We start from the raw sequence: 56929 nt of genomic DNA on the forward strand, positions 1-56929 counted from the left end.
CCAGCCTGTCCCCGCCCGGCGGGACCCTGATCCCCGACGAACTCGTGCCCGCCGAGATCAGCGTCGACCTGCAGCGCCGTCACAGTTCCCGACGACGACGGCGAGCACTCGCGCGCGGCGCCACACCGTGACCCGAACGCGGTGCGGCCGCAGCCGATTCAGTCGTTGGTCGCCTGCTGGCGCAGTTCGAACTTGAGCACCTTGCCGGTCGGGGTGCGCGGCAGATCCTCGGCGAAGACGATGTCGCGGGGAACCTTGTAGCCGGCCAACAACTTCCGCGCGTGGGCAATCAGCTCGTCGGCCGTCAGCGACTGCCCGCTCTGCAACAGGACGTATGCACGCGGACGCTCCCCCCACTTCTCGTCCGGCACACCGATGACCGCGACATCGAGGACTGCGTCGTGGCTGACCAGCGCCTGCTCGACCTCGACGGTGGAGATGTTCTCACCGCCCGAGATGATGATGTCCTTGGCCCGGTCCTTGAGCTGGATGTAGCCGTCAGGATGCATGACACCGAGGTCGCCGGTGTGAAACCAGCCGCCCGCGAAGGCTTCCCGGGTCGCGTCCGGATCCTTGAAATAGCCGGCCATCACGTTGTTGCCACGCAGCACGATCTCGCCCATCGCCTCGCCGTCGGGAACGACGTCGACCAGTTCACCCGCCTCGGCGCGGTCGCGGTCGACCACGCGCGCATTCTCGGCCTGCACCATGCCGACACCCTGCCGGGACAGCTTGGCGGCCCGCTCGGTCGGGGACAACTCATCCCACGCCGACTGATATTCGCAGATCGTGTACGGACCGTAGACCTCGGTCAGCCCGTACACGTGTACGACCGTCACGCCGAGCGCCGACAACTGGCCGATCACCGTCGGCGACGGCGGCGCACCCGCCGTGGTGATGTGCAGCGGACGGTCGAGACGGTGCGCGGCCGGGGCACCGGCGATGGTCGTACAGACCGTCGGCGCACCGCACATGTGGGTGGCCCCCAGCTCGTCGATGGCCGACCAGATGGCGTCGGCGCGAACCGCACGCAGGCAGATGTGCGTGGCCGACGCATGGGTGACCGCCCACGGCGTGCACCATCCGTTGCAGTGGAACATCGGCAGCGTCCACAGATACCGGCTGGCGCCGGTGAACTGATTGTGGAAGGTCTCGCCGAAGGAGTTCAGATACGCCCCGCGGTGGGTGTACATGACGCCCTTGGGTTTTCCCGTCGTACCGGAGGTGTAGTTGATGGTGATGACGCGATTCTCGTCGTCTACGGTCCACGGCAACGGCGTCGGATCGAGCGTGTCGGCGAAGGCCAGATAGTCGGCGTAGGCGTGCAATCCGTCGATCACCGCGGGCGCCTCGCCGGGGCCCGGCCCGAACTCGGGATCGGTGATCTCGATGACATCGCGCAACGCGGGGACATCGGCGACGATGTCGGCGACGGTGGAGCGGAACTCCGCGTCGGCGAAGAGCACCGTCGACTCCGAATGGTTGAGGATGTAGCTGAGTTCGGGGCCGGCCAGCCGGGAGTTGAGCGCGACGAGCACCCCGCCGGCCAGCGGCACCGCGTAGTGCGCGATGAGCAACTCCGGCAGATTGGGGGCGAGGAAGGCCACCCGGTCACCGTCGGCGATCCGGCTCTTCAGCACCCGGGCCAGACGCTGCGTCTCGTCGGCGAACTCGGCGTAACTGTAGCGGCGTTTCCCGTAGATGATGGCGTCGCGGTCACCGAACACGGTCGAGGCACGGTCGAGGAAACGTAGCGGGCTCATCTCCGAGCGATTGGCTCCGGCCAGGCCGGTACCAGTGAGATCGATGCCGACGGCGGGGGTCGGGGTCGAGACTGTCGACATGGATGCCTTCTCGGGTCGGGGCCGGGTGGTGTCGGCCGTCGTGGGGGCAGGACGCAGTCCGCGCCCGGCACTGTGACCGGAGGCGGCTTTGGCGCCCATCAATGGTAGAGATCACAATCACCGGTCCGCCACCCCCGAAAGTGGGTGCATTCCGGCCGACGCACCACGGCAACCACGCCGGCCCACCGACGATCTCGCCTACGGTGGAGTTCATGGCCGCTTTGACCGAGAACGCAGACAATTCCACGGCACCGACCGACGAGATCGGGACGACCACGCCAGAACACGACGAACCGGTGACCGACGACCTGTCCGACGACGAACGCGCACTTCTCGTGGACGGTGTGCGCTACGTGCTCGACGGCCGCTGGCGCGCGACCCGCGACACCGTCCGCGCCGGCACCGATCGCGCCGACCTGTTGCCCGATCCGTCCCGCACACTCGACGAAGCCCGCGCACGGATCCTCGCCGAGATGCGCGAACTCGCCGACCACGACTTCGCGGCGGCCGGCTTCGGCGCCGACCATGGCGGCACCGGCGACGTCGGTGCGTCGATCACCGCGATCGAGATGCTCGGATACGCCGATCTGTCGCTGATGGTGAAATCCGGCGTGCAGTGGGGGCTGTTCGGCGGCGCGGTCGAGAACCTGGGCACCGCACGTCACCACCAGCGCTATGTGCCGGGCATCATCGACCTCGACATACTCGGCTGCTTCGCGATGACCGAGACCGGTCACGGCTCGAATGTGCAGGCGCTGGAAACCACCGCGACCTACGATCGCGACACCCGCGAATTCGTCATCAACTCCCCCACGCCCAGCTCGCGTAAGGACTACATCGGTGGGGCGGCGCAGCATGCCCGCTTCGCCGCGGTCTTCGCACAACTCATCACCGGCGGTCCCGACGAGGAGCCCGAGAGCCAGGGGGTGCACTGTCTGGTCGTCCCGATCCGCGATGCCGACGGCAACGACCTGCCCGGTATCACCACCGGCGACTGCGGCTACAAGGGTGGCCTGCCCGGTGTCGACAACGGCCGTATCACTTTCGACAACGTCCGGGTGCCCGCCGAGAACCTGCTCAACCGATACGCCGACGTCGAGGCCGACGGCACCTACATCTCCCCCATCGAGAACCCCAATCGTCGCTTCTTCACCATGCTCGGCACCCTGATCCGCGGACGGGTCAGTGTTGCCGCGACCGCAGGCGCCGCCGGCCGCAAGGCCCTGACCCTCGCGACCCGGTACGGGCTGCTGCGTAAACAGTTCGACGCCCCCGACGGCGACGACGAGATCACCGTCCTCGACTATCTGGGGCATCAGCGCAAACTGTTGCCGCTCATCGCCAAGTCCTATGCGATCGCCTGTGCACAGAACGAGCTGACCGCCGAACTACATGATGTGCAGACCGCGGCCGCCGACCGCGCTCAGACCGACCCCGCCGACCAGGAGCGTCAGCGCCAACTGGAGAGCGCCGCCGCCGGACTCAAGGCCTACGCCACCTGGCACGCCAGCGCCGCGGTCAACACCAGCCGCGAGGCGTGCGGCGGCGCAGGCTATCTCGACGAGAACCAGCTGTCGATCATCCGCGACGACATCGACGTGTTCACCACCTTCGAGGGGGACAACACGGTGATGACGCAGCTGGTCGCCAAGGAGTTGCTCGGCGCCTACGCCGAAGACCTCCGCGGACTGTCCGCGGGCGGCTGGGTTCGGTTCATCGCGGGTATGGCCCGCGACGTGGTGGCCGAGAAAACCGCCGTGCGCCAGGTCGTACAGACCCTGCTCGACAGTTCCGACGAGGACACCGAGAATTCGTCACTGGCCGATCGGGGCACCCAGATCCGGCTGTTCCGCAATCGGGAGGATCATCTGGTCCGCACCTGTGCGCAGCGTCTGCGCCGGGCCGGTGAAGACGACACCGACGCGTTCGAGATTTTCAACGACGCCCAGGATCATCTACTCAAGGTCGGTACCGCACACACCGAACGGGTGGTGCTGGAAGCCTTCGTTCAGGCCATCGCCGACTGCGACTCACGGTCGGCGGCCGACCTGCTGGCCAAGGTCTGCGATCTGTTCGTCTACTCCGCGCTGGAGGCCGACCTGTCGTGGTTCCTGATGCACCGGCAGGTGTCGGTCGAACGCGCCAAGGCGATCCGGCGGGGCGTCAACTCGCTGTGCCAGGAACTGCGTCCGCATGCGCGGACACTGGTCGACGCCTTCGGCATCCCCGAAGCCCTGCTCGCCGCGCCGATGCTCGAACACGGCTGACGGAGCCGCCGCGAACGTCAGTCGTCGCGGGCCGGCGACGCGAGCCGGACACGCAGCACGGCCGGCAGCAGCAGCCACACCGCGAGTATCGCCAGCAGTGTGACCGTCCCGGCGACGATCGCCGCCACCGGCCCGGCCGTCGCCCCGAAGACGACGGTCACCGCACCGGACAAGGCCAGCCCGAGCAGCAGCAGGCCGAGATACGCGAGCCGGTGCGCGGCCGTGACCACCACGTCGAGCCGGTGTTGACGAAACAACGCCCGGTGCAAGGCCACCGGGGCGGCGAGCAGGATCGCGGCCGCTATCGCGCAGGAGACCGTGATCAGGTAGATGACCCGCAGCGTTCCGCCGAGATCTTCGAAGCCGTCCTGAAAAGGGATCGTCAGCAGGAATCCGGTGAGGATCTGCACGCCGGTCTGCACGACCCGCAGTTCCTGCAGCAGCGCCGAGAAGTTCCGGTCCAGACGTTGGGTGCCGGTCTCCGCCCGCTGGGACCAGTTCCAATCCGAATCCGGATCGTCCCTACCTGGGTTGATCCGGTCTGGGTTGATCCGGTCTGGGTTGATCCGGTCTGGGTCACCGTCGGCACCGGAGTCATCCGCCACACCTGTCATGCTGCCACCGCAGATACCCATCCGGTGACCAGAAGCCAGATCCGGTCAGTCGTCGCGTTTGACCGTGCGCGGCGGTAGACCGAGTCGCACCGCCTGGTGCGCTTCGGTGAGTTCGCGTCGGAGACCTTCGACGTCACGCGCCCAGGCCTGCACGAGTTTGCCGGACTTGAGGCGCAGACCGATACCCTTCCGCCGCCGCGGGACCGCGTGAAGTTCGCCCAGCGCAGGAGCGCTCTCCCAGTCCTGCGCGTCGTAGCCGTGATTGGGCGGGAAGATCTTGTCGATCTTGTCCAGCGGCAGATATCCGGTGCCCTCGCGCAGTCCGGCGTCGGTGAGCTCGACGCTGACGTGGCGGCGGGCGGCGAACACCTGGATGACCGAGAATCCGCCCAGGACGACCAGGAAGATGAGCAGCACGGGCCAATGCACACTGCCCGGACCGGTGATCTCCATGATCAGGACGATCAGCACCAGCAGCGGTCCGATCGACACGACCCACCAGCTGCCGCCCGGTTCGGCGAAGAGCACCTCGCCACGGTCGGGGTCACCGGCCTCGCTGTCGGTGCCCTCAGCGGTGTCGGTGCCCTCAGCGGTGTCAGTCCCCTCAGCGGCGTCATCAGCGCGATCAGCGGCGGCGGCGATGTCCTCGGCCCCGACCTCGTCCGGCCGCTCCGAGTCGGTCACTTCTTGCCACCCGTCCCCTTGCCGCCCGGGTCCTTGCGACCGGGTCCCCGGCCTCCGAACAGCGGTTTGCGTTCCGGAGGCATCTCACCCGTGTACCAGAACTCCGATTCCGGGCGGTAGGCCAGCAGCGACCCGAAGATGCCGATGACACCCGCGATCAGCGCGAAAGCCAGGATCGGCGCGACGAAACTGAGCACCAGCAACAGTGCCACCACCACGAGGGTCAACGCCGCGAGGGACGACCGCCACCGCGCGTCGCCGACGAACGCGCGGCTGCCGATCAGGATGTAGGCGACACCGACGACGGCGACCAGCACGCCGACCGCCATCGGATCCAGCGACCGTGGGGCGACGAGCCCCAGGATGATGTACCAGAGGCCGACCAGGATCAGCAGCACGCCGGCGGTCAGCCAGCACCGATAAGCCCAGACGACGAGCTTGGGGCGCTGCGCCGGATCAGGAGTGGTCACTGGTTCTGCGGTCCTTCGGTCGGGGTCGGGCGGTCGGTGGGCGGATCGGTCGGATCCGACGCTGCCCCGGGCGACTCGACCGCCGGGGGCGATGCCGGTCCCCCGACACCATACGGCGCCGCGTCCGGTGTTGGCGGCCGAAGTTCATCGGGATTTCCCGTGGCAGCCGGCCCGCCGTAGCCGGGCGGCGGATAGACGCCCGGCGCGGGCGGCACCGGCGGCTGTACCGGCGGATAGGAACCGTAGGGGTAGGGGGTGGGATAACCGACAGGCGGCTTCGGCTTGCGGAACTCGGCCATGTCCTTGCAGTACTGCGCCGAATCCGGGCGCATCAGGATCACCGTGGCGGCCATCGCCGCGACACCGCTGATGACCAGCGGAACCATCGCCCACAGGGGTTCGATATCGGAGAAAAGGGACAGCAGGGCATTCACCGCGACGTAGACGCCGAGCGCCGCGAGCCCGATCCGCGCCCAGTTCCGCCCGGCCCGGGTGAGCAACACGAACACTGCCGGGATGGCGGAGAGCACCACGGTGGCGACCACCATGGTGCCGACGACGAAGCCGGTCGAGGTCATCAGATCGACCTGATCGGCACCGAGGTCCCCCGCACTGTCGCGGACCTGGTCGCGGATCGAGGTGGCCACCGAGTCGTACTGGGCGATGAAGGCTACGATCTGGCCGACGATGACGGCGATCCAGAGTTCGGTCGCAATCGAGATCGCATCGGGAATTGTGGGGCGGGTGGACGGGCCGGGCGAGCCCGGCGGCGGCGTCGAATCGAACATGCCCTCCAGGATAGTGGCCGCGACAGCGGCCGCCCCGGTCCGCGACGGGCGGCTACCCCGTACCCGAGTCCTGTCATTCGTTCGAACCGAATCGGCACGTCAGCGGTGCCACGAGGTCGACAGCGTCGGCGACGCATGGTTGACTCGGCCAAACGGTCGCCGGGCTCCGGAGGTCGGGCCGACGATCGGCGCCGGGAGTCCGCACCACCAGAGTGGGTCACATGTCCGAGGGGGGAACGCACAGTCATGCCGCAGACGCACCGCTCGCGCTCCTCGGCCGACGACCGATCCGGCGCGCGTCCGACCGCGACCGCCGCACGGCGACGCCCGTCGCCCGGTGCGCTACTCGCGCTCGCCGGCGCGGTGATCGTCATCATCGCCTACTGCCTGCCCTGGTATCACCTCGAACTCGACGAGTCGGTGTCGGTGAACGGCTGGGGATTCGTCACCGGGACGGGGCACGACCTGTCCACCGGCAAACTGCACTGGGCGGCATTCGTCGCGGCCTTGGCCGCGATCGTCGTCGCCCTGGCCCGACTCCGCGGCGCGCACGGCGACGGCTGGCGGCTGACCGCCTTGGCCTCCCTGGTGGTCGCGCTCGCCGGGGCCCTGTTCTCCCTCGCCGACGTTCCCGAGGGAGCCGTCACCACCACCGGCGTCTATGTGACGCTGGCCGGGAGTCTGCTGGTCGCCGGCGGCTACGCACTGATGGCGTTCACCCGCCACTAGTCCTGATGTCCGGGGGTTGCTCGCGGGGAGCGCGGGCGGCGACACTCAGCCCAGTCGCTGCGCGACACTCAGCCCAGTCGCTGCGCGACCTCGGTGGCCCAGTAGGTGAGGATGATCGACGCACCCGCGCGGCGGATCGATGTCAGCGACTCCAGGATCGCAGCATCGCGATCGATCCAGCCGCGTTCGGCCGCCGCGGTGATCATCGAATACTCGCCGCTGATCTGATAGGCGGCCACCGGCACGTCCGCGATCTCCGCGACGTCCCGCACGATGTCGAGGTAGCTCATCGCCGGCTTCACCATGACCAGGTCGGCGCCCTCGTCCAGATCCAGGCGTACCTCGCGCAGCGACTCGATCCGGTTCGCCGGGTCCTGCTGATACGTTCGCCGATCGCCCTCCAGCGACGACCCGACCGCCTCGCGGAACGGACCGTAGAACGCCGAGGCGTACTTGGCGGCGTAGGCGAGGATGCCGGTGTCGGCGAAGCCCGCCTCGTCCAGGGCCGCGCGGATGGCCGCGACCTGGCCGTCCATCATGCCGCTCGGACCGAGCAGGTGGGCACCCGAACGTGCCTGAGCCAGCGCCATCGACACATAACGGTCGAGGGTGGCGTCGTTGTCGACCCGCCCATGTGGGTCGACGACACCGCAATGTCCGTGGTCGGTGAACTCGTCGAGACAGGTGTCGGCCATCAGCACCGTGGCGTCGCCGAGGTCGTCGGTCAGCAACCGCAACGCCCGGTTGAGCACGCCGTCGTCACTGTCGGCGCCCGAACCGCGCGCGTCCTTGTCCTCGGTCCGCGGCACCCCGAAGAGCATCAGGCCACCGACCCCGGCCTCAACCGCCTCCGCCGCCGCACGACGCAGCGAGTCGAAGGTGTGCTGGACGACGCCGGGCATCGACGAGATCTCACGAGGATCGTCGAGCCCATCGGCGACGAACATCGGCAGCACCAATTGTCTTGGCGCCAGCGTTGTCTCGGCCACCAGCCGACGCATCGCCGGCGTGGTGCGCAATCTGCGCGGTCGAACCACCGGGACCATCGTGGAATCTCCTCACCCGAGTCTGGAACCGGCCGGGCGGCCGGGGCACGCTAGGAACGCGAGCGTCGAGACTTCTTGCGCGGCGGGGGCAGTGCACCCTCGGCCCGCAGCCGGGCGGCGTGCTCGGCGAGCGCGTCGACCAGATCAGGGATCGAGGCCGTCTCCGGCTGCACATCTACCCGCAACCCGAATTCCGTTGCGGTCTCGGCAGTCTTGGGTCCGATACACGCGACGATGGTGCGCGCGTGCGGTTTTCCGGCGATGCCGACCAGGTTCCGCACGGTCGAACTCGAGGTGAAACACACCGCGTCGAAGCCGCCGGTTTTGATCATCTCGCGGGTGTCGGCGGGCGGCGGTGCCGCACGCACGGTGCGGTACGCGGTGACGTCGTCGATCTCCCAGCCACGCTCGCGCAGCCCCTCGGACAGGGTCTCCGTGGCAATGTCGGCACGCGGCAACAGGATTCGGTTCACCGGGTCGAAGACGTCGTCGAACGGCGGGAACTCCTCGAGGAGACCCAGGGAGCTCTGTTCACCCGACGGGATCAGCTCGGGGTTGATGCCGAAGGCGCGCACCTTTTCCGCGGTGGCCTCGCCGACACAGGCGATCTTGACGCCGGAGAAGGCGCGAGCGTCGAGCCCGAAGGCGGCGAACTTCTCCCACACCGCACGAACCGCGTTGGTGGAGGTGAACACCACCCACTGGTAGCGGCCGTCGACCAGTCCTTTGACCGCACGCTCCATCTGCGCCGGGCTGCGCGGCGGTTCGACGGCGATGGTCGGCACTTCCTTGGGGATCGCGCCGTGGCTGACCAGCCGGTCACTCATGTCGGCAGCCTGATCCTTGGTGCGCGGCACCAGCACCGACCAGCCGTACAGTGCCCGCGACTCCCACCAGGAGAGTTTGCCGCGTGCGGCGACGACCTTGCCCACGGTGAGGACCAGCGGACCCGACAGCGCGTTGCCCTGCTCGTTGAGGGTTGCGAGGGTGGCCTCGATGGTGCGTTGGGCGCAGGTGGTGCCGTTGACGGTGATCGCGACCGGCGTCTGCGCGGCCATCCCGTGTTCGGTCAGCGCGCTCGCGGTCTCGGCAAGATGTCCCGAGGTGGCGTGCAGAACCAGCGGGCCCGGGGCCGCTGCCAGGGCGGCCCAGTCCACTTCGCCGCGCACATCGGCGATGGTGTGGGTCGACCCCAGCGGCATACCGGCGTAGCTCGGCACCACCGACGCCGACGGCAGCCCCGGCAGCACCTCGAAGATGATCGAGGTGCGGGCCACGGCATTGACCTCGGTCAGCACGGAATCGGTGGTCAGCGGATCACCGGAGACCACACGCACGACGTCGTCACCAGCCTTGGCCGCTGCGACAAGCGTCTTGGCGACCTCGTTGGGGTCCCCGAGCGCCGGATGAACCACCGAGGGTTCCTCGGCCGCGGTGTCCTCGGCCGTGGTGTCGGCAGCATCGTCGGCGCCGTCGGTGGCCGATGCGGCCTTCTTCGTCGAACGACGGGTGTCCGGAGTGGGCTCGGTCCGATGCGCGCTGCCGATCAGCGACACCACCGCGGCCGGCACATCGGGATCGATGTAGGCCGTCGTCGCGTTGGCGATCACGGTTCGCGCCCGCACGGTGAGCAGGTCTGGGTCCCCGGGACCCGACCCCACGAACAGGATCCGTCCCGGATTGGCCTTCTTCGTACGGCTCATGAGTTCGCACTCTCCTGCCCTCACTACGAGGGCTGCAGTTCCTTGCCGGAGCTACGGAGAGTTGACGAGTTCGCCCGCTCCCAGCTCCAGCAGTTCGGCGGCGAGATCCTTACCGAGTTGTTCGGCACGATCGACCGGCCCCACCACCGAGGCCCGGATCACATCGGATCCGTCCTCGGCCGCCACCGCCGCACGTAGCGACAGTTCGGCGAAGATGCGCCCGTCTTCGTCGATCGACTCCACCACCTCGGCGATCGCTCCGACCGGTGCAGTGCACCCGGCTTCCAGCGCCGCGAGCACGGCCCGCTCGGCGTCAACCGCCGCCCGGGTGGACGCGTCGTCCAACTCGGCGAGTATTCTCACCAGTTCGGCATCGTCGGAGCGGCACTCCACAGCCAAAGCACCCTGTGCCGGCGCCGGCAGAAGGACCACCGGATCGAATGCCTCGGTAACCTCATCTGCCCGTCCAATTCGGACGAGACCGGCACGAGCGACCACGACTGCATCGAGTTCGCCGCTGGCGACTTTGCCCAACCGAGAATCAAGGTTGCCTCTTAGGGGGCGGATTTCCAAACCGAGACCCAATGCTCTAAGCTGCGCCGCCCGTCGCGGGGCCGATGTCCCGATCGTCGCTCCCGGTGGCAGCGCACCGAGGACCAGGCCGTCCCGGCTGACCAGCGCGTCGCGCGGATCCTCCCGCGGGGGAATCGCCGCGATGACCAGGTCTTCTTCCGGCGCCGTCGGCAGGTCCTTGAAGGAATGCACGGCGACGTCGCAGCGGTCCTCCCGCAGTGCCGTGCGGATCGCGGTGGTGAACACCCCGACGCCGATCTCGGCGACCGGGGCCGCCGACTCGTCACCCGCGGTCTTGATGATCACCAGCTCGGCCGGACGTCCGGCCGCGGTGATGGCATCGGCGATCGTCTGCGCCTGGGTGGTGGCCAGCAGCGACCCCCGGGTGCCCACACGGACGGGCCCGTTATTCGATTCGCTCACTTGTCCGCCTGATCGATGTGCTCGCCGGGCGCATCGTCCGCGCCCATGGTGTCGAGGTGGTCGGTCGCGGCGACCGACTCGGCCGCGCCCGGCTTCAGCTCGAAGAGTTCGCGCAGCGCCTGCGCGTAGTGGTCGCCGTTCGGTGTCGACGCCAGCTGCTTGACCCGCACGGTCGGGGCGTGCAACAGCTTGTCCACCACGCGGCGCACGGTCTTGGCGACCTCGTCGCGCTGCGGATCGTCGAGCTCGGGCAGCCGCGTCTCCAGCCGCAGGATCTCGGCCTCGACGACGTCGGCGGCACGCTGGCGCAGCGCGGCGACCGTCGGGGTGACCTCGGCCTGCCGCTGGTGGGTCAGGTAGTCGGCCAGTTCGGTCGCGACGATCGACCGCGCGGCCAGGGTGTCGTTCTCGGCCGCCTGAGTCTCGGCGTAGCCACGCAGACCCTCGATGTCGATGATGTGCACATTCGGCAACCGGCCGGCGGCCGGATCGACGTTGCGGGGCAGGCCGAGGTCGCACAGGACCAGCGGCCCGGCCTCGGCGCGGGCGGCCAGGGCCGAATGCACTTCACCGACGGTGACGACGGCCCCGACGGAGCCGGTGCAGGTGACCACGACGTCGGCGTCGGCCATCACGGCGGCCAGTTCGTCGAGTCCGGCACCCCGAACGCGGATGCCGTGATTGGCCGCGACGTTGCCTGCCAGATGCTGGGCGTTCTCCAGCGTCCGGTTGACCACGATCAGTTCCTGCGCGCCCTCGCGGGCGAGGTGTGCGGTGGCCAGGCCACCCATCGCACCGGCACCCACGACCACGGCGCGACGGATCCCGGTGTCGGAACCGAGCATCGACTTCGCACGGTGCAGGGCCACCGAGACCACCGACGCGCCCGCGCGGTCGATGCCGGTCTCGCTGTGCACCCGCTTGCCGACGCGCAGCGCTTGCTGGGCGAGTTCATGCAGGACGCGTCCGGCCGACTTGTTGGCGTCGGCGTTCAGGTAGGCGTTGCGGATCTGGCCGAGGATCTGCTGCTCCCCGACCACCATCGAGTCCAGACCGGCGGCGACGGTGAACAGATGCTCGACGGCCGCCTCCGAGTAGCGCACGTAGGCGTGCCGGGTGATCTCGTTGATGGTCATGCCGGAGTGGTCGCCGAGGACCGCCCCGACGGCCTCCAGTGCCGGGTGGAAGGCGTCGACGACCGCGTAGATCTCCACGCGGTTGCAGGTGGACACCAGCATGGCCTCGGAGATCGCCCTCGAGGAGAGCAACTCGTCGACCAGTTTCGGTCGGTCGTGGTCGGAGACGGTCAATCGCTCGAGCACCTCGACTGGCGCGCTGCGATGTGACACCCCGAACAACAGAACACTCACGCTGTCACCGTTTCTTCACCCATCACACTTGGCCGGCGTCGGCCGCTCGGCAGCCGCTCGGCGGCCCCCGAAGAGGAGGGCCGAGACGCCTGAAAAGCCAACACCTGTAGCTCCAAGGCTAGATCAACCTGTCTGACGACGACATCCGCATCCGTAGACAGAGACACAGGAGTGACATTGAGGACTTGCCGGACCCCCGCCGCGACGAAGGCGTCGAAGGCCCGTTGGGCGTGGTCGTCGGAGGTCGCGACCACGCCGATCTCGACCTGCGGCGCATCCGACGATCCGATCTTGTCGATGTCGGACAACGGTCCGATCGTGGGTCCCGAGGGGGTCAGTGCCTGCCCGATCAGCGCCGGATCCTCGTCGAAGAGTGCGACGACCTGAAAGCCGCGGCCGAAGCCGGTGTGCGCGAGCAGCGCCTGGCCGAGGCGGCCCGCGCCGGCCAGCGCGACCAGCTGGACGTTGTCGGTGTGCAGCGCCATCGAGATCCGCGCGGTCAGCCTGCCGACGTCATAGCCGACGCCGCGCACCCCGTTGGCGCCCACATGGGACAGGTCCTTGCGCAGGATCGCCGGATTGACGCCGGCGGCGCGCGCGAGTTCACCGCTCGATGCGACGAGCACACCGCGCTGACTGAAGGACCGCAGCACGTACAGGTAACCGGCCAGTCGGGCCACCGCGGGACGCGGGATATCGGCATCGATCGCCGACTCGACCCCGGCGTCGTCGTGATCGGCCGGTTCCGGGGCCGATTCGGCCACTTCCGGGGTGGGATCGGGTGCGGGCTCACTCACCGTCGCCACCCCCGCTTTCGGTCTCACGAACCAGATTTCGCGCCCGAATCGGCTCTCACCGGATCGGGTGCGACTGTCGGGGTGTCAGCCTATTACCCCGTGTGAACCCGTTCACACTCGACCCTGCCCGCGATGGGCCGGTCAGCCGAGTCGCGCCGCGAGATCGGCGCGCAACCGGGGTTCGTCCACTTCCCAGTAGCTGTGTTCGACACCGTCGAGCAGGATCACCGGCAGCCGGTCCCCGTATTCGGCCCGCAGCTCACGGTTGCCGCCCTCGGCTGCGGCGTCGACGTCGATGTCGGTGAAGCCGACACCCAGCTCGGCGCAGATCCTGGTCAGCTCGGCGTGTGCGGTCGCACAGGCCGAGCAGCCCGTGCGGGACAGCAGTTGGAGTTCCATCGTCGATCCTTCCCGACTCGTCCGGCGCGCCGCGCGGAGACCCTCCGCACAGTCTGCCAGGACGACGGGGTCGGTCTGGGTAGGGTGGAAGGCGGCAGCGCGGTCGATGCGCGCAATCGGCGTGATGGAGGTGCTCGGTGGGCGAGGAGTCTGTGGGCGGCAAGCCGGAGAACGACGACCAGAACACCGACGCACCCGCCGGTCTACCGGCAGAATCCACCGAGATCACCGCTGCCGAGAACACTGCTGCCGGGGCCGCCGAATCGACGGGACCCGTGGTCACCGAGGACGACGGGGTACATCCGCATCCCGACGACTGGGAGGCGCACGAAGCGACCGGCACCGCCGATTCCGACGATTCCGACGACGATGACGACGAGACCGCAGAGTTGCACTCGATCCTCGACGAGGATGCGAGCCGGGTCACCGCGTGGATCTCCGGTCGGGCGTCGGCGGCCACCGGACGTTTCCGCCAGACGGCCGCCGAGTTGCGCCAGACGCTGGCCGGCGAGGCGAGCGCCAAGGCCGCGGTCGACTCGCTGCGGTCACGCGAGCCCGCCGACACCGAACCAACGCAGGCGCCCCGTGATCTGACCGCCGCCGCCTTCTTCGACGTGGACAACACCCTGGTTCACGGCGCGTCGATCGTGCACTTCGCGCGCGGACTCGCAGCACGAAAGTACTTCTCCTACAGCGATGTTCTCGACTTCGCCTGGTCTCAGGCGAAGTTCCGCATCACCGGTAAGGAGAACGCGGCCGACGTCGCCGAGGGGCGCGAGAAGGCACTGTCCTTCATCGCCGGCCGACCCACCTCCGAATTGGTCGAGTTGGGTGAGGAGATCTTCGACGAGTACATCGCGGACAAGATCTGGCCGGGCACCCGCGCGCTGGCGCAGCGGCACCTCGACGCCGGGCAGCAGGTCTGGCTGGTGACCGCGACGCCGGTCGAACTGGCCCAGATCATCGCCGACCGGCTGGGCCTGACCGGCGCCTTGGGCACCGTCGCCGAGAGCGTCGACGGCGTGTTCACCGGGCGGCTCGTCGGCGACATCCTGCACGGCCCGGGCAAGGCCCACGCGGTGCGCGCCCTGGCCATCCGCGAAGGGCTGAACCTCAAGCGCTGCACCGCATATTCCGACTCGCACAACGATGTACCGATGCTGTCGCTGGTGGGTACCGCGGTGGCCATCAACCCCGATGCGGACCTGCGCGACGTGGCCAAGGTGCGCGATTGGGAGATGTACGATTTCCGGACCGCACGCAAGGCCGCGAAATACGGTGCGGGTACCGCTCTCGCACTCGGCGCGGCCGCAGGTGGTGCGGCGGCCGCAACCCGGCTGCTGCGGCATCAGCGATAGCCCGCCACCGATATCGAATCGGCCCCACGCCGACCATCAGCGGGTGGCGAGCACCCCCTGTGTCGCGCGGGTCGGCGTCAGGTGCAAGCCTCGGGGCATGGTGGTGAGCCGCTCCGCGGTGCGGAGTCGATAGCCGACGGTGGGCGCGAGGTCGTAACGACGAATCAGCGTGGCCAGCACCAGAACTGCCTCGTGGATGGCGAACTGGCGACCGATGCAGGCCCGCAGCCCGGTACCGAAGGGTTTGTACAGGTTCGCCGGTCGTGATCGGACCCGTTCGGGGAGGAATCGATCGGGGTCGAACGCATCCACCCCGGGCCCCCACCGCGGATCGCGGTGCAATCCGCCGACGAGGACCAGGAACCAGTCTCCCGCCTCGACCCGGTGCCCGTTGTCCAGCACGGTGTCCTCCCGCGCAACCCGGAAGTAGCCGGGCACCGTCGGGTGCAGACGCAACGTCTCGTCGAGGAGGCGCCGGACGTAGCGAAGCTTCGTCACCTGTTCGAAGTCGGGCCGCGGGTCGTCGCCCCACACCTGATCGATCTCGGCTCGCGCCGAGGCGATCAGGTCGGGCCGCGTCGACAACTCGTGGAGGGCGAATGACATTGCTCCCGAGGTTGTTTCATGGCCGGCGATCAGGAAGGTGATGAGCTGGTAGCGAATGTTCGCGTCATCGAGGACGGGCGTGCCGTCCGGCCCGGGAGTGAGCATCATGGTCAGCAGGTCGGCCGGCGGCGTTGGCGCCGACGAGTCGTCGGCGCAGGCGGCGATCATCGCCCGGCGGGTCGCGGTGATGTCGTCGACGATGGCGCCCAACTCCTCGCCGTGCCGCCGCACCCGGCGCTCGGATCGCCGTGCCCACCGATTGGGCAACCAGCTCTCCCGCAGGAAGGAGCCGACCAGCGCGCTCTGCAGCGCGCCGACCATATGTCCGACGAACGGCGGCGCTTCCGCATCCCCGAAGCCGCCGAATCCGTAACCGGCCGAAGCCCTTCCGATTGTCTCCAGTGCGGTGCGGGTCATGTCGGCGGGTACGTCGACCGGCTGCCCCAGACGACCGTCCCACCAGTCGGTCAGTTCAGCGGCGACGTCGAGCATGGTGTCGTGATAGCCCTGCATCGACTGTTTGGTGAAGGCGGGCATCAGCAACTCGTGCGCGGCCCGCCACTGCGGATCGTCGCCGTCTGCGGTGAACAGGCCGTTGCCGGCCGCCGGCCGCAGTGCAACCAGTTCCGGGCCAAGGTATTTCGCGAACCGGCGTTCGTCGTTGAGTTCGGTGACGACGTCGACCCCGGCGGCGACGACGTAGCGGGCGCCCATCGTCGTGGTCTCGAAGATCGGGCCGAGCCTGCCGGCCATGTCGACCAGGGATTGCATCGGCGCCTGGGGATTCATGCCGATGACGTCGCCGAGGAGCGGCAACCGATGAGGTGGGTGGGGCAACGCCATAGCCGACCGCCTTAGTAGACATATGTGTACTAACACTATGCAGTTACTATTCAACATGTGTCAACAAAGCCGGCGAAACCGACGGAGAGCCCCCGACGGCGGCTCTCCCCGGAATCGCGGCGCGCCGAACTCGTCGACGTCGGCCTGCGACTGTTCGGGGATCGGCCCTACGACCAGGTGCGGATGGAGGATGTCGCGAACGAGGCCGGCGTATCCCGGGCGCTGATGTACCGGTACTTCCCGGACAAGTTGTCCCTGTTCGCCGCCGTGGTGGATACCATCTCCGATCGGATGATCGCGCGCACCGCGGCTGCGATCGACCCGGCGGCCTCCCCCTTCGAGCGGGCGAGGGCAGGCGTTCTCGGCTACCTCGACGCTTACGCGAAATACCCGCACACCGCCGATGCGATCATCCGCCGCGCCGTGAGTGATCCCCGGCTGCGCGATCGCGACCAGCACGACCGCGACCGCCTCACCGATATCGTCGTCGCACAGATCCGCGGCCTCGACGATCCGCGACTCTCCCCCGACGCGGACGCCTTGTTGCCCACCATCGTCGCCGCCTGGCTCGCCTTCACCGAGGAGTGCGTCCACAGCTGGGTCCACGACCCCTCGACGGATCGATTCGCCATCGCCGACCTGTGCGCATATGCGCTCACCGATGCGGTGGCCCGACTCGCCGCCACACTGGGCCGGTGACCAGCAGCACTAGAGCGTTGCCACCGAACTCGTCGGGTCGATCAGCACCTTGGCGTGGTGTTCGGCCGAACCCAGTGCGTCGAAGGCCGCGGGCACCCCGTCCAAACCGACCGTGGCGGTGATGAGCGGCCGCACGTCGACCTCGCCTGCGGCGATCATCTGCAGAGTCTGGTGGAATTCGGCCGGGTCGTAGGCGAAGACGAAGCGCAGTTCGAGTTCCTTGTTGATCGCCATCGCCGGGCGGAACGCGTCCTGTTCCATACACACCCCGACGACCACGATCCTCGACCGGAACGGCGCTGAGGACACCACATGTTCGATCATCCCCGGCGTACCCACACATTCGAAGACGAAAGCCCCCTTCGGGGTGGCGCCGAGCCGATCGGCGACACGGAACATCGACGCCCACGGCACGACCGGGATGCGCCGGAGCGTCCGCATACCCGCGAAGGCCGCGCCGAACAACCCTTGCGCGGTGGTCACGTAGTGGCCGATCTCGGCGGCACGCTGCCACGGTGATTCGACATTCGGGTCGACGACGACGTCGGCGCCGACCGCGCCGGCCAGTGCCCGCCGTCCCTCCGACAGATCGCTGGCCACCACCGTCCGCACCCCGGCCGCCTTGAGCATGGCGATCACCGCCAGCCCGATCGGCCCGCACCCGATGACGACGGCGACGTCCCGCTTGGAGATCTCGCTGCGCCGCACCGCATGGTGCGCGACGGCCATCGGCTCGGTGAGCGCCGCCTGGTCGACGGAGAGACCCTCGGGGACCTCCATCGTCATATCCTCGGCGACCACCACGAAGTCGGCGTAGGCACCCGGTGCGTGCTCGGAGAGTCCGGTCAGATGCGGGTCGTCGCCGTGCTTGACCATCGGTACCGACACCACCGGCGTACCCGGCTTCCAGCGTTTGCGGCATTTCGGACCGTAGGACACGACCTCACCGGTGAACTCGTGCCCCATCACCACCGACTGATCCGAGCGCATGAACCCGTCGTATCCGATGTCGGCCGCCACCACGGCGGTGTCGTCGCAATGCAACCGCGCGTGCAGGTCGGAACCACAGATGCCCGCACGCGTCACCCGCAGCAACACCTCGCCGGGCCCCGGCTGGGGAGTCGGCAGTTCTTCGACACTCAGTTCGCCCGATCGGCACACCACTGCTCGCATGTGCTGATTCGTAGCAGCCCACGGCCGGCTCCGCAGAGAAAGGGCCGGATTGGCCGAAACCGGGTCCGGTCAGCCGAAGTAGATGCCGCCGCGACGGCTCAGCATGCGGAACAACGTCTGCTGGATCTCTTCCCGGACATGGTCGGTCAGATCGAAGACGACCATCGGGTCGTCGGCCGACGACTCGTCGTAGCCGCCGGTCTCGATCGGCCGGCCGAAGTGGATGTGCCACTTCGACGGCAGCGGGATGACGCCGAGCGGTCCCAGCCATGGGAACAGCGGTGTGACCGGGAAGTAGGGCAACCCGAGGACCTTGGCCAACGGCTTGAGGTCGGCGAGCATCGGATAGATCTCCTCCGAGCCGACGATCGACACCGGGATGATCGGCGCGGCGTTACGCAGCGCGGTGGTGACGAATCCACCACGACCGAAGCGTTGCAGCTTGTAGCGATCCTTGTACGGCTTGCCGATCCCCTTGTAACCCTCCGGCCATACCGCGGTCAGTTCCCCGGCGCGCAGCAGCCGATCGGCGTCGTGGTTGCACGCCAGGGTGGCGCCGATCCGGCGCGCGACCTCCCCGATCACCGGGGTGTCGAAGGCCATGTCGGCGGCCAGCAGGCGGAGGTGGCGGCCGGTCGGATGGTTGTCGCGGACCGCGACCGACGTCATGATCGCGTCGATGGGGATGGTCCCCGCGTGGTTGGCGACGAGCAGTGCGCCACCCTCGACGGGCAGATTCTCGATTCCGGTGACTTCAACCCGGAACCACTTCTCGTAGACCTGACGGATCGCGGGCAGCCAGACGGACTCGGTGAAATGCGGATCGAAACCGAAGTCGTCGACCTCGTATTCGCCGGCCATCCGTTCCCGGATGAAGCCTGCGGTCGCGGTCAGCGAGTCGGCGACCGCACCCCGGATCCCGCCGAGGCTGAACAGCGGCGGCGACTTCGGCTCGCGATGATCGATACCGAGCGCCTCGTCGGACAGGGCGACCTCGTCGCTGATCGGCGTGATCTCCGCAGGCGGTCGACCGAAGCCGTCGGTGTTGGGGTGTCCGGCCGAGCTGGGTGAACCCTGTTGCCGCACAGGAGGTTTGCCGGGCTGTTGACTCGGATGTCGGCGGCGGACACGGTCACGGTCACCCGTGGCATTGGCAGAACCGGGAGAGGCATAGAGCTGGATGACCTTGGCGGTACGCGCGTCGGACAGTCCACCACTACCCAAGATGCTCACCCCGTCTCTCGTCTTGCGGTCTGGTCTCGCCCGAATTCCACCGGCCGTTGCAACCGCTCCGGATATCGAAATTCGACAACAGAGTCGGGAACGATTGACCAAGCATACCGACCAACACACCGGGCCTGTGTTTCGAGTTTAGAGGTCTCAGTGACGTTGCGCACCTTCGGCCAGAACCTTGTGCACAGCTCACAATCGGAATCCGCCGCTGTGCGTTCTTCACCCCCCGCGAATACGTCGCGATCACTGCAATTGATGCGCCGCGGCCACGAGCCGTTTCTCGAATCCTCGCCACGATTCGGCCCCGAGTACCGGCGTGACGCCGCTACGGGCGATGAAGTCGTCGAGTGTGTCGGAGGTGGTGAAACGGGGCACGAAACCCAACTCTGTCCGCATCCGCGTGGTGTCCAGCACTCGGCCATAGGTCAGGAACTCGGTTTGCGAAGTCCGCAGGCGGGCCGACCGCAGATCCTGGAAGACACCGGTGATCGGCGCCAGAAGTCCACCGGGAACCGGCAATTCGATGTGCCCGACGCGCCGGATGGCCTGCGTCAGCGTGACCACCCCTTCACCGGCGATGTTGAATGTGCCGGTACTCGGCGAGAGCGTCACATGCTCCATGGCCGCCAGCGCGTCCTCTTCGTGGAGGAACTGCAGCCGCGGCTGGTAGCCGATCACGGTCGGCACGATCGGCATCGACAGATAGGAACTCATCCGCGTGTTGATGCGGGCACCGAGCATCGCCTGCGGCCGCACGATCGTGATCGCGATGTCGGGGCGGCGGCGGCCGAGACCGCGCACATAACCCTCGACGTCGAGTAGATCTCGACCGTAACCGCGCTTCGGTTCGCGCACCGCGGCGGTCCCCTCGGCGAAATGCGAGGGATCACGACTCGACGCGCCGTAGACCATCGCCGTCGAACGCAGCACGAGTCGCTTCACCGACGGGGTGCGCTGGCAGGCGGCACACACCTGCATCGCCCCGACGACGTTGAACTCCTTGATCGCCGCGGAGTGCGCGGCGGTGTCCATGATCGAGGTCGCGGCATGGACCACCGTGTCGACCTCGTAGCCGGCGAGCGTCTTCGCGATCGCCGGCCTGCGGATGTCCAGGCGCAGGAACTCCGCACGACCCATCCGGCGCAGGAGATCCTTGCGCGGCACCCGGGAGTCGACGGCGAGCACCCGCTCGATGTCGGGGTTGGCGGCCAGTCGTGCCACCAGATAGCCACCCAAGAAGGTCGATGCGCCGGTGACGAGGACGGTTCGCGGCTTCGGGGCCGCCTCAGAGGCGGGCGTGTCGGGCATACCTCAGGCTATCGTCCCGGTGCCGGATCCCGCCGGGCGAGCGCCGACCGGTGTCCACGTAGCCGGCGGCGCGAGCAGGCGGGGTACCCGCGAATGCACGAAGGACCCGCACCAGGCGGGTCCTTCGAGACGTGAAGCGCTTATTTGCCGAGCTTGCGACGCTGCACCCGAGTCCGACGCAGCAGCTTGCGGTGCTTCTTCTTCGACATGCGCTTGCGGCGCTTCTTGATCACTGAACCCATCGGGGTGCTTCCTCACGATTGATGCTGTTGTTGTCCTATCCCGGTCACCCTCACCTCGCCGCACGCGTCGCGCGACGCGAGGAGTCCGGGGAACCCAACGATCAAGACTACCGGGCGGGGTGGGCGATCGAAAAATCACCCGGCGCGGAAAACGCGAACGGCTCCCGCGGCGGCGAAGGCCACCCCGGGAGCCGATTGCGGAAAATGACTATCAGCCTGCGTCGAAGTACGACGTCTCCAGGTAATCGTGCACCGCCTTGGCGTGCACACGGAACGACCGGCCGACACGCACCGCGGGCAGTTCGCCGTTGTGCACGAGTCGGTAAACGGTCATCTTGGAGACGCGCATCAGCGACGCCACTTCGGCAACGGTGAGGAACTGCGAACCCGATGCCGCATTGCTCACTCCGCTTGTCCTGTCACCAGGAGTATCTGCAGGTGCCATGAATCACTCATACCTCCGGTGCACGCGTCGCGGCCGCAGGCTTCCCCTCCTGCGGACATCAGACACGCACGTGCTTTGAGCAGCTTAGCGTGGCAGATGTGAAAAAAGCGACGTGAGTTGTCAAGAAATTGTGTCCGATTTCAGCTTTGGCACAACATGCTGGGGTTTAGCCGCAATTCGACCACTATTTCCGGAGTGTCATCGTGTCGTCATGAGCCGTTTGAGGCCCCTAAACCCTCAACTTCCACTCGACGTCCGCCTTTGGCGCTCACCGCGGCACAGGCCGCGGTCGCCTGATAGACGGTGGCGCGCAGACCGCCGGACTCGAACTCGCGGATCGCCGCGGCGGTGGTCCCGCCGGGCGAGGTGACCGCGGCTCGCAGATCCACCGGCGACAGTCCCGAATCACTGAGCATCACCCCGGCCCCGCGGATCGTCTGCACGGCCATCTCGGTGGCCTGGGCACGGGTCAGCCCGAGGGCGACACCGGCGTCGATCATCGACTCGGCGAGCAGGAAGACATAGGCCGGGCCGGACCCGGAGATCGCGGTGACCGCATCCATCTGCTTCTCCGGCACCACCGCCACCCGGCCGACCGACTTGAGTAGGTTGACCACCGCGTCGAGCTGCTCGGGTCCGACGAAGCGGCCCGCCGACACCGCCGACATCGCCTCGTTGACCAGCATGCCGGTATTGGGCATCACCCGTACCACCGGAGACCCGGCCTGCAGGGCGCTCTCATAGCGGAGGAGCGGCAGACCGGCGACCAGGGTGACGGTCACCCGCTCGGACTCACCGTTGTCGTCGGCACCTGCCAGGACCCGCAGGATCTCGTCCACATCGTCGGGCTTGATGGCCAGGAAGACATACTGCGCACTCTCGACCGCCGTCTTCACGTCGGTCACCAGCACGCCGTACTCGTCGGCGAGCTCGGCCGCGCGGGTGGGCGCCTTCTCCGCGACGACCAGATTCTTGGTCGGGGTGCCGGAGCCGATCAGCCCGGCCAGTAGTGCTTCGCCGATCTTGCCGCCGCCGATGATGGCGATGCGCTGAGTCACGATAGTGCCTTTCTCAGTGATAGAAGTCGGCCGCGAGAGCTGTTGGGCAACGGAGCTATTGCGCGGCGGGGATGAGTGCGAGCTGTCGGGTCTGGGCGACGACGGCCCCGGTCGAGTCCACCACCAGGTGGTCTTCCTCGAACATGCCGGGGCCGACCTCGGTGCTGGAGGCCGCGAATCGCAGCCAGCCCGGGGCCGGATGGCGGCGCAGGTAGGTGGTCAGCTGAACCGTCGGCGCCCAGCCGAAGATGGCCAGGTTCATCACCACGGGCGGTGAGATGTCGCCGACCAGCACCGCGAACTCGATGTCGGGTTCGGCCTCCTTGGGCCGCACCCAGCCGATGACCACCGGCTCTCCCTTCTCGCCGCGCACCAGCGGGAAGGTCGCGGGGTCGAGCACCATGTCCAGCGCCGGACCCAGGTGGATGACGTCGGCGATCGGCGAACCCTCGACCGAGATGCCGTCGGCCGGCGGCTCGACCGGGCTGTCGTCGAGCACCGACGGTGACGAATGATGCGACGGCCCGCTGTCCGCGTGCGCCATCGTCACCGACGAGGACACCACGGTGCGCCCCTGCTGCACCGCGTCGACGGTGAGGACCGTGACGGTGCGACCGCGTTTACGGATCGTCACGACGAAGTCGATCTCGGCCGCATCCGGTGCGACGAGATAGTCACTGGAGATCGCCACCGGAATCTTCGTCACGGCGTCCGACGCGCGCGGGTCGTCGGCCGGGGTGAGGTCGGCCAGGGCGCGTCGGGCCGCCCGCGCGACGATCATCTGCAGACTGCCGCCGTGCACCTTGGGGCCGATGGTGAACACCGGGTCGATCACTGCCCGATAGGTGACCTGGTCGGCGCCGGTCCGTCCGATCTCCGTCAGTGCGCGGACCTCGTCGAGTTTGCTGGCCATCTATCCACCTTCCGCTGTCGCACCCGACGTCATCGGGCGGGCGGCGGCACGACCGAGCGAGCTACCTCGTCGTGCTGATCCCGTTTCAGGTGCCGCCGGGCAAAATCTAGCGAACGACTCAACAGTGCGCCGCGCTCGGGTTTGGTCCGTGCGCCGGTTGTGTGCACTTCGAGGACAACCGCGCCGGCGAAATCACTGGCGGCGAGTTTGCGACAGATCTCGGCGCAGGGTTGCCCACCGTCCCCCGGGATGAGGTGCTCGTCGGTGGACGCACCGAGCCCGTCGGCGAGGTGCAGATGATTCAGCCGGGAACCCATCCGGTCGAAGAGCGCCAGCGCATCGACGCCCGCGGTCGCGGTATGCGACAGGTCGAGGGTGTAGTTGCGGTATCCGTCGTCGGTGGGGTCGATGGATTTGCCGAACGCCGACGCCGAACGGCCAGGACCGCCGCCACGGCGGTTCATCCGCTTCACCGACCCCTCCCCCGCCCCGAAGAGGCGGTCGGCGCGCATGGGAAACATATTCTCCACGGCGATCGCGACGCTGCTGTTGTCCTCGAGTTCGATGACCGTGTCGTCGAAGGCCGTCGTGTAGGCACGCTGCCACCGGAACGGCGGATGAACGACCACCGTCGCGGCCCCCAGATCCTCGGCCGCCTGTACGGCCCGCGCGAGTTTGAGAATCGGGTCCCGGCCCCACACCCGCTGAGTGATCAGCAGACACGGCGCATGGATCGACAACACCGGCAGCTGATACCGCTCGGAAAGGTATTCGACGTGCCGGATGTCCTGGCTGACCGGGTCACCCCAGACCATGAGTTCGATTCCGTCATAACCGAGTTCGGACGCGTACGCGAAGGCGGCCTCGGTATTCTGCGGATATACCGACGCCGTCGACAAGCCGACGGGGATCTCGGGCCGGGATGGGTGGCGCGTCACCGGCAGGCGGACCACCTCGTCGGTCATCGACTCGCCAGCAGAACCAGCGGACCGATCGTCACCAGCAACCCGACCCCGAGGGCGAGCAGCGTCGACACCAGGTCGCGACTCTTGTGCACGATGTGGGCGAAGGTGACGATGCCGAAGATCACCAGCACCGCCAGGATCAGCGCGAAGTAGACATTCCACTTCCACAGTTCGGTGAAGCCCCAGAACAGGCCGACGCCGACGACGAGTCCACCGACGACCTGTGCCGCGATCAACGCCCAGGCGAATGCGGGCGAATGCTCATCCTCGACGGTCGACGCGCCGTCCTCGGCGGCTGATTCGTTCTCAGCTGCCGATTCGGAACCCACCGATTCGATACCGCGGGCAGTCGATGGGGTGTCGATCGCCGGTACCGGACCACTCTCCGCCGTATCCGCCTCGACGTCACGATCGGCGACCGCGGGACGCGCATCATCGGCCGGCTCGGGCTCGGCGGACGCCTCGGGTGCTTTCGTCACCGGTGAGATCGGCCCGGTCTCGTCGACCGTCAGCTCGGTGCGGACCGGCTCGATGCTGATCGTGTCGTCGGTGACCTGAGTGTCGTCGGTGACCTGAGTGTCATCGGTGACCTGAGTGTCGTCGGCGTACTCCACCTGCGGCTCGACGTCGCCGGCCGGGGCCTCTTCGGCGATCACCGGATCCGATAGGTCATCGGCGGTCTCGGCGTGCGCCGCCTCCGCGGCCGCCGCACGCCGGGCCGAGCGGTCCCCGCGGGTCACCGGCCCTTGAGGCGGCGTGGACTCCTTCTTCGCCCGCCGGAACCAGCCGCGTTTCGGCTTCTCCTCGGCCGGCTCCTCTTCGACGTCGGCGAAAGAACGGTAGGCGTCGAAATCCTTGATGTCCTCGACGAAACTCGCGTCGTCCCGGATGCGCAGGGAACCGGTGTCGGTCCGCTCGGCCTCGCCCGGGCCGTCCTGCTCCTCGTCGGTGGTGTCGAGCGCATAGGAGACCACGTCGTCGGATTCGACGACGACGAGATCATCGTCCGGCCCCTCCACCACCGGGATGACCCCGGTGACCGCATTCGCCGATGCCGCGTCGGCGACATCGTCGTCGGTCTGCTCGTCGACCGGATGCGCACCACGGGTGGTCGCACCCAGCCGCTGGGCCAACGCGTCGGAACTGAAGTCGCGGGTGGCGGGAGGCGCCGTCACCGGACGGAAACCGGGCATACCGCTCGCGGTCCGCATGTCGGAGATCGGACCGGTCCGCTCCACATCGGTCTCCGCCGCATCCGCGGCCCGATCCGACCGGCCCACCCGGTCGACGACCGCACGGTCATCGGACTGCCTACGCGCGAGCGGACTGCCCGATCGGGGGAAGGCCGCCGGACGAGGTTCCGCCGGGGCCGGGTCGACGGGTCGGCGCTTATCGGCGGTCGGCGCGGCCGGACTCGACTGGACCGGACTCGACTGGGCCGGAGTCGACGGGGCAGCGGGCGCGTTCGGGGTCGCAGGTGCGGAATCAGCGGGAATACGTGGGATCTCGCCGGTCAGTTCCGATACCGAGACGGCACCGTCGCGTCCCGCGCGCCGACGTCCACGGGATTCGGCGCCCCGGCCCGCAGGGCCGTCCGAGCTCTGCGACCGTGCCAGCAGTTCGGCCACCGAGATGGGCCGGGAATCGGGTCCCGATTCGTTCGCCATGAAGTGGCTCTCCGTCCTCGACTACTTGTGTTCTTCCGGCCGCCGCGCGGACCTTGGGTCACCGGGCCACGCACTCGGGCACCGGGTTGACAACGCCCCGATCGAGGTCGCGGTTCCCGCGCGGCATTCGGTTGCGATCAATCACCACGCTACGACCAACCGACCAAGCTCCGACCAACCGCCCAAGCTCCGACCAACCGACCGCGCCAGTCAGCCGTTGGTCGGCTGCTTGTCGAGTCGCCGCAGGATCACACCCTCGCGCAGCGCCCAGGGGCAGATCTCCAGTGTATCGACTCCGAGGGACCGCATGGCCGCCTCGGCGACCAGTGCACCGGCGACCAGCTGACCGGCCCGGTCGGCACTGACACCTTCGAGTTCGGCACGGTCGTCGCGGGTCATCCGGGAGATGAAGGCGATCAGCTGTCGCAACCCGCTCGCGGTCAATTGCCGCTTGACCCGCGGCCCGGCACTCGACGGCGCAGCACCGGTCAGCCGGGCCAGCGAACGGAAGGTCTTCGACGTGCCCACCGCGATATCCGGTTTGCCGGGCGCCAGCAGTTCCTTGGCCGCAGGCCTCAGCTCGGCGTCGAGCCAGTCGCGCAGCACCCCGATCCGTCGCCGGTCGGGCGGATCGCCCGGCAGCCAGTCCCGGGTGGTGCGCCCCGCCCCGAGCGGCAACGAGAGCGCCACGTCGGGTTCTTCGTCGACCCCGTTGGACATCTCCAGTGATCCACCGCCGATGTCGAGGGCCAGGATCCGGCCGGCACTCCAGCCGTGCCAGCGCCGCACCGCCAGCGAAGTCAGCCGCGCCTCGTCGCGGCCCGACAGCACCGTCACCTCGACACCGGTCTTGTTCGCCACGTCGGCGAGTACCTGATCGGAGTTCGTGGCGTCGCGCACCGCGGAGGTCGCGAACGCCATCACCTGTTCGCACCCGGAGCTGGTGGCGATGTGGGTGAACTCGTCGATCGACTCGATCAGCTTGATCGCCGCGCGGTCGTTGAGCCGACCGTCGGGGTCGATCTGTTCGGCCAGCCGTAGCACCGCCTTCGTCGAGCTCATCGGTGTCGGATGGCCGCCGCGATGGGCATCGACAACCAACAGATGGACCGTGTTGCTGCCGACATCGAGAACACCTAGACGCACAGATACAAAATAATGCGTGCCCGATTCAGTCGTTGCATTCGGGTGTGGCAAAAACGACCAGCGATCGCATCCGTTCTGATGCGCGCGCGACGCCGGTTGGCGGTTACCGTGGTGGACGTGACTGTTGTGTCGTCGTCGCCCATGCGTAAACCAGCTCCCGAGGTCGACCTCGACTTCCCCCGCGAATGGTACGAATTCGCCGATCCCGACAACCCCGAACACGTCATCAACGCCGACCTGACCTGGCTGTTGTCGCATTGGACGTGTGTGTTCGGCACCCCCGCGTGCCAGGGCATCATCGACGGTCGTGAATCCGACGGCTGCTGTAGCCACGGCGCCTATCTGTCCGACAAGGACGATCGGAAGCGACTGGCGCGCGGGATGTCGATGCTCACCGCCGAGGACTGGCAGTTCTACAAGAAGGGTTCGGGCAAGGATCCGCTCGGCCCTCGCGGTTATCTCGAAGAAGGCGACCTCGACGACGAACCCGCCCTGAAGACGCGTCTACACAAGGGTGCGTGCATCTTCCTCAACCGGCCCGGCTTCGCCGGTGGCGTGGGCTGCGCACTGCATTCGATGGCATTGCGCCGGGGTCTCGAACCCCTCACCGTGAAACCCGATGTGTGCTGGCAGCTTCCGGTTCGCCGCGAACAAGAGTGGGTGGAGCGCCCCGACGGCACCCAGGTCCTGCGCACCACCATCACCGAATTCGACCGCCGCGGCTGGGGGGAGGGCGGCCACGACCTGAAGTGGTACTGCTCGGGCTCCCCTGACGCACATGTCGGGGCGACGCAGGTCTGGCAGTCCTATGCCCCTGAGCTGACCGAGCTGATCGGCGAGGCCGCCTACCAGGAATTGGCCAAGGCGTGCCGACGACGTAACGGGTTGGGGCTCATCGCCGTCCATCCGGCGACCGAGGCGGCCACGGCCCGGCGCGACACCGACATCAAATACGCCGTCTTCGACGGCGACACCGCCGACTGACCGTCAGCGGTCAGACGACCGCGGCGTCCCGACCATCGGCCAGGCCGGACCGCATCCGGTCCGGCCTGGCCGTGGCTCACGCCTCGAGTTTGTAACCCAGTCCGCGCACGGTGATGAGCTGCGCCGGATTTCCCGGGTCGGCCTCGATCTTGGAACGCAGACGCTTGACGTGAACGTCGAGGGTCTTGGTGTCGCCGACGTAGTCCGCACCCCACACCCGATCGATCAGCTGGCCGCGGGTGAGCACCCGGCCTGCGTTGCGCATCAGATATTCCAGGAGATCGAATTCCTTGAGCGGCAACGTGATCGACTCACCGTTCACCGCGACGATATGGCGGTCGACGTCCATCCGGACCGTTCCGGCCTCGAGGATCGACATGTCCAGTCCGTCGTCGACCGAGCTGTCGCCGCCACGGCGCAGCACCGCGCGGATCCGCGCGATCAGTTCGCGCGCGGAGTAGGGCTTGGTGACGTAATCGTCGGCGCCGAGTTCCAGGCCGACCACCTTGTCGATCTCGTTGTCGCGGGCGGTGACCATGATGACCGGCACACTCGACCTGGCGCGCAATGCCTTACAGATCTCGGTGCCCGACATGCCGGGCAGCATCAGATCGAGCAGGACGATGTCGGGGCTCACCCGGTCGAAGGTGGACAACGCCTGGGCGCCGTCGTTGACGACGCTCGCCTCGAATCCCTCCTTACGCAGCAGGAAGGCCAGCGGATCGGCGAGAGATTCCTCGTCCTCGACAATCAGAACGTGAGTCACCTGATGATTTCCTTCATTCCTTGGGGCCGCCGCCGGCTACGTCGCCGGTCGGTTCGGTCGGGCTGTGGGTGAGCTGTCCGGGCGGAGCGAGACCGGCGGCCGCGTCGTCGGGTAGCGGACCGGCGTCGACCTCGCCGTCGATGGCGCCCTCGATCCACGCGGAATCGGACAGATCCTCGGGGATGCACAGGGTGAAGGTCGAGCCGGTACCCGGCTTGCTCCACAGGCTGATGGTGCCGCCGTGGTTGGCCGCCACATGTTTGACGATGGCCAGGCCGAGACCGGTGCCGCCGGTGAGGCGCGAGCGCGCCTGGTCGACCCGGAAGAACCGTTCGAAGACTCGCTGCTGATCGGCCGGCGCGATACCGATCCCCCGATCGGTCACGGCGATCGCCACCATCGGGCGGCCGTCGACGCGGGTGACCCGGCGGCTGATCGACACCGAGGTGTCGGCAGGCGAGTAGGCGATGGCGTTGGCGAGCAGGTTGTTGAGGGCGGTGACCAGGAGCCGACGATCGCCGCGTACGGTGACCCCGCTCGGCTCGTCGGCGGTGAGCACGATTCCGCCGGCTTCCGCGGGTACCGCCACCGATTCGAGCGCCTCGTCGATCAGGTCGTCGATGTCCACATGGACGAACTCCTCGGTCTCGCCACCCTGCAGGCGGGACAGGGCGATGAGCTCGGCGACCAGATTGCCCATCCGTTTGCTTTCGGCCACCACCCGCGAGCCGAAGTGTTCCACCGAGTCCGCGTCGTCGGCGGACTCGAGGATCGCCTCGCCGAGCAACCCGATCGCGCCGACCGGTGTCTTGAGTTCGTGGGAGACGTTCGCGACGAAGTCGCGGCGGGTCGCCTCGACCCGCAGATGTTCGGTGTCGTCGAGGCCGTAGACGACGGCGTACCGCTCGTCGTCGTGCGACACCAGACGCGCCAGACAGCGCACCGACTCGACCTGCGGCCGGCGTACCCGGCCGGTGCTGACGAAGCCCAGCGACGAGGTCGGTGGGGTGAAGTCGAAGTGCCGCTCGGTGTCGGTGTCGAGGATGTCCTTGGCGGCATCCCAGACCGGATCGGCGAGCAGTCGGTCCCGCACCAGCCCGAGGTCGACGGCCCGGCGGTTGTAGAGGACGACGTCGCGGAATTCGTCGACCACGGCGACCGCGGTCTCGGAGTTGCGCACGATGAGGCTCAGCAGACCGGCCTTGGTCATCCGGCCGTCGCCGGTGGTCACCTGGACGTCGTTGTCGCGGAGCTCAGCGGAGTCGGGTACCGCGCGGGGAGCGCTCGCACGATCCATCGTGACGTGATGACCGGTGGACGCCCCGAGCGTGTCGGGTGTCGGGTCCGAAGACGCGGTCGACGAAGCCCGGCGGGGACCCCAAAATCGGGTGCGACGACCAACGAACACTCCGATGCAGAGCGCAAGTGCGATCGCCGCAACAACGAATGCAACGCTCACAAGCGCAGCTTACGGCCCGACCAACATCGAACGCACATCTAACGAGATTGTTCGATGGCCGTTCACGTGCTGTTCGCCACCGATCGGGCGACGATTCACCGTCTGCCCGTGAATAGCCACCCTCGGGGCATGCGTCGGCCACATTGCTGCCTCAACCCACTGCCGCTCCGACCTATTGCGGTACCGCTACCGCCATGTCGGAGTACTCGGGATGACGCTCGATGAAACGCTGCACATACGAGCAGACCGGCACCACCTGCTTGCCGTTGGCCCGGATGTCCTCCAGGACCGCCCGCACCAGCTCAGCCGCGTAACCGTGTCCGCTGTACTGCTCACGGATCACCGTATGAGTCAGCACGACCTGATAGGGCTCGGATACGTAATCGACGTATCCGACCACTACATCGTCGAGCGCGGTCACGTCTCCGGATGCCAGTACCGCTTCGTATCGTTCCTGAGCCGGAGAATGACTGATCCACACCTTCGCGATATCCGCCATGGGACTAATGTAGCGCGCGTCACACCTGGTGCGCCATGACTATCGTGTTACAGGAAATCCCACCTGCCACATGGCAGGTGGGATCTTCTTTCGGGCGTCTGGACCAGATTTCGGCCCGCGGCGATGTACCGGCTACTTCTGGCCCTGCGCCGCGACGGCGGCGGCACCGGCGGCGGCTGCCTCGGGGTCGAGGTAGTCGCCACCGGGGTTGAGCGGCTTGAGGTTCTCGTCGAGGTCGTAGCGCAGCGGATTGCCGGTGGGGATGTTCAGGCCGGCGATGTCCTCGTCGGAGATGCCGTCGATGTACTTCACCAGCGCGCGCAGCGAGTTGCCGTGCGCGGCGACCAGCACCGTCTTACCAGCCCGCAGATCGGCGGCGATCGTCTCGGTGAAGTACGGGATCAGCCGATCCACGACATCCTTGAGACATTCGGTCAGCGGCACCTGCGCGAGGTCGGCGTACCGCGGGTCGCCGGTCTGGCTGTACTCGGCGTCGGCCTCGATGGGCGGCGGCGGGGTGTCGTAGCTGCGACGCCACAGCATGAACTGCTCCTGGCCGTACTTCGCCAGGGTGTCGGCCTTGTTCAGGCCCTGCAACGCACCATAGTGACGTTCGTTGAGGCGCCAGTCCCGGACGACCGGGATCCAGTGCCGGTCGGCGGCATCCAGGGCGATCTGTGCGGTCGAGATCGCGCGACGCAGCAGGGAGGTGTACAGCACGTCGGGCAGCACATCGTGTTCGACGAGCAGTTCGCCCGCGCGGACCGCTTCCGCCTTGCCCTTGTCGGTGAGCGACACATCCACCCAGCCGGTGAACTGGTTGGACGCGTTCCACTCGCTCTCGCCGTGCCGCATCAGGATCAGGGTGCCGTTGCTCATGGCGAACAGTTTTCCACACCACCTCACACCCCCGCGATTTCGTCGTACGAACCCGCGACGATCGCGGGTTCGTACGACGAAACGGGGCTACTTGCGCAGATCCTTGCGCAGGATCTTGCCCGCGGACGACTTCGGGATGGCCTCGATGAACTCCACCGCACGAACCTTCTTGTGCGGCGCCACCTTCGCCGCGACGAAATCGATGACCTCGTAGGCGGTCAGCTCGGTATCCGGCTGCGCCACCACGAACGCCTTGGGGATCTCCTCGCCGGTGTCCTCCTCGATCACACCGATCACGGCGGCGTCGGCGATCTTCGGGTGGGTCAGCAGCAGCGCCTCCAACTCGGCAGGCGGCACCTGGTAGCCCTTGTACTTGATGAGTTCCTTGAGCCGGTCGACGATATAGACGCAGCCGGTCGGGTCGACCTGGGCGAGATCGCCGGTGTGCAGGAAGCCGTCGGCGTCGATGGTGTCGGCGGTGGCCTGGTCGTTGTCGAGGTAGCCGAGCATCACATTCGGCCCCTTCACCCACAGCTCACCGGGCTCCGACAATCCCTCCGCAGGCAACGGGATATCCGCACCGGTCGCCGGGTCGACGATCTTGTTCACCGAGTTCGGCACCGCCCAACCGGTCGACGACAACGGCGGATCCTCCTGCCCGAGTACGGCTTTGGTGTCATCCGGGATCAGATGGCTGACCGGCGACAGTTCACTCATGCCGTAGCCCTGCAGCATGTGCAGGTCCAGCCGCTTGGCGACCGCCTTGCCGAGCTCGTCATCGAGCGGGGCGGCACCGGACATCATCGAGCGCAGCGAGGAGAGGTCGTAATTGTCCACGATCGGATGCTTGGCCAGCGCGACGGCGATCGGTGGTGCGATGTAGGCGTTGGTCACCTTGTGGTTCTGGATGTTCTCCAGGAACTCCACCAGGTCGAACCGCGGCATGATCACCAGCCGGGCACGATTGAAGAGCGCCGCGTTGAGCAGCACGGTCATGCCGTAGATATGAAAGAAGGGCAGCACCGCGATCACCACGTCATCGGGTGTCATACCCTGCAGCGGCTTGAGCTGCGCGACGTTGGCCACCAGATTGCGATGGGTCAGCATGACCCCCTTCGGATTGCCGGTGGTGCCCGACGAATACGGCAGGGCGGCGATGTGGGTGTTCGGGTCGAAACTCACATCGGGGGCGGCGAGGTTCGGTCCGAGTAGATCGATCGCATTCGGATGGCCGGACGTGGCCAGCCCTTCACCGTCGAGGATGACCAGCGCATCGTCGGCGAATCCGACCTCAGCGGCCGCGGCCTTGGCCTGCTCGGCCATCGGCGACACCGTCACCAGCATCTTCGCCTGTGAGTTCCGCAGTTGCTTGGCGATCTCCGGCGCGGTGAACAGGGCGTTGATCGTCGTGGCCGCGGCGCCGGCCCGCAGAATGCCGTGGAAGACGGTCGCGAAGGCGGGCACATTCGGCGACAGGACGCCGACGACGTCACCGACACCGATGCCGCGTGCGGCCAGCGCGCCGGCCGCCGCATTGATCTGCGCGATGAGCTGACGATAGGTGGTTTCGGCGCCAGACTTCGGGTCTACGAGGGCCACCCGGTCGAGGTCGGCGTCGGCGATCGACCCGAAGAGGAAGTCATAGAGACTGACGTCGGGGATCTCGACGTCGGGGAACGGACTCGTGAAGCTCATGGCACCTCCAGGTGGGGGAAATTCGCCGCGTCAGATTATCAACAGTCGTTGTCACAATGTGACCTAGGGCATGTCCGGCCCCGGAGGTTGGTCCGAACCGGCCGGCTGCTGCGCGATCACCGACTCGCCCGGTACATATCGACCCGATAGCGGGTCCCCCGGCGCGGGTAGGGACTCCTTGTCGATGAGGTGCTCGAAGGCGAGCAGGTTGCGCAGCGACTCCCCTCTCGACACCCGCCACGCCCACTCCCGGCGGATGGAGGTGTGGAAGCCGATCTCCAGCAGCGTGTTGAAATCGCCGTCGGCGGCCTCCAGAACCTGCCCGAGTACCCGGTCGACCTCGTCGGTGTCGAGGGCATCGACCGAGATCCGCCCGACGAGATAGATGTCGCCCGCATTGTCGATGGTGTACGCGACTCCGTAGAGCCGACGATTGCGCTTGAGCAGATACCGGTAGACGGCCTCGTGGTCCTCGTCCGGCTTGCGACAGACGAATGCCTCCACGCGCACGCCGTAGCGGCCCGCGGTGAGCAGCACCGTCGTCTTGAGCTTCTTCTCGCCGGGTAGCTCGATGATCAGGTGTTCCGACTCCGCACCTCCGGAACCCTTGCGGCTGAACGTGATATCCCGGTCGGTCAGCGCACGTTCGAGCACCGCGACGACTTCGAGATAGGACATCGACAACTCCGTTCGACGAGGACGACTGAACTCAGGCGGGCAGGCGCGGACGCCGGCGCCGCCACCGGCGACGAACCCGGACGGTGGGTGAGATCTGTTCGGGCACACGGTCGGCGAAGGAGCTCATCGCCCGGCCGTAACTGCCGAGAAGTTGGTCCACGGTGTGATCCCAGGAGAACCCGGCCGCGTGGGCGGCGGCGTTGCGTCCCAGCTCGGCGAGTCGATCCGGTTGCGCGAGAACCTTTTCCATCGTGTTGGTCCAGTCACCGGCGATATGTCCGGCCACCAGCACGCCGGTACGGCCGTCGTCGACGGCGACCGACAATCCCCCGACGTCGGCCGCGATAACCGGAATCCCGCAGGCCTGCGCCTCGATCGCGACCAATCCGAAACTCTCCGAATAGCTCGGCACCGCAACGAGATCCGACGCCCGATATACCTGGGCGAGCCGGTCCGGGGCCTGCGGCGGTAGGAAGGTCACCGAATCGGTGATGCCCAGTTCGTCGGCCAGATCGATCAGCGCGGTAGGTCGATCCAGTCCCGACCCCGACGGGCCGCCGACCACCAGCACACGCAACCGTCGGCCGTTCGCCAGCCCCTGCCTGACGAGCGGGGCGGCCGCCGCGAGCAGTAGATCCGGCGCCTTGAGCGGCTGGATGCGCCCGACGAAGGTCACGATGGTCTCGTCGGGGTCCAGTCCGAGTTCGGCGCGCGCGTCGGCCCGCGAACCGGGTGAATAACACTCCAGCGCCGCCCCGGGGGTGACCACGTCGATCCGGTCCGGATCGGCACCGTACATCGAGATCAGTTCGGCCGCTTCGGTTTCGGTATTGGCCACCAGCCGGTCCGCCTCGGCGACGACTTGCTGTTCGCCGATCACCCGAAGCTGAGGCTCGGCGACGTCACCGGTCGCCAGCGAGGCGTTCTTCACCGCCGCGAGGGTGTGCGCGGTGTGCACCAGCGGCACACCCCAGCGATCGCGCGCCAACCAGCCCACCTGACCGGACAGCCAGTAGTGCGAGTGGATCAGGTCGTAGTGCCCGGGCTCCTGCCCGGCCTCGGCGCGCAACACGTTGGCGGTGAAGGCGCACAGCTGTGCGGGCAGATCCCGCTTGTCCAGTCCCTCGAACGGCCCGGCTACCACGTGCCGGACCGTCACCCCGGGCGCGGCCGCCACCGACGCGGCGTCGCGCGAGGAGGTCGCCCGGGTGAAGATCTCCACCTCGACCCCACGCTGCGCAAGCCGGGTTGCGGTCTGCCACACGTACACGTTCATCCCGCCGGCGTCACCGGTCCCCGGTTGAGCCAGCGGCGAGGTGTGCACCGAGATCAGTGCGACACGCCGCGGCAGCGGGCTGTTGGTCATTCCTCCACTCTAGAGAAGGCCACCCGCCTCCTCCGACCTCGGCCCGCGCCGCCCCGGACACCACTCCTGGAGCCCTTTACAGATTGGCCAATGTGTCTCACACTACGAACATGGCCCCTGATCTGTCAGCATCGGCACCAGCCTTCGAACTGCGGTCGGGCAGCAGTTGGGCCGATCCGTTCGCCTCCTACGCCGACCTGCGCGAGCATTCGCCGATCCACCGGGTGCCCACCACGAGCACGTCCATCGCCACCTCGGGCCACGGCACCGATCCCGGCGAATACTGGGTCCTGACCCGTCACGCGGACGTAGTGGCCGCGGCGAACGACCCGGCCACCTTCTCCTCCGCCGACGGGCTGACGGTCCTCTACGGCGAACTCGACGCGATCGGCATGCGCGACAATCCGCCGATGGTGATGACCGACCCGCCGGCCCACACCCGTTTCCGCAGCCTCGTGGCGCGCGGTTTCACCCCGCGCCAGGTCATCGAGCTCGAGCCGTTGGTACGAGAGTTCGTCGTCGACCGCCTCGAGCGGATCGACGCGGCCGACGAAGTCAATATCGTCGACGAACTGTTCAAGCCTCTACCGAGCATGGTCGTCGCCCACTACCTCGGCGTCCCCGATACCGATCGCGGACAGTTCGACGCCTGGACCGAGGCGATCGTGGGTGCAGACCCGACCGGCGGTGCGGCCACGATCGCATCGGGCCCAGGCGACGACGATGCCACCGCGACGGCGGCCGCCGCGGCCACGGATCTCCTCGGCTATTTCGCACAGCTCATCGACCACCGTCGCGACCACCCGGGGACCGACACCGTCTCGCATCTGGTCGCCGCCGGGCTGGGCGACGATCCGGCCGGAACGCTGTCGATCCTGGCTTTCACCTTCACCATGGTCGCCGGCGGCAACGACACCACCACCGGGATGCTCGGCGGGAGCGTCGCCCTGCTGTCCGAGTGTCCAGATCAGCGCGACCGGCTACTGGCCGACACCTCGATGATCGGGCCGGCCATCGAGGAGTTCCTGCGTCTGACGTCGCCGGTACAGAATCTGGCCCGAACCACGACCCGCGACGTCGAGTTCGACGGGCCGGCCGGGCCGGTCACCATCCCGGCCGGCCGCAAGGTACTGCTCTGTTATGCCGCGGCCAACCGTGATCCTCGGGTGTTCGGCGCCGACGCCGACCGGCTCGACGTCGGCCGCAATCCGCGCAACATCTTGACCTTCAGCCACGGCGCACACCACTGCCTGGGAGCCGCTGCCGCACGCCTGCAGGCTCGGGTCGCACTCACCGAGCTACTCACCCGATTCCCCGATTTCACCGTCGATGTCCCCGGAATTCGCTGGGCGGCAGGCAATTACGTACGACGCCCCACTCACGTCGGGTTTCGGCCAGAGCCGGGCCTGCGGTGAGCGACTGGCTCGCCGACGACCGCGCCGAGCTTGCCTCGGCGCGCATCCTCGACATCGCGGGCGCACTCTTCGAGGAGCACGGGGTGCGCGCGGTGACCATGCGCGATGTCGCCCGGGCAGCAGGATGTTCGCGGCCCACCCTCTACCGATACTTTCCGGGCCGAACCGAGCTGCTCGCCGCCTATGTCGAACGAGCAGCCACCGCGCTCGCGGGCACGATCGCCGACGCCGACAGCATCGGAGGACCGGTGGCCGACCGGTTGTTGGCCGCGATCCGGGCAGCACTGACCGGCGTCCGCGCCAACCCGGCCCTCGCGGCGTGGTTCACCCCCGATGCGGCCGGACAGTCGGCCCACCTGGCCCTGTTCTCGCCGGCCATCGAGCAGATCACCCGCGATTACCTCGCCGAACTCGTCCCCGACGCCACCGAGGAGGACCGCCGCGAACGAGCGCGCTGGCTGGTCCGGATCATCGTCTCGTTCCTCGGTGACCCAGCCTCCGCCGATCCCACCGCGGCCGATCCCACCGCGGCCGACGACACCGAGGACCGACTGCTCCGTCGATTCGTGCTGCCCGTCATCCTCGACGCCTGAGCACTCCCGCCACAGCCGCGCAGGCACCGGGCAGGGGTGAGATTTCACCGCATCCGCATCCTGGCCTACACTCTTGTCGGTAACGATTGTCATTTGCCTTGCGGCGACCCCTTCGAGAGGACAGCGATGAAGCGCGCACTCGTTCCCCTGATCGCGGCGGTCGGTGTCCTCACCCTGACCCTCGCGGGCTGCTCGAGTACCAACGGCCACGACGGCATCCGCATCGTGACCTCCACGAACGTGTGGGCTGCGGTCGCCACCGCGGTCGCCGGCGACAAGGCATCGGTCGAGCCGGTCTTCACCGCCAACACCGATCCACACGAATTCGAACCGTCGGCCGCCGACACCGCCGACATCATCGACGCCGACATCATCGTGATCAACGGCGGCGGCTACGACGCCTACCTGGAGCACACCGCCGACGCCGGTGATTCGACACCGGCCGTCGTCAACGCCTACGCCCTCCTCGGCGCACCCGAACACGACGGGGACAATGCGGGACACGGGGAGCACGGGGACGAGCACACGCACGAACACGGCACCACCAACGAACACGTCTTCTACGATCTACCGATCGTCGCGCAGGTGGCCACCAAGATCGCCGACGCCCTCGCGGCCAAGGACGAGGCCAACGCAGACTTCTACCGCGCCAACGCCGCCGCGTTCGGCGAGCAGATCCAGAGCCTGCGCGAGCGGCTGGCGACGATCGCCAGGACCGACCGCGGCGCCAAGGTCGCACAGAGCGAGCCGCTGGCCGGCTACCTGCTCGCCGAAGCCGGACTCGTGGACGCCTCGCCCGCCGGGTTCACCCAGTCCGTCGAGGAAGGGCAGTCGCCGTCGATCGCCGACCGCGCCGCCATGGACGACCTACTCCGGAACCGGACGGTCCGCACATTCATCTACAACACCCAGTCGGTGGATTCGGTCACCGTCGCCACCCGGGATCTCGCCCAGACCAGCGGCGTACCGGTGGTGCAGTTCACCGAAACCCTGCCCGACGGGGTGCGGAGCTACATCGACTGGCAGTCCGGGCAGATCGACGCGCTCGCCGATGCCCTGGGCCGATCCCGATGACCACCCCCGTCGCGCATTTCGACCACGCCCGCCTCGCCTTCGGCTCCCGGGTCCTCTGGGACGATCTCGACCTGGACATCCGGCCGGGTGAGTTCGTGGCGATCCTCGGCCCCAACGGTTCGGGTAAGACCTCCTTCCTGCGCGTCCTGCTCGGCCAGTACAACCTGTCCGGCGGAACACTCTCGGTCACCGACAAGGTCGGCTACATCCCACAGCAACATGCCGACGACGCCGACCCGATGGCCCTGCGCGGCCGCGACCTGGTCGGATTCGGGGTGGACGGCGGGAACTGGGGACTCGGTATCCGTGGCCGACGTGCCCGTCGCCGCCTCGTCGACGACGCGTTGACGCAGGTCGGGGCCCTGGAGTACGCCGAAGCCCCGGTCGGGGTGTTGTCCGGCGGTGAACAGCAGCGACTCCGGGTGGCGCAGGCGCTGACCACCGATCCCGACTTGCTGCTCTGCGACGAACCGCTCGCCAGCCTGGATCTCGCGAACCAGGAGCGGGTCGTCGAGCTGATCGACGCCCGACGCCGGAACGCCGGCACGGCGGTCGTCTTCGTCACCCACGAGATCAATCCGGTGCTGCCCTATGTCGATCGGGTGCTCTATCTGGTCGGTGGCCAGTTCCGGATCGGCACCCCCGACGAGGTGATGAACAGCGACACCCTGTCCGAGCTGTACGGGAGCGACGTCGACGTGGTGCGGGTGAAGGGACGACTGATCGTGATCGGCGGCGAGGACGGCGACCATCACCACTGCGTCGACGCCGAGGACACCCCCCGATGAGCGGCACCATGAACCTCGCCGTCGACCGGCGCGTAGCGGACTTCTGGGACTTCGAGCTGACCGCCCGCCTGCTCCAGTACGACTTCACCCAGCGCGCCCTCGTCGCCATGGTTCTCCTCGGCATCCTCGGCGGCGTCCTCGGACCGCTCATCGTCGCCCGCCAGATGTCGTTCGCCGTGCATGCCGTCAGCGAGTTGTCGGTGACCGGCGCCGCCGCCGCGCTACTGCTGGGCATCGGGGTCAACATCGGCGGTGTGATCGGCGCGGTGATCGCCGCGGCAGTCGTCGGATTCCTGGGTAATCGTGCGCGCGAACGCGATTCGGTCATCGGCGTGGTGATGGCCTTCGGTCTCGGCCTGGCCGTGCTGTTCCTGTCCCTGTACGGGTCGACGAAAACCGGTTTCGCACTGCTGACCGGTCAGGTGGTCAGCATCGACAACGAGGGACTGACCGCCATCGTCATCACGACCGTGGTGGTGCTCGCGGTGCTGGCCGTCATCTACCGGCCGCTGCTGTTCGCCTCCACCGATCCGCGTGTGGCACAGGCCAACGGCGTCCCGATCCGCACCCTGGCCGTCGTCTTCGCCGTCATCATGGGTCTGGCCTGCGCGCAGGGGGTGCAGATCATCGGCGCACTGCTGGTGATGTCGCTCATGATCACCCCGGGTGCCGCAGCCGCGCGGCTGACCTCGAATCCGGCTCGGGTCATCGCACTGTCGGTGATCTTCGCCGAGATCGCCGCGGTCGGCGGACTGGTGCTGTCACTGGCCCCGAAGCTTCCGGTGTCGGTGTTCGTGACCACCATCTCGTTCGTCATCTACCTGGTGTGCCGGGCCATCGGCCGGCGCCGCAGCTACACCACCCGCTGAGCCGTCTGCCGTCCCCGGCCACCACCGTGCGGTCAGTGTTCTTCGGCGAATCCCGGGTTACAACGCGCCGAGATCATCTCCTGTTCATCGACGACCGGCCGCTCGGGTTCGAGATTCCAGCTCGCCTTCTCCGGGTCGACGATGCGCGCGAATCGCCAATGACAGTCGAATTGTGCACGCATTCCGGGAGATTCGGCCGATGCATCGAGTGCGACGACCTCTGCCCAGGCGACGTTCATCGCGGCCGGGTCGGTGGTGTGGCGGCCCGACGTCGTCGGGTAGACCTGCAGGCTCGGCCCGACCTCGGTCTGCGCCCACGCCACATGGTCGATGTAGGGTGGCCGGTAGACCGGCACGCTCGGGTCGGATGGCACGACATTCGTCGTCGCGATGTCGCTGGGCGTCGTGACCGTGGTACTCGGACTCGGCGGCGTCGGTGCGCCCGCACCGTTATCGTCGCCACAGCCTGCCGTGGCCAGCAGCGTGAGCACGACGGCGCCGACGATGACCGGTCGCGATACCCGGCGGTCGCGGTGAGTGCGCATGGGCTCGACGTTATCCACCGCCACCGAGCCGGTGACCGGCGCCACCGCCGTCCCGGTCGAACGGAAACGTCGGCCGCGTCCGACTCTGGGCACGCTGCCGCGCCGTCCCGGTTTCCCCGCCCCTGGTTCCGTTGTCGTTTCGAGTCGCAAACGTGTCTCGCGGCAGAGACGAACTCTGGAACGATGGCGTGAGTTTGTGTACTCGTCGACCGCCCCGGCAGACAGGATTCCCGCGATGCCCGTTGTGCAGCCCGGCACGTCGATCGACGGTGGCGCGTACGTCGAGGTCGCCGGCGATGTGGTGTGGCATTTCCACGGCGGAGAGGGCAGCGGCCCGCCGATCGTCCTGCTGCACGGCGCGTTCGGCTCGGCGTCGACGTGGGGTCCGCAGATCGCCGGCTTCCTCGATGCCGGACACACCGTCTTCGCCCCGGAACGATCCGGTCACGGACACAGCCCGGACGTCGGGTACCCCTACACCTTCGAGGGGATGGCCGCCCAGACCATCGCCTATCTCGACTCGGTCGTCTGTATCCCGGCACACCTGGTCGGCTGGGCCGACGGTGGTCTCGTAGCGTTGCTCGTCGCACATCACCGGCCCGATCTGGTGGCGCGGATGGTCACCGTGGGCAGCTACGTCGACGCCGAGGGCCGGGACCACGACAGCTTCGTCGGCCGGATCAGGACCGGTGATCCGGAGATCGTCACCTTCTTGCGCGGCGACCACGACAGCCGGTCTCCCGACGGCCCTGAACACTTTCCGGTCGTCTTCGACAAGATCGTGCACATGTTGTCGACCGACCCGTACTTTCGGATCGACGATTTCAGCTCGGTGCCCACCCCGACGCTGGTCGTCGCCGCCGATCGCGGCGTCGTACGGCTGGAGAGCAGCATCGCGTTGGCGCGGACCCTGCCTCATGGCCGGTTGGCCGTACTCCCCGGCACGCATGTGGTGCCCGCGGAGGCACCCGAACTGTTCAACCCGCTGGTGCTGTCCTTCCTCGCCGCCGACCCGCCGGACGAGTGGATGCCACCGGTCTGACGCCTATCCGGCCGACTCCTACTCGACCGCCGGTGCCGGCATCAGTTTCGCCGCCTCCGGCGCTGCCGAATGAACCCGACTCCAAGCCAGGCGGCGCTCCCCGTCGGGGTCGAGTACGACGTGGTTCGGGTCATCCAGGATCAGCACCTTGCGATCGGTCGTCGTATACCCCGGCCAGCCGAACCCCGGTTCGGAAGTCCGTGCGAATGCACCCCACCGCGACTGCAGGTCGGCGGTGACCCGGGCCGTCGAACGCCACGATCCCGCGGCCAGGGGCGCACCGATCGGCGCCCGGAACGCACCGAACACGCTGAACAGTTCGGTGGCGTGGGTCGCCCCGAAGCCGGTCTTGGCCAGGAACTTCGGCGCAAAGTCGTAGCGGTAGACGAAGGTCGGCGCAACGGTGCTGTGCCCGTCGGCGAACGCGGTCGTCGGCGCCCAGAAGATAGCGTCGCCTGCCAGCCGGATCAGGTCACGGTGGCCACCGGCGTACAGCGCGGCGATCTCCCGGCGGGTTTCCTCGTCGTGGACGTTGAGCAGTGCCTTCTCGGCGTCGGGCAACACGTTCCACAGCTTGGCGAACAGATTGCCCTCGTCCCGGTTGGTGCCGATGACCAGCGGCACCGGATGGGTCTTCCCGGCCGCGGCCGCCTCCAGTGACGACAGCGGCAGGTAGTCGCCGTCGACGACCGGCCCGAATGGGATCGGATCGTGCGCCCCGGCGGCGATGGCGAAGTTCATCAGCTTGTTGCCGGCCTTGAGCAGTTCACTCGGATTCGTCGTCGACAGCAGCGCGAGCGCCTCGTCGGGTTCGACCGGGGCCTCGGTCCGCTCGACGCTCGTGGCCCGACGCGACGGATCACGCAACAGGCGGAGGAACTCGTCGGCGTAGATGCGCGCGTTGTCTTGTCCGACAAGCAGTTCCGGTGCCGGACTCTGCGCGATCGCCCGGTGGAACAGTCCGGCTGCGGCCGGGGTCGACAGCAGCGACAACACCGACGATCCGCCCGCGCTCTCGCCGAAGACGGTGACGTTGCCCGGATCACCGCCGAATGCGGCGATGTTGTCACGCACCCACTCCAGCGCCGCAACCTGATCACGCAGACCGCAGTTCGAGTCGTAGGGGCGGTCCTCGGTGGCGTAGGCGCCGAAGTCGAGGTAGCCGAAGGGGCCGAACCGGTATTGCACGGTCACCACGATGACGTCCTGGGCGCGGGCCAGCAGCGAGCCGTCGTAGAGCGGGGTGGCCGCGGTCCCCAGGATGAAGGCGCCACCGTGGATGAACACCAGCACCGGGCGCGGGGCCGACGATGACCGGTCCGGCGCGAACACGTTGAGACTCAGGCAGTCCTCGGCCATCGTCGCGTATTTGCCGGGCGCGATCGCGGTGAACCGCTTCTCCTGGATGGCCGCCTTACCGATGCTCGTGCAGTCGCGCACCCCCGGCCACGGCGGTGCCGGTTCCGGAGCACGGAATCGTCGGGCGCCGACGGGTGGCGCGGCGAACGGGATGCCGCGCCAGCTGATGGTCCCCCGGCGGACACGCTTGCCGCGCCGCCCCTCGACGACACCTGCGGTCGTCGAAACCTTGCTATCGAGCATTGTCATACCCGTCACCGTAGCCCACGTCACAGTCGCCCTGCGGCAGACCGCCGACCGTCCCCCTGCCCGCTGCGGTGCGCCAACCTCCGTGGTCCGAAGACCTAGGCTGGTGGGTATGAGCCCGACGTCTGGATCCGTCATCGATCTCAACGCCGATCTCGGCGAGGGCGTCGGCGACGACGACGCGATGCTCACCGTGGTCAGCAGCGCGAATATCGCCTGCGGCTTCCACGCCGGCACCCCGACCGAGTTGCTGGCCACCTGCCGGGCCGCGGCGGCGGCCGGCGTCCGCATCGGCGCCCAGGTGTCCTACCCGGACCGCGCCGGATTCGGCAGACGGTTCATGGAGATCGGCACCGACGACCTGATCGCCGACCTGATCTACCAGATCGGTGCGCTGGATGCGCTGGCCCGCTCGGTGGGCACGGCCGTCACCTACGTCAAACCGCATGGGGCGCTGTACAACGCGGTCGTCCACCATGAGCAGCAGGCAGCCGCGGTGATCACCGCGGTCGCCGAGGTCGACCGGGCCCTCGCGATCATGGGATTACCCGGTGCGCGCGTGGTCGACGCGGCACAGTCGGCCGGGCTGCCGGTCATCCTGGAGGCGTTCGCCGACCGCGCCTATACACCGGCGGGCACGCTGGTCCCCCGCTCGCAGGCGGGCGCCGTGCTCACCGACAGCGCCGAGATCGCCGAGCGGGTCGTCGGGCTGGTCACCGACGGCCGCCTCACGGCCATCGACGGATCGACTGTCTCGGTGGCTGCCGAGTCGATCTGTCTGCACGGTGACACCCCGGGTGCGGTGGGTCATGCGCGGGCGGTACGCGATGCGCTGGCCGCCGCCGGGATCGCCGTCGCCGCCGGCCGCTGACCCGTCCGTTGTCAACCGCCCGTGGGTGGACGGACCGTCCACTCGCGGTGGGAGCCGACCTCCGCCCACGGCCGAGTGCATTTGCGCGCCGAGGGGAGTTACATGGTGACCATGGTCACTTCCACGATTCGCAGCGGTGTCCGTGCAGGCTCCGGCGACGCCCGGCACTGGTATCTGCGTCCCGCCGACGCCCGGTCGGCCGTCACCTGCTCCGATGACCAGGCCGGCCCGATCTCCGACGGCACCACACCGCCGGCCGCCGACACCCGGCTCAGATTGTCGTCGCTGCGCAATTCGGTGAAGTTCGTGTTGGGCCAGGGCGACGTGCTGTTCGCCGATGCCGCCGCACGCGGTGACGTCCTGCGCTACGACTTCGCCGGCGGTCCAGGTTCGACGGTGATCATCAGCAATCCGGCACACATCAAATCGATCATGACCGCCGATCCGGCCATCGCGCCGTCGGCGACGCGGCAGTCACCGCTGCGCCCGATCGTCGGCCCCGATTCGGTGCTGACGTCGATCGGCGCTCGCCATCGGCAGCAACGGACCCTCCTCATGCCCCGGTTCCACGGCCACGCGGTCGAGGACTACCGCACCGAGATCGACCGGGCCACCGCCCGCCGAATCGATTCCTGGCCGGTCGGCGAGACCGTCGCGCTGGCCGAACTGGCTCAGCATCTGACCCTCGACGTCATCATGTCGGCGGTGTTCGGCCTCCCCGACGGCACACCGCGCACCGACGCCGAACGCGACCTGCACCGCGCCATCATCCGGGTACTGCGGCTGTCCACTCATTCGATCGCAACGGTCGCCCAGCTCACCAACGGATTCAGCGAGAATCCGGTCGGGATCACGAAACTCGTCCTGCGCCCGGTCGACCGGGCGATTGCGGCGGTCCTCGCCGAGCGGCGGGCCGATCCGTCGTCGACTTCGCGCACCGACATCGCCGCACTGCTGCTGTCGGCCCGTACCGAAGACGATAAACCACTGTCCGACAGCGAGATCCGGGACGAGCTACTCACCCTGGTGGTGGCCGGCCACGAGACCACGGCCAACACGGTGGCCTGGACCTTCGAACGGCTGACCCGCAACCCGGAGGTCTATCACGACGCCCGTGATGCCGCCCGCGCCGACGACACCGACTACCTCGAAGCGTTGCTCAACGAGTCGATGCGAACCCGTCCGGTGGTCCCGCTGGTGGCACGGGAACTGTTGAAGCCGTGGCAATTCGGCGCCGAGCAGACGCCGTCCGGCATCACCGCGCTGGTCAGCATTCTGCTCCTGCACCACCACGACGACCTGTACGAACGCCCCTTCGCCTTCGACCCGACCCGGTTCCTCGGCGTCCGCCCGGCGGCGCACACGCTGATGCCCTTCGGTGGCGGTAACCGCCGATGCCTGGGTGCGACGCTGGCGATGGCCGAACTGCGTACCGTCGTCACCGAGATCCTGCGGCGAGTGGATCTGGTGACCCACGACCGGCCCGCCGAACGTCCACGTCATCGCAATGTGACGATGATTCCCATCCGGGGCGGGCTGGTGCAGGCCCGCGCGGTGCGCTGACCCGGCGGGACTCAGGCCTGACGGCGCTGTCGGGCGAACTCGGCGAGGACGACACCTGCGGCGACCGACGCGTTGAGACTCTCGACGTCCCCGGCCATCGGGATCGACATGATCGAGTCGCAGTTCTCGCGCACCAGCCGCGACAACCCCTTGCCCTCCGAACCCACGACGATCACGGTGGGGCCGGTGCCGTCGTAGTCGTCGAGGGTGACATCACCGCCCGCATCGAGGCCGACGAGCTGGGCGCCCTGCGATGCCCAGTCCTTGAGTGTCCGGGTCAGGTTGGTGGCCTGCGCGACGGGCAGTCGGGCGGCCGCACCGGCGCTGGTACGCCAGGCGACGGCGGTGACGCTGGCACTGCGCCGAGCCGGGATGACCACACCGTGCCCGCCGAAGGCGGCCACCGACCGGATCACCGCACCGAGGTTGCGTGGGTCGGTGATGTTGTCCAGGGCGACCAGGAGCGGCGCGGTACCACTCTGGGCCGCCTGCGCGAACAGATCGTCGGGGTGCGCGTACTCGTATTCGGGCACCTGCAGGGCAACACCCTGATGCATCCCGTTGGTCGACATCCGGTCCAGTTCGCCCTTGCCGACCTCCAGGATGGTGATCCCGGTGTCGCCGGCGAGCTGCACCGACTCGGCGACGCGATCGTCGGGTTCGGAGTTGGTCGCGATGTAGAGCGCGGTGGCCGGGACCCCGGCGCGCAGGCATTCCAGCACCGGGTTGCGGCCCAGCACGTACTCGGGACCGCCTTCTTCCTTGCGGCGGGTGCCGCCGGCGCGGCCGGTCGCCGACTTGGCCGTGGCCTTCGCCCGCTTGTGCGCCGGATGATAGGGCCGGTCGACCGCCTTGGGGGTGGCGCCCCGACCTTCGAGTCCGCGTCGGCGCTGCCCGCCGGACCCGACGACCTGCCCCTTCTTGGTACCCGACTTACGGATCGCGCCTTTGCGTTTGGAGTTGCCTGCCATGTCAGAACGCACCCTTCAGCGACCATTGCGCACCGTCCGGAGTGTCGGTGACTTCTACACCCGCCTCGGCGAGGCGATCCCGCACCGCATCCGCGGTGGCCCAGTCCTTGTCGGCGCGGGCATCGGCCCGGCGCTGCAATTCGGCGCGGACCAGCACGTCCAGAGCCGCCCGCTCGCCGGTATCCCCCTCCGCCGACGACCAATGTGGTGACAGTGGATCGACGCCGAGGATGCCCATCATCGCGCGCACCGCCGACGCCGCCGTCAATGCCGTTGCCGCATCGCCCGATTCGAGTGCGGTATTGCCCGCACGAACGACGTTGTGGATGACCGCGAGTGCGGCAGGTACGCCGAGGTCGTCGTCGAGGGCCGCGGCGAACTCCGGATCGACCTCACCCACGCCGACGTCACCGGCGCGCGCGGCGACGCGCTGCACGAAGGACTCCACGCGTCGGTAGCCTGCGGCCGCCTCGGCGAGTGCACCCTCGGAGTACTCCAGCATCGACCGGTAATGGGCACTGCCGAGGTAGTACCGCAGTTCGACCGCCCGTACCCGCTCCAGCATCGCGGGAATCGACACCACGTTGCCCAGCGATTTGCTCATCTTCTCGCCACCCATGGTGACCCAGCCGTTGTGCATCCAGTACCGCGCGAACGGGTCGCCGGCACCATGCGCCTGAGCGATCTCGTTCTCATGGTGCGGGAACACCAGATCCATACCGCCGCAATGGATATCGAACTCCGCACCGAGTAGGCCGGTAGCCATCGCCGAGCATTCGAGATGCCAGCCGGGGCGTCCCGGGCCCCACGGTGTGGGCCACGACGGCTCACCGGGCTTGGCCGCCTTCCACATGGTGAAGTCGCGCGGATCGCGTTTACCGGTGCCCGCGCTCTCGCCCTGGTGCACGTCGTCGAGCTTGTGCCCCGACAATGCCCCGTAGTCGGGCAGGCTGCGCACGTCGAAGTAGACGTTCCCGTCGGCGGCATATGCGTGCCCGCGGTCGATCAGCCGCTCCATGTACTCGACCATCTGCGTGATGAATCCGGTCGCACGCGGTTCGGCCGACGGCGGCAACACACCGAGTGCGTCGTAGGCGTCATTGAATGCCCGCTCATGCGTGGCCGCCCACTCCCACCAGGGTCGGCCCGCCTCGGCGGCCTTGTTCAAGATCTTGTCCTCGATGTCGGTCACATTGCGCACGAAGAGGACGTCATGCCCCTTGTACTCGAGCCAGCGACGCAGGACGTCGAAGGCGATTCCGCTGCGCACATGACCGATATGGGGGACGCCCTGCACGGTGGCGCCACACAGGTACACCGAAGCATGGCCGGGGCGCAGCGGCACGAAGTCGCGCACCTCTCGCGTTGCGGTGTCAAATAAGCGCAGGGTCACGACGTGCGATCTTACCTGGCGGGGATGACCGCCTCGTCCAACAGTGCCGTGGCGACGGCGGCGACCCCCTCGCCTCGGCCGGTCATACCGAGCCCGTCGGTGGTCGTCGCCGACACCGACACCGGCGCGCCCAGCGCCGCGGACAGTATCTGCTGGGCCTCGGCACGCCGCGGGCCGATCTTGGGCCGGTTACCCACCACCTGAACGGCGGCGTTGACGACACGCAGCCCGGCCGCCGACACCAGCTCACGCACATGTTCCAACATGGCGACGCCGGACACCCCGGCCCATTCGGGTCGCCCGGTACCGAAGACCGAGCCGACATCACCGAGTCCGGCGGCCGACAGCACCGCGTCGCAGAGGGCATGAGCACCGACGTCGCCGTCGGAATGGCCCTCACATCCGGGTTCGTCGGGGAAATGCAGACCGACCATCCAGCACGCCGAGTCGGGATCCACCCGGTGTGCATCGGTACCGATTCCGACTCTCATCGCAACTCCTCGGCTACTTCGGCGCGCTCGGCCTGCGCACGACGTTCCGCAAGGACGCCACGCGCGATCCGCAGGTCCCATCCGGTGGTGATCTTCATGGCCAGCGGGTCGCCTGCGACCACATGTACGGGGATGCCGCAACGTTCGGCCAGGCCGGCGTCATCGGTGGCCAGACCGGCGTCGTCGGCATGTGCGCGAGTCAGTGCGGCGACGGTGAATCCCTGTGGGGTCTGAATTGCCCGCAGGACCTCGCGATCGACGGTGCGGACAACGGGGATCGGGTCTGCGGATCCGTCGGCGCGCACCTCTTTGAGGGTGTCGGCGACCGGAAGACCGGGAACGACGGCGGGATGTCCCGCATCGACGGCATCGACGACGCGGCGGAACACATCCGGCGGAGTCAACGGACGTGCGGCGTCGTGCACCAGCACGATGTCGGCGTCACCGGCCGCGGACAGCCCGGCACGCACCGAATCGGAACGATGAGCACCGCCGGGGACGACGATCGCATCGGGAACCAGGTCGTGCGCGGCGTCGACGAGGTCGGCGGGGACGACGACGACGATCCGCTCGGCAACCCCCGATGCGACCACGCCGGCTACACATGCCTGCAGAATGGTGGCCCCGCCGAGATCGACGAAGGCCTTGGGGACGGGCTCACCGAGCCGCGTCCCAGAACCGGCGGCCGGGATGACGACACAAACACTCATACCGGTCTCACCGGCATGAGGGCATGCGCCGACAACCCGGCGGCACCGGAATCAACGGTCAACGGTCGCCGATCAGGAAGCGGCGGCCAGCACCTCGTCGAGAATGATCGTCGCCTTCTCGTCGTCGGTGTTCTGCGCCAGCGAGAGTTCGTCGACCAGCACGCGGCGCGCACGAGTCAGCATTCGCTTCTCACCCGCGGACAGGCCGCGGTCCTGCTCGCGACGCCACAGGTCGCGCACGATCTCGGCCACCTTGATGATGTCGCCCGAGATGAGCTTCTCCTGGTTCGCCTTGAAGCGGCGAGCCCAGTTCGTCGGCTCTTCGGTGTGCGGAGCACGAAGGACCTGGAACACCTCGTCGAGACCCTCCGCCCCGACGACATCCCGGACCCCGACGTACTCGAGCTTGCTCGCGGGAATCTGAACGGTCATATCACCGTCGGCAACCTTCAGGACCAGGTATTCGACCTGTTCTCCCTTCATGGTGCGGGTCACGATGTCCTCGACGCGAGCAGCACCGTGATGGGGGTACACAACGGTGTCGCCAACTTTGAAATTCAATGTTCCTTGCCCCTTTCGAGTGGGTCCAGTCTAGCACGGGGGTATCTGGACCCGTACCCAACGGTGCAGGTCAACGGGTTGCACGCCCGCGCGTAGGTCACGTGAGAGCCACCGCGGCAAGGCAAATGACGTGGTAGTGAGCTTGGCCTTAACAGGCCGTGACCCACAACGCAAGGGTGCGCCCGGGGCGAGCCGGACAACACCGTCACCCGTCCCACGGCGGCTCGCGACACCGAAGACGACGGTGACCGCACACCGCACCCACCCCGACGATCACCCACGATCGCGACCCAATCCGGCACCCGCGCGCACTTTTGCCGCCCGCGCCCACTACGCTGCGTAGTGCAGGCTTCGCCATCGTGGCGTGGCCCGGCGTCGCCAAGCAGGCGATCGGCTTCGTTGACCTGGGAGGAACGGGTGTCCAAGCTTTCTCACTCCGCACGGCGGTTTGCGTCGGCAGCAGCGATCTCGGCGATCGGTGTCGCCATCGCGTTGGGCACCACCGGGTGTGGCGCCGGACAGGTGTCGCAGACGGCCAATCAGCTTCCGGCGGTCAACGGCGCGAACGTCAACCACGCGACCGAATACGGCCTCGGCGTGCGTGACGCACAGATCCTCTACCCCGACGCCAACGCCGACGAGATCTACTCGGCAGGCGGACCGTTCGCGGTGACCTTCGTGGTGACGAACGTGAATCCGACCACCACCTACCGGCTGAAGGGGCTGACCGCCAAGACCGGCACCATCACCCTCGACCCGGCGTCGGGTCCCCGACTGACCGTCATCCCGGATACCGCACTGCGCGCGCTGGCCGACCAGAACACACCGCAGGCGACCGGGCAGGCGCTCGTCACCCACGAACAGCACATCCACGCCACCCTCACCAGCGCGGGCACCTCGGTGGCCGCCGGGTTGTCGGTGCCGCTGGTCTTCCAGTTCGAGAAGAAGGTCGGCGAGAACTGGGTCCCGGTCGGCGACCTCAGCGTCCTGACCCCGGTCGACGGTTCGCCCACCCTGGTCCGCAAGGACAACGGCCGTTCGGCCGAGCCCGCCCCCGACGACGAGATCCTGAACGAAGGCCATCACTGAGTCGTCTGGCCCGCTGACCGAACGGTAGGCGGCGCTCATGCATCCGGCAGCGGCCGGCCCCGGGGATCCCCGGCGGCCGGCCGCTGTCGTTTCCGGGCACACCGTCGTTTCCGGGCACGCCGTCGTTTCCGGGCACACCGTCGTTTCCGGGCACCCACCGCGTTTCACCACACTGGCCGTCGCGCTGGTCATCGCGATCATCACCGCTGTCACGGTCGCCGCCGACCGCCCCGACCTGGCGACGCCATCGATCGAGGTCGTCGCGACGACCGAGCTGCGATGCCTGGACGACGCCCTCACCGCTTACGCCGATACCGGAACCGGTTGGACCGGCGGCGATTCCACCTGGTCGGTCGCCTTGCCCGGCGGCGTCGACCTGTTTGCCTTCTCCGACACCTTCCTATCGCCGATCAGCCCGCCGACCCGTCCCTCGGACGCGGTCTTCGTGCACAACTCATTCGTCCTACGCGACCCGGACGGCACGCTGCGCACGATCACCGGCGGCACCGCCGAGCACCCGGAGTCGTTGATCTCTCCGGCCGACCCCGCACACTGGTACTGGCTGGGCGCCGCAACCCTTCTAGACGGAACGCTGGTGGTACCGCTGACCGAATGGCGTGCGACCGGCGATGGTCCCCTCGACTTCGGCTTCGTCGGCTCGGCCACGGCCCACTTCGACCCGGCAGATCTCACCCGGCCGACATCGGTTGTGCCACTGCCACGTTCGCGCGGAATTCAATGGGGCCAATGGATCCTGCCCGACGCCGGATACACCTACGTCTACGGTGCCGAGACCGCGGGCGACACCAAGTATCTGCATGTCGCCCGGGTTGCCGGGACCGACATCGGCAGCGGCCTCCGATTCTGGGACGGCCGGGTTTGGTCCGCCGACGAAGTCCGGTCGACACGCCTCGCCGAGGGCATCTACTCGGAGTTCTCGGTGACCCGACTCGGTGCTGCGGGCTATCTGCTGACCACCATGCGCGGCGGCGCAGGCCTCACCGACGAACTCGTGGGCCGAATGGGCGCCACCCCGACCGGCCCCTTCGGTCCACCCGTGACCGTCTTCACCACCCCGGAGACCGGCCGGGCGGGCACCTACCGCGACGCGGACGTCTACACCTACAACGCGCATGTCCATCCCGCGTTCTCCACCGCGGACCGTCTGGTGATCTCCTACAACGTCAATAGCCTCGACAGCCGCGTCGGCGGCGATCTCTACCGCGATGTGAGCATCTACCGGCCACGGTTCCTGGCCGTCGACCTGAACCCGACCGGCGACGCCGCGAGCCGTCCGGGCGAGATGCCGGCGCGCCCTGCCTGCCCGGCACAACCCGGCCCACCCTCCCCCGCCGGATCTGTCGGGCCCGGTGCCTAAGGTGAACGCGTGGCCAAACCCAAATCGACGTTCCGGTGCAGTGCCTGCGGCCATCAGGTCGCCAAGTGGGTCGGCCGCTGTCCCGATTGCGGCGAATGGGGTTCGGTCGACGAGGTGGCCCCACTGGCCTCGACGCCGACGCAGATAGCGGTCGCACCCTCCTCTCCGGCCCTGCCGATCACCCAGATCGACGCGGTGTCGTCATCCGCGATCGCCTCGGGCATCGGCGAGTTCGATCGCGTCCTCGGTTCCGGCGTGGTGCCCGGATCGGTGATCCTGCTCGCCGGCGAGCCGGGCGTCGGCAAGTCGACGCTGCTGCTGGAGGCGGTGAAACATTGGGCGCAGCGCGATCGGATCGCGCTGTACATCACCGGAGAGGAGTCGGCCGGACAGGTGCGGATGCGCGCCGAACGGACCGGAGCGGTCCACCAGAACGTCTATCTCGCAGCCGAAACCGATCTCGCCACCATCCTCGGCCATGTCGACTCGGTCCGTCCGTCGCTGATGATCGTCGATTCGGTGCAGACTGTCGTCGCATCCGGCGCCGACGGGGTGACCGGCGGTGTCACCCAGATCCGCGCGGTCACCACCGCACTCGTGTCGCTGGCCAAGAACCGGGGCATCGCGGTGATCCTGGTCGGCCACGTCACCAAGGACGGCGCCGTCGCCGGCCCCCGGTCACTGGAGCACCTCGTCGACGTCGTGCTCTCCTTCGAGGGCGACCGGCATTCCTCGCTGCGCATGGTGCGCGGCATCAAGAACCGCTTCGGACCGGCCGACGAGGTCGGCTGCTTCGAACAGCGCGACGACGGCATCCACCAGGTCACCGATCCGTCGGGAATCTTTTTGCACCAACGAGATTCCGATGTGCCCGGTACCGCGACGATGGTCACCATGGACGGCAAGCGGCCCCTCGTCGGGGAGATTCAGTCACTGACCAACGAGACGACCATGGCCACCCCGCGGCGCGCGGTGTCCGGACTCGACGGCGCTCGGGTCGCCATGGTGCTGGCGGTGCTGCAGAGTCGCCTCGAACTCAAGGAGATCGGCAAGCACGAGGTCTATGCGGCCACCGTCGGCGGCATGAAGGTGACCGAACCGGCCGCCGATCTCGCCATTGCACTGGCCGTGCACTCAGCGATGAAACACGGTGCGATCCCGGCGAAGACGGTCGCCATCGGTGAGGTCGGACTGGCCGGGGAGGTGCGTCGGGTGTCCGCGGTCGCCCGACGCGTCGCCGAGGCGAAGCGGCTGGGATTCCGGCATGCCATCGTGCCGGCGGGCACCGAGGAGAAGCTGCCGGGCGGGATCCGCATCAGCCGGGTCGGCGACCTGTCGCAAGCGGTGCTCGCCGCGCGTGGCGACGTCCCTGCCGACGCGCCGTTCTAGGCCCGGGTCAGGGACGTCGCAGACGGTCTTTGTAGTCGTCGCCGAGCGCGGAGTTCTCCAGGTGGTCGGCGAAATGTGTGCGCGCGTCGATGACGATGAACAGCGCGTACCCGCGAGCCACCGGCTGGTCCGGGTCGCCGAGGTGCGCGATCGCCTCGCTGTAGATCTTGCGCCGCTGCTTACCCAGCAAACGACCGGTGAGGTACAGGGTCCGACCGACCGGAATCGGCTTGAGGAAGTCGACTTCGAGGTGACCGGTCACCGCGCCGGGACCGAATAGACCAGGGATGGTGCCCATCACCTCGTCGAAGGCCGTCGACAGCAGACCGCCGTGGATGACACCGGGACCGCCCTCCATCCACTGTTCGACCTTGAACTGTGCGGTGACCTCGAAACCCTCGGCGGCGTGGACGACGATATGCATTCCGCGCGGTGAATCCTCGCCGCAGCCGAAGCAATGGGGGTTGTGCCTGCGGATCGGCTCGCCGGGGGCGGGCGCCTTCGGATGCCGGGTGATCTCGTCGAGGTCGTCGGGCACGGTGAAGCCGGTCGGTTCGGCTCGTTGAGGACTGCTGCTCACGTCGGGCTACGCTACTCGCAGGACAGGTAGGTCCCGAAGCGGACCGCGGGGTTGGAGAGGTAGTAGCGATGATCGAGGTGCCGAAGTCGGATCTGACGCGCGAGACCCTGGCCCGCGTCGCACCCGGCACCGGACTGCGCGACGGACTCGAACGCATCCTGCGCGGCGGTACCGGCGCCCTGATCGTCCTCGGCCACGACTCCGATGTGGAGAAGATCTGCGACGGCGGTTTCCACCTCGACGTCGAGTTCGCACCGACCCGGCTGCGTGAGCTGGCGAAGATGGACGGCGCGGTGGTGCTGTCCACCGACGGCAAGCGGATCGTGCGTGCCAACGTGCAGCTGGTGCCCGACCCGTCGATCCCCACCGAGGAATCCGGTACCCGCCATCGTGCCGCCGAGCGCACCGCGATCCAGACCGGGCATCCGGTGATCTCGGTGAGCGCGTCGATGTCGATCGTCAGTGTCTATGTCGACGGTGCGCGCCGCGTCGTGGAGAGCCCCGATCCGATCCTGTCGCGCGCCAATGTCGCCCTGGCCACGCTGGAGCGGTACAAGATGCGCCTCGATGAAGTGATCGCCGGGCTGTCGCGCGCCGAGATCGAGGACTATGTCCTGCTGCGCGATGCGATGTCCACCGCTCAGCGGATGGAGATGGTGCGTCGGGTGTCGGTCGAGATCGAGGAGTACGTCCTGGAACTCGGCACCAACGGCCGCCAGGTCGCGCTGCAGCTCGAGGAGCTGATCAGCGACAACGACACCATGCGAGAGCTGCTCGTCCGTGACTACTACGCCAGTCCGGAACCGGCCACCGCCGAAGATGTGCGGCAGGCCCTCGAGGTGGTCGAGGGTTTCTCCGACACCGACCTGCTCGACCTCACCCTGCTGGCGGGTGCCTTCGGCTATCCGACGACGATCGAGGCGCAGGACACCGCGATGAGTCCACGCGGTTACCGTCTGCTGGCGCGCATCTCGCGCTTGCAGTTCGCCCATGTCGACCGGCTGGTGCGCAGCTTCGGCACACTACAGGCGTTGCTGGCGTCGAGTGCCGCCGATCTGCAGGCCGTCGAGGGCATCGGCAGTATCTGGGCGCGGCACATCCGCGAGGGATTGTCCCGGCTGGCCGAGACCAGCATCGAACGCTACGAATAGGTCCGACGCCCGGAAGGGGTTTCAGCCCTCTTGCGGCGGGGCGATGACATTGAAGGTCACCGGGGCCGACTCGCGTTCACCGATCTTGCCGACGGCACGGTAGGCGCCGACCGGAATCTGCACACGCGGCTTGTCGCAGCCGGGATTGCTGGTGGTACCCGACCAGGTGATCTTGTCGGTGACCTGCTGGCCGGGCTTGAGCACGACATTGTTGACGGTGTTCAGCGGCGAGCAGTCGCGCGCGGTCCACAGGGTTCGGGTGCCGTCGAGGGTCCGGACGACCACATTCTGTGCCGCCTTGCCGACGTCGCGGGTGCATTCGTTGACGCCCGCGTTGGTGGTGACGAGGGTGAACACCGGCTGCTGGCCTGCGGTGTAGGTCGGCTTGTCCATCAGCAAGACGACCGAGATGCTGCTGTCCGGACACAATCCGCCCTGCGGGGCCGCGCCCGCCGGGTTCCCTGTCGTCGGCGTGGGCTGGGTGGTCGGTTGTCCCGGCGTGGTCGGCTGCCCTGGGGTGGGCTGGCCGACGCTCGGCTGGGGAGTCGGTACCGCTCCACCACCGCCACCACCGTCGGTGCCGGATTCGGACGGGTCGACCGACGGCTCGACGGGAGACTCGGCGACACTCGTGCCGGAGGGTCCGGTAGCCGCGACGTTCTTCGGGTCGGCGTCGCCGCCACCGCTGGTCAGCCAGACGATCAAACCCACCACGAGCCCGACGATCACCAGGGCACCACCGGCCGCGACGACGCGTCGGCGCCAGTAAATCTCCGGTGGCAGCGGGCCCTGGGGTTCGATCACGCCCCCACGCTAACGGCCGACGGCGGCATCCCGTTCGAACGGCTGCGGCGTGTCGCGCTCCGATATCACCCCCGAGGGGGCAAAGTCTAGAGTTTCGGTTCAGACCTGCCGGGCAGCCGGATTATTTGGCGACCTCTTCGCCGATATCGCCGATGATGCCCTGGACCTTCACCCGGCCGTCGTCGAGGTGATAGGTCAGTCCGACGATCGCGAGGTCGCCACGCTTGACCCGCTCGGCGATGATGCGGCTGCGTTGCATGAGGAGCTTCCCGGTTTCGACGACGTGCCGGGCCTCGAATTCATCGACGCGGGTGAGCCCTTCGCTGCGACCGGCGAGGATGCTGGGTGCCACCTTCTC

Annotated in this window: 57 protein-coding genes (2 of these 57 only partly in view); 18 read left to right on the plus strand and 39 right to left on the minus strand. The window is 67.9% G+C overall.

Annotated elements, in window-relative coordinates:
• Nucleotides 1-131, plus strand: the 3' portion of a protein-coding gene (locus tag QSJ18_RS05045) for a hypothetical protein (protein ID WP_286325170.1). It extends 1060 nt beyond the left edge of the window; 131 of the gene's 1191 nt are visible here — the last part of the coding sequence; the start codon falls outside the window, past its left edge; it ends in the stop codon at nt 129-131.
• Between the two features lie 27 nt (nt 132-158).
• On the opposite strand, the gene QSJ18_RS05050 is transcribed toward QSJ18_RS05045, so the two are convergent.
• Entirely contained in the window at nt 159-1844 is a 1686-nt protein-coding gene (locus QSJ18_RS05050) for an AMP-binding protein (RefSeq protein ID WP_462475987.1), read from the minus strand.
• Between the two features lie 212 nt (nt 1845-2056).
• On the opposite strand from QSJ18_RS05050, the gene QSJ18_RS05055 reads away from it, so the two are divergent.
• Nucleotides 2057-4111 carry an acyl-CoA dehydrogenase family protein gene (locus tag QSJ18_RS05055; protein WP_286325171.1) on the plus strand — a complete coding sequence of 685 codons (2055 nt, stop codon included), beginning with the start codon at nt 2057-2059 and terminating at the stop codon, nt 4109-4111.
• Nucleotides 4112-4128: 17 nt separating this feature from the next.
• On the opposite strand, the gene QSJ18_RS05060 is transcribed toward QSJ18_RS05055, so the two are convergent.
• Genes QSJ18_RS05060 through QSJ18_RS05075 form a run of 4 tightly spaced genes read right to left on the minus strand, consistent with a single transcriptional unit; the run spans nt 4129 to nt 6667 of the window.
• A complete protein-coding gene (locus QSJ18_RS05060; RefSeq protein WP_286325172.1) occupies nt 4129-4725 on the minus strand; it encodes a DUF6328 family protein in 597 nt (198 codons plus the stop codon).
• A 45-nt stretch (nt 4726-4770) separates the two neighbouring features.
• Nucleotides 4771-5409, minus strand: coding sequence for a DUF3093 domain-containing protein (locus QSJ18_RS05065; RefSeq protein ID WP_286325173.1), 639 nt, complete (start codon nt 5407-5409; stop codon nt 4771-4773).
• Nucleotides 5406-5879, minus strand: coding sequence for a hypothetical protein (locus QSJ18_RS05070; RefSeq protein ID WP_286325174.1), 474 nt, complete (start codon nt 5877-5879; stop codon nt 5406-5408). Before QSJ18_RS05070 ends, QSJ18_RS05065 begins: the two co-directional genes overlap by 4 nt.
• Nucleotides 5876-6667 carry a hypothetical protein gene (locus QSJ18_RS05075; RefSeq protein ID WP_286325175.1) on the minus strand — a complete coding sequence of 264 codons (792 nt, stop codon included), beginning with the start codon at nt 6665-6667 and terminating at the stop codon, nt 5876-5878. Before QSJ18_RS05075 ends, QSJ18_RS05070 begins: the two co-directional genes overlap by 4 nt.
• A 246-nt stretch (nt 6668-6913) precedes the next feature.
• Between QSJ18_RS05075 and QSJ18_RS05080 the strand changes: the two genes are divergently transcribed.
• Nucleotides 6914-7396 (plus strand): hypothetical protein, encoded by a 483-nt coding sequence (locus QSJ18_RS05080; RefSeq protein ID WP_286325176.1) that lies wholly within the window; start codon nt 6914-6916, stop codon nt 7394-7396.
• Nucleotides 7397-7464: 68 nt separating this feature from the next.
• Here the strand turns inward: QSJ18_RS05080 and hemB are convergent, their stop codons facing one another.
• The 6 genes from hemB to QSJ18_RS05110 all read right to left on the minus strand — a co-directional run bounded on the left by hemB (nt 7465) and on the right by QSJ18_RS05110 (nt 13707).
• Nucleotides 7465-8442, minus strand: a complete 978-nt coding sequence (gene hemB / locus QSJ18_RS05085) for a porphobilinogen synthase (RefSeq protein ID WP_286325177.1) — start codon at nt 8440-8442, stop codon at nt 7465-7467.
• 50 nt (nt 8443-8492) lie between these two features.
• The gene (locus QSJ18_RS05090; RefSeq protein WP_286325178.1) at nt 8493-10145 is read right to left on the minus strand and encodes a bifunctional uroporphyrinogen-III C-methyltransferase/uroporphyrinogen-III synthase; all 1653 of its coding nucleotides are present in this window, start codon (nt 10143-10145) and stop codon (nt 8493-8495) included.
• Between the two features lie 51 nt (nt 10146-10196).
• Entirely contained in the window at nt 10197-11141 is a 945-nt protein-coding gene (hemC, locus tag QSJ18_RS05095; protein WP_286325179.1) for a hydroxymethylbilane synthase, read from the minus strand.
• A complete protein-coding gene (locus QSJ18_RS05100) occupies nt 11138-12511 on the minus strand; it encodes a glutamyl-tRNA reductase (RefSeq protein ID WP_286325181.1) in 1374 nt (457 codons plus the stop codon). The genes hemC and QSJ18_RS05100 overlap by 4 nt, the downstream gene beginning before the upstream one ends.
• A complete protein-coding gene (locus QSJ18_RS05105; protein WP_462475991.1) occupies nt 12508-13275 on the minus strand; it encodes a redox-sensing transcriptional repressor Rex in 768 nt (255 codons plus the stop codon). The genes QSJ18_RS05100 and QSJ18_RS05105 overlap by 4 nt, the downstream gene beginning before the upstream one ends.
• 174 nt (nt 13276-13449) lie before the next feature.
• Nucleotides 13450-13707, minus strand: a complete 258-nt coding sequence (locus QSJ18_RS05110; RefSeq protein WP_286325183.1) for a glutaredoxin family protein — start codon at nt 13705-13707, stop codon at nt 13450-13452.
• Between the two features lie 275 nt (nt 13708-13982).
• Between QSJ18_RS05110 and QSJ18_RS05115 the strand changes: the two genes are divergently transcribed.
• A complete protein-coding gene (locus QSJ18_RS05115; protein ID WP_462475992.1) occupies nt 13983-15065 on the plus strand; it encodes an HAD family hydrolase in 1083 nt (360 codons plus the stop codon).
• Between the two features lie 36 nt (nt 15066-15101).
• Here the strand turns inward: QSJ18_RS05115 and QSJ18_RS05120 are convergent, their stop codons facing one another.
• Complete coding sequence (locus QSJ18_RS05120) at nt 15102-16514, minus strand: cytochrome P450 (protein WP_286325186.1); 1413 nt, start codon at nt 16512-16514, stop codon at nt 15102-15104.
• 57 nt (nt 16515-16571) lie between these two features.
• On the opposite strand from QSJ18_RS05120, the gene QSJ18_RS05125 reads away from it, so the two are divergent.
• The gene (locus QSJ18_RS05125; RefSeq protein ID WP_286325187.1) at nt 16572-17213 is read left to right on the plus strand and encodes a TetR/AcrR family transcriptional regulator; all 642 of its coding nucleotides are present in this window, start codon (nt 16572-16574) and stop codon (nt 17211-17213) included.
• Nucleotides 17214-17222: 9 nt separating this feature from the next.
• Here the strand turns inward: QSJ18_RS05125 and QSJ18_RS05130 are convergent, their stop codons facing one another.
• The 10 genes from QSJ18_RS05130 to QSJ18_RS05175 form a co-directional block, all read right to left on the minus strand.
• Entirely contained in the window at nt 17223-18386 is a 1164-nt protein-coding gene (locus tag QSJ18_RS05130; RefSeq protein WP_286325188.1) for a zinc-binding dehydrogenase, read from the minus strand.
• 69 nt (nt 18387-18455) lie between these two features.
• Nucleotides 18456-19619, minus strand: coding sequence for a lysophospholipid acyltransferase family protein (locus QSJ18_RS05135; protein WP_286325189.1), 1164 nt, complete (start codon nt 19617-19619; stop codon nt 18456-18458).
• Between the two features lie 243 nt (nt 19620-19862).
• The gene (locus QSJ18_RS05140) at nt 19863-20927 is read right to left on the minus strand and encodes an NAD-dependent epimerase/dehydratase family protein (RefSeq protein WP_286325190.1); all 1065 of its coding nucleotides are present in this window, start codon (nt 20925-20927) and stop codon (nt 19863-19865) included.
• Between the two features lie 140 nt (nt 20928-21067).
• Complete coding sequence (locus tag QSJ18_RS05145) at nt 21068-21169, minus strand: 30S ribosomal protein bS22 (RefSeq protein WP_003402602.1); 102 nt, start codon at nt 21167-21169, stop codon at nt 21068-21070.
• Between the two features lie 211 nt (nt 21170-21380).
• Complete coding sequence (locus tag QSJ18_RS05150) at nt 21381-21614, minus strand: helix-turn-helix domain-containing protein (protein WP_286325191.1); 234 nt, start codon at nt 21612-21614, stop codon at nt 21381-21383.
• Nucleotides 21615-21823: 209 nt separating this feature from the next.
• On the minus strand, nt 21824-22672 hold the full coding sequence (gene proC, locus QSJ18_RS05155; RefSeq protein WP_286325192.1) for a pyrroline-5-carboxylate reductase: 849 nt from the start codon (nt 22670-22672) through the stop codon (nt 21824-21826).
• Between the two features lie 55 nt (nt 22673-22727).
• Nucleotides 22728-23585: a thioesterase family protein gene (locus QSJ18_RS05160; RefSeq protein WP_286325193.1), complete on the minus strand. Its 858-nt coding sequence runs from the start codon at nt 23583-23585 to the stop codon at nt 22728-22730.
• Nucleotides 23586-23614: 29 nt separating this feature from the next.
• Nucleotides 23615-24550 (minus strand): sugar phosphate isomerase/epimerase family protein, encoded by a 936-nt coding sequence (locus QSJ18_RS05165; protein WP_286325194.1) that lies wholly within the window; start codon nt 24548-24550, stop codon nt 23615-23617.
• Nucleotides 24547-26217, minus strand: a complete 1671-nt coding sequence (locus tag QSJ18_RS05170) for a hypothetical protein (protein ID WP_286325196.1) — start codon at nt 26215-26217, stop codon at nt 24547-24549. Before QSJ18_RS05170 ends, QSJ18_RS05165 begins: the two co-directional genes overlap by 4 nt.
• Nucleotides 26218-26427: 210 nt before the next feature.
• Nucleotides 26428-27363, minus strand: coding sequence for a Ppx/GppA family phosphatase (locus QSJ18_RS05175; protein WP_286325197.1), 936 nt, complete (start codon nt 27361-27363; stop codon nt 26428-26430).
• Between the two features lie 141 nt (nt 27364-27504).
• Here QSJ18_RS05175 and QSJ18_RS05180 point away from each other — a divergent pair, with 141 nt between their 5' ends.
• Nucleotides 27505-28347, plus strand: a complete 843-nt coding sequence (locus QSJ18_RS05180) for a hypothetical protein (protein ID WP_462475993.1) — start codon at nt 27505-27507, stop codon at nt 28345-28347.
• Nucleotides 28348-28423: 76 nt separating this feature from the next.
• Here the strand turns inward: QSJ18_RS05180 and QSJ18_RS05185 are convergent, their stop codons facing one another.
• The 7 genes from QSJ18_RS05185 to mshA all read right to left on the minus strand — a co-directional run bounded on the left by QSJ18_RS05185 (nt 28424) and on the right by mshA (nt 35689).
• Nucleotides 28424-29113: a response regulator transcription factor gene (locus QSJ18_RS05185; RefSeq protein WP_286325199.1), complete on the minus strand. Its 690-nt coding sequence runs from the start codon at nt 29111-29113 to the stop codon at nt 28424-28426.
• A gap of 13 nt (nt 29114-29126) precedes the next feature.
• Complete coding sequence (locus tag QSJ18_RS05190) at nt 29127-30410, minus strand: sensor histidine kinase (RefSeq protein WP_286325200.1); 1284 nt, start codon at nt 30408-30410, stop codon at nt 29127-29129.
• Nucleotides 30411-30744: 334 nt separating this feature from the next.
• Complete coding sequence (locus QSJ18_RS05195; protein ID WP_286325201.1) at nt 30745-31071, minus strand: GNAT family N-acetyltransferase; 327 nt, start codon at nt 31069-31071, stop codon at nt 30745-30747.
• Between the two features lie 132 nt (nt 31072-31203).
• Nucleotides 31204-31950 carry a phosphoglyceromutase gene (locus QSJ18_RS05200; RefSeq protein ID WP_286325202.1) on the minus strand — a complete coding sequence of 249 codons (747 nt, stop codon included), beginning with the start codon at nt 31948-31950 and terminating at the stop codon, nt 31204-31206.
• Nucleotides 31951-32037: 87 nt separating this feature from the next.
• On the minus strand, nt 32038-33645 hold the full coding sequence (locus QSJ18_RS05205) for an AMP-binding protein (protein ID WP_286325203.1): 1608 nt from the start codon (nt 33643-33645) through the stop codon (nt 32038-32040).
• A gap of 63 nt (nt 33646-33708) precedes the next feature.
• The gene (locus QSJ18_RS05210; protein ID WP_286325204.1) at nt 33709-34323 is read right to left on the minus strand and encodes a type III secretion system chaperone family protein; all 615 of its coding nucleotides are present in this window, start codon (nt 34321-34323) and stop codon (nt 33709-33711) included.
• Between the two features lie 31 nt (nt 34324-34354).
• Nucleotides 34355-35689 (minus strand): D-inositol-3-phosphate glycosyltransferase, encoded by a 1335-nt coding sequence (gene mshA, locus QSJ18_RS05215; RefSeq protein WP_286325205.1) that lies wholly within the window; start codon nt 35687-35689, stop codon nt 34355-34357.
• A gap of 110 nt (nt 35690-35799) precedes the next feature.
• Here mshA and QSJ18_RS05220 point away from each other — a divergent pair, with 110 nt between their 5' ends.
• The 5 genes from QSJ18_RS05220 (at nt 35800) to QSJ18_RS05240 (ending at nt 40428) form a co-directional block, all read left to right on the plus strand.
• Nucleotides 35800-37104, plus strand: a complete 1305-nt coding sequence (locus tag QSJ18_RS05220; RefSeq protein WP_286325206.1) for a cytochrome P450 — start codon at nt 35800-35802, stop codon at nt 37102-37104.
• Nucleotides 37101-37697: a TetR/AcrR family transcriptional regulator gene (locus QSJ18_RS05225; RefSeq protein WP_286325207.1), complete on the plus strand. Its 597-nt coding sequence runs from the start codon at nt 37101-37103 to the stop codon at nt 37695-37697. The genes QSJ18_RS05220 and QSJ18_RS05225 overlap by 4 nt, the downstream gene beginning before the upstream one ends.
• 126 nt (nt 37698-37823) lie before the next feature.
• Entirely contained in the window at nt 37824-38771 is a 948-nt protein-coding gene (locus tag QSJ18_RS05230; RefSeq protein ID WP_286325208.1) for a metal ABC transporter solute-binding protein, Zn/Mn family, read from the plus strand.
• A complete protein-coding gene (locus QSJ18_RS05235) occupies nt 38768-39559 on the plus strand; it encodes a metal ABC transporter ATP-binding protein (RefSeq protein ID WP_286325215.1) in 792 nt (263 codons plus the stop codon). Before QSJ18_RS05230 ends, QSJ18_RS05235 begins: the two co-directional genes overlap by 4 nt.
• Nucleotides 39556-40428, plus strand: coding sequence for a metal ABC transporter permease (locus tag QSJ18_RS05240; RefSeq protein ID WP_286325216.1), 873 nt, complete (start codon nt 39556-39558; stop codon nt 40426-40428). Before QSJ18_RS05235 ends, QSJ18_RS05240 begins: the two co-directional genes overlap by 4 nt.
• 32 nt (nt 40429-40460) lie before the next feature.
• Here QSJ18_RS05240 and QSJ18_RS05245 read toward each other — a convergent pair whose 3' ends face one another.
• The gene (locus QSJ18_RS05245) at nt 40461-40973 is read right to left on the minus strand and encodes a DUF2599 domain-containing protein (protein ID WP_286325217.1); all 513 of its coding nucleotides are present in this window, start codon (nt 40971-40973) and stop codon (nt 40461-40463) included.
• Nucleotides 40974-41208: 235 nt separating this feature from the next.
• On the opposite strand from QSJ18_RS05245, the gene QSJ18_RS05250 reads away from it, so the two are divergent.
• Nucleotides 41209-42015, plus strand: coding sequence for an alpha/beta fold hydrolase (locus QSJ18_RS05250; RefSeq protein WP_286325218.1), 807 nt, complete (start codon nt 41209-41211; stop codon nt 42013-42015).
• A gap of 18 nt (nt 42016-42033) precedes the next feature.
• Here the strand turns inward: QSJ18_RS05250 and QSJ18_RS05255 are convergent, their stop codons facing one another.
• On the minus strand, nt 42034-43623 hold the full coding sequence (locus tag QSJ18_RS05255) for a carboxylesterase/lipase family protein (RefSeq protein ID WP_286325219.1): 1590 nt from the start codon (nt 43621-43623) through the stop codon (nt 42034-42036).
• 109 nt (nt 43624-43732) lie between these two features.
• Here QSJ18_RS05255 and QSJ18_RS05260 point away from each other — a divergent pair, with 109 nt between their 5' ends.
• The gene (locus QSJ18_RS05260) at nt 43733-44491 is read left to right on the plus strand and encodes a 5-oxoprolinase subunit PxpA (RefSeq protein ID WP_286325220.1); all 759 of its coding nucleotides are present in this window, start codon (nt 43733-43735) and stop codon (nt 44489-44491) included.
• Between the two features lie 111 nt (nt 44492-44602).
• Nucleotides 44603-46054, plus strand: a complete 1452-nt coding sequence (locus QSJ18_RS05265; RefSeq protein WP_286325319.1) for a cytochrome P450 — start codon at nt 44603-44605, stop codon at nt 46052-46054.
• Between the two features lie 11 nt (nt 46055-46065).
• On the opposite strand, the gene rlmB is transcribed toward QSJ18_RS05265, so the two are convergent.
• The 5 genes from rlmB to QSJ18_RS05290 all read right to left on the minus strand — a co-directional run bounded on the left by rlmB (nt 46066) and on the right by QSJ18_RS05290 (nt 50180).
• A complete protein-coding gene (gene rlmB / locus QSJ18_RS05270; RefSeq protein ID WP_286325221.1) occupies nt 46066-47025 on the minus strand; it encodes a 23S rRNA (guanosine(2251)-2'-O)-methyltransferase RlmB in 960 nt (319 codons plus the stop codon).
• A gap of 1 nt (nt 47026) precedes the next feature.
• Nucleotides 47027-48418 carry a cysteine--tRNA ligase gene (gene cysS, locus QSJ18_RS05275; protein WP_286325222.1) on the minus strand — a complete coding sequence of 464 codons (1392 nt, stop codon included), beginning with the start codon at nt 48416-48418 and terminating at the stop codon, nt 47027-47029.
• 11 nt (nt 48419-48429) lie between these two features.
• Nucleotides 48430-48909, minus strand: coding sequence for a 2-C-methyl-D-erythritol 2,4-cyclodiphosphate synthase (gene ispF, locus QSJ18_RS05280; protein ID WP_286325223.1), 480 nt, complete (start codon nt 48907-48909; stop codon nt 48430-48432).
• Entirely contained in the window at nt 48906-49619 is a 714-nt protein-coding gene (gene ispD / locus QSJ18_RS05285; protein ID WP_286325224.1) for a 2-C-methyl-D-erythritol 4-phosphate cytidylyltransferase, read from the minus strand. The genes ispF and ispD overlap by 4 nt, the downstream gene beginning before the upstream one ends.
• Before the next feature lie 72 nt (nt 49620-49691).
• Complete coding sequence (locus QSJ18_RS05290) at nt 49692-50180, minus strand: CarD family transcriptional regulator (protein ID WP_286325225.1); 489 nt, start codon at nt 50178-50180, stop codon at nt 49692-49694.
• Between the two features lie 417 nt (nt 50181-50597).
• On the opposite strand from QSJ18_RS05290, the gene QSJ18_RS05295 reads away from it, so the two are divergent.
• From QSJ18_RS05295 to radA, 3 genes are read left to right on the plus strand one after another with little or no spacing between them, the layout of a single operon-like run.
• Nucleotides 50598-51269, plus strand: coding sequence for a hypothetical protein (locus QSJ18_RS05295; protein ID WP_286325226.1), 672 nt, complete (start codon nt 50598-50600; stop codon nt 51267-51269).
• A 37-nt stretch (nt 51270-51306) separates the two neighbouring features.
• Entirely contained in the window at nt 51307-52647 is a 1341-nt protein-coding gene (locus QSJ18_RS05300; RefSeq protein WP_286325227.1) for a hypothetical protein, read from the plus strand.
• A 9-nt stretch (nt 52648-52656) separates the two neighbouring features.
• Entirely contained in the window at nt 52657-54036 is a 1380-nt protein-coding gene (gene radA, locus QSJ18_RS05305) for a DNA repair protein RadA (protein ID WP_286325228.1), read from the plus strand.
• Nucleotides 54037-54043: 7 nt separating this feature from the next.
• On the opposite strand, the gene QSJ18_RS05310 is transcribed toward radA, so the two are convergent.
• Nucleotides 54044-54616 (minus strand): PaaI family thioesterase, encoded by a 573-nt coding sequence (locus QSJ18_RS05310; protein WP_286325229.1) that lies wholly within the window; start codon nt 54614-54616, stop codon nt 54044-54046.
• A 68-nt stretch (nt 54617-54684) separates the two neighbouring features.
• On the opposite strand from QSJ18_RS05310, the gene disA reads away from it, so the two are divergent.
• The gene (disA, locus tag QSJ18_RS05315) at nt 54685-55767 is read left to right on the plus strand and encodes a DNA integrity scanning diadenylate cyclase DisA (RefSeq protein WP_286325230.1); all 1083 of its coding nucleotides are present in this window, start codon (nt 54685-54687) and stop codon (nt 55765-55767) included.
• A gap of 21 nt (nt 55768-55788) precedes the next feature.
• Here the strand turns inward: disA and QSJ18_RS05320 are convergent, their stop codons facing one another.
• Entirely contained in the window at nt 55789-56571 is a 783-nt protein-coding gene (locus tag QSJ18_RS05320) for a hypothetical protein (protein ID WP_286325231.1), read from the minus strand.
• A 121-nt stretch (nt 56572-56692) separates the two neighbouring features.
• Nucleotides 56693-56929, minus strand: partial view of a carbonic anhydrase gene (locus QSJ18_RS05325; RefSeq protein ID WP_286325232.1) — the 3' portion only. 393 nt of this gene lie beyond the right edge of the window; the window shows 237 of its 630 coding nt (coding positions 394-630); the start codon falls outside the window, past its right edge; its stop codon occupies nt 56693-56695.

This window comes from Gordonia heveisoli (assembly GCF_030315745.1).
GTDB lineage: Bacteria > Actinomycetota > Actinomycetes > Mycobacteriales > Mycobacteriaceae > Gordonia.

Coding starts and splice junctions, on each gene's coding strand:
- QSJ18_RS05210 (WP_286325204.1), bottom strand. CDS start 34,323: ATGTCCTATCTCGAAGTCGTCGCGGTGCTCGAACGTGCGCTGACCGAC.
- QSJ18_RS05050 (WP_462475987.1), bottom strand. CDS start 1,844: ATGTCGACAGTCTCGACCCCGACCCCCGCCGTCGGCATCGATCTCACT.
- QSJ18_RS05110 (WP_286325183.1), bottom strand. CDS start 13,707: ATGGAACTCCAACTGCTGTCCCGCACGGGCTGCTCGGCCTGTGCGACC.
- QSJ18_RS05075 (WP_286325175.1), bottom strand. CDS start 6,667: ATGTTCGATTCGACGCCGCCGCCGGGCTCGCCCGGCCCGTCCACCCGC.
- QSJ18_RS05165 (WP_286325194.1), bottom strand. CDS start 24,550: ATGACCGACGAGGTGGTCCGCCTGCCGGTGACGCGCCACCCATCCCGG.
- ispF (WP_286325223.1), bottom strand. CDS start 48,909: ATGAGAGTCGGAATCGGTACCGATGCACACCGGGTGGATCCCGACTCG.
- QSJ18_RS05235 (WP_286325215.1), top strand. CDS start 38,768: ATGACCACCCCCGTCGCGCATTTCGACCACGCCCGCCTCGCCTTCGGC.
- QSJ18_RS05145 (WP_003402602.1), bottom strand. CDS start 21,169: ATGGGTTCAGTGATCAAGAAGCGCCGCAAGCGCATGTCGAAGAAGAAG.
- QSJ18_RS05180 (WP_462475993.1), top strand. CDS start 27,505: ATGCGTAAACCAGCTCCCGAGGTCGACCTCGACTTCCCCCGCGAATGG.
- QSJ18_RS05170 (WP_286325196.1), bottom strand. CDS start 26,217: ATGGCGAACGAATCGGGACCCGATTCCCGGCCCATCTCGGTGGCCGAA.
- QSJ18_RS05195 (WP_286325201.1), bottom strand. CDS start 31,071: ATGGCGGATATCGCGAAGGTGTGGATCAGTCATTCTCCGGCTCAGGAA.
- QSJ18_RS05150 (WP_286325191.1), bottom strand. CDS start 21,614: ATGGCACCTGCAGATACTCCTGGTGACAGGACAAGCGGAGTGAGCAAT.
- QSJ18_RS05220 (WP_286325206.1), top strand. CDS start 35,800: ATGGCCCCTGATCTGTCAGCATCGGCACCAGCCTTCGAACTGCGGTCG.
- QSJ18_RS05140 (WP_286325190.1), bottom strand. CDS start 20,927: ATGCCCGACACGCCCGCCTCTGAGGCGGCCCCGAAGCCGCGAACCGTC.
- QSJ18_RS05190 (WP_286325200.1), bottom strand. CDS start 30,410: ATGGATCGTGCGAGCGCTCCCCGCGCGGTACCCGACTCCGCTGAGCTC.
- QSJ18_RS05120 (WP_286325186.1), bottom strand. CDS start 16,514: ATGGCGTTGCCCCACCCACCTCATCGGTTGCCGCTCCTCGGCGACGTC.
- hemB (WP_286325177.1), bottom strand. CDS start 8,442: ATGGTCCCGGTGGTTCGACCGCGCAGATTGCGCACCACGCCGGCGATG.
- QSJ18_RS05230 (WP_286325208.1), top strand. CDS start 37,824: ATGAAGCGCGCACTCGTTCCCCTGATCGCGGCGGTCGGTGTCCTCACC.
- QSJ18_RS05205 (WP_286325203.1), bottom strand. CDS start 33,645: ATGAGCTTCACGAGTCCGTTCCCCGACGTCGAGATCCCCGACGTCAGT.
- QSJ18_RS05255 (WP_286325219.1), bottom strand. CDS start 43,623: ATGACAATGCTCGATAGCAAGGTTTCGACGACCGCAGGTGTCGTCGAG.
- QSJ18_RS05300 (WP_286325227.1), top strand. CDS start 51,307: ATGCATCCGGCAGCGGCCGGCCCCGGGGATCCCCGGCGGCCGGCCGCT.
- QSJ18_RS05060 (WP_286325172.1), bottom strand. CDS start 4,725: ATGACAGGTGTGGCGGATGACTCCGGTGCCGACGGTGACCCAGACCGG.
- QSJ18_RS05200 (WP_286325202.1), bottom strand. CDS start 31,950: ATGAGCAACGGCACCCTGATCCTGATGCGGCACGGCGAGAGCGAGTGG.
- disA (WP_286325230.1), top strand. CDS start 54,685: ATGATCGAGGTGCCGAAGTCGGATCTGACGCGCGAGACCCTGGCCCGC.
- QSJ18_RS05055 (WP_286325171.1), top strand. CDS start 2,057: ATGGCCGCTTTGACCGAGAACGCAGACAATTCCACGGCACCGACCGAC.
- QSJ18_RS05080 (WP_286325176.1), top strand. CDS start 6,914: ATGCCGCAGACGCACCGCTCGCGCTCCTCGGCCGACGACCGATCCGGC.
- QSJ18_RS05265 (WP_286325319.1), top strand. CDS start 44,603: ATGGTCACTTCCACGATTCGCAGCGGTGTCCGTGCAGGCTCCGGCGAC.
- QSJ18_RS05250 (WP_286325218.1), top strand. CDS start 41,209: ATGCCCGTTGTGCAGCCCGGCACGTCGATCGACGGTGGCGCGTACGTC.
- QSJ18_RS05240 (WP_286325216.1), top strand. CDS start 39,556: ATGAGCGGCACCATGAACCTCGCCGTCGACCGGCGCGTAGCGGACTTC.
- QSJ18_RS05245 (WP_286325217.1), bottom strand. CDS start 40,973: ATGCGCACTCACCGCGACCGCCGGGTATCGCGACCGGTCATCGTCGGC.
- QSJ18_RS05130 (WP_286325188.1), bottom strand. CDS start 18,386: ATGCGAGCAGTGGTGTGCCGATCGGGCGAACTGAGTGTCGAAGAACTG.
- ispD (WP_286325224.1), bottom strand. CDS start 49,619: ATGAGTGTTTGTGTCGTCATCCCGGCCGCCGGTTCTGGGACGCGGCTC.
- QSJ18_RS05090 (WP_286325178.1), bottom strand. CDS start 10,145: ATGAGCCGTACGAAGAAGGCCAATCCGGGACGGATCCTGTTCGTGGGG.
- mshA (WP_286325205.1), bottom strand. CDS start 35,689: ATGACCAACAGCCCGCTGCCGCGGCGTGTCGCACTGATCTCGGTGCAC.
- QSJ18_RS05160 (WP_286325193.1), bottom strand. CDS start 23,585: ATGGCCAGCAAACTCGACGAGGTCCGCGCACTGACGGAGATCGGACGG.
- rlmB (WP_286325221.1), bottom strand. CDS start 47,025: ATGGCAGGCAACTCCAAACGCAAAGGCGCGATCCGTAAGTCGGGTACC.
- QSJ18_RS05260 (WP_286325220.1), top strand. CDS start 43,733: ATGAGCCCGACGTCTGGATCCGTCATCGATCTCAACGCCGATCTCGGC.